49 protein-coding genes and 2 pseudogenes (2 of these 51 only partly in view) are annotated in these 56,085 nt (G+C 73.7%); 22 read left to right on the forward strand and 29 right to left on the reverse strand.

The features are described 5' to 3' along the window. The 6 genes and pseudogenes from K353_RS00695 to K353_RS00715 all read right to left on the reverse strand — a co-directional run. Nucleotides 1-1,498 carry the 5' end (the start) of a beta-glucosidase gene (locus K353_RS00695; protein ID WP_111551565.1) on the reverse strand. It extends 1,886 nt beyond the left edge of the window, so 1,498 of the gene's 3,384 nt are visible here — the first part of the coding sequence; the start codon lies at nucleotides 1,496-1,498; its stop codon lies beyond the left edge, outside the window. 358 nt (nucleotides 1,499-1,856) lie between these two features. Next, nucleotides 1,857-2,585 (reverse strand): annotated as a pseudogene (locus tag K353_RS35030) (putative Ig domain-containing protein); the annotation flags it as partial. Between the two features lie 201 nt (nucleotides 2,586-2,786). Continuing rightward, nucleotides 2,787-3,590 (reverse strand): annotated as a pseudogene (locus K353_RS37080) (serine protease); the annotation flags it as partial. Between the two features lie 30 nt (nucleotides 3,591-3,620). Then, entirely contained in the window at nucleotides 3,621-4,820 is a 1,200-nt protein-coding gene (locus K353_RS00705; RefSeq protein WP_233533274.1) for a cytochrome P450, read from the reverse strand. Nucleotides 4,821-4,908: 88 nt separating this feature from the next. Continuing rightward, nucleotides 4,909-5,898: a pentalenene synthase gene (locus K353_RS00710; RefSeq protein ID WP_111551567.1), complete on the reverse strand. Its 990-nt coding sequence runs from the start codon at nucleotides 5,896-5,898 to the stop codon at nucleotides 4,909-4,911. 35 nt (nucleotides 5,899-5,933) lie between these two features. Then, entirely contained in the window at nucleotides 5,934-7,292 is a 1,359-nt protein-coding gene (locus K353_RS00715) for a cytochrome P450 (protein ID WP_111551568.1), read from the reverse strand. Between the two features lie 324 nt (nucleotides 7,293-7,616). On the opposite strand from K353_RS00715, the gene guaD reads away from it, so the two are divergent. After that, entirely contained in the window at nucleotides 7,617-8,969 is a 1,353-nt protein-coding gene (guaD, locus tag K353_RS00720; RefSeq protein ID WP_111551569.1) for a guanine deaminase, read from the forward strand. A 57-nt stretch (nucleotides 8,970-9,026) separates the two neighbouring features. Here guaD and K353_RS00725 read toward each other — a convergent pair whose 3' ends face one another. From K353_RS00725 to K353_RS00750, 6 genes are all read right to left on the reverse strand, one after another. Beyond that, nucleotides 9,027-10,034, reverse strand: coding sequence for a DNA topoisomerase IB (locus tag K353_RS00725; protein ID WP_111551570.1), 1,008 nt, complete (start codon nucleotides 10,032-10,034; stop codon nucleotides 9,027-9,029). A gap of 181 nt (nucleotides 10,035-10,215) precedes the next feature. Further along, nucleotides 10,216-11,112, reverse strand: coding sequence for an SDR family oxidoreductase (locus K353_RS00730; protein ID WP_111551571.1), 897 nt, complete (start codon nucleotides 11,110-11,112; stop codon nucleotides 10,216-10,218). 74 nt (nucleotides 11,113-11,186) lie between these two features. Then, a complete protein-coding gene (locus tag K353_RS00735) occupies nucleotides 11,187-11,792 on the reverse strand; it encodes a flavodoxin family protein (protein ID WP_111551572.1) in 606 nt (201 codons plus the stop codon). 140 nt (nucleotides 11,793-11,932) lie between these two features. After that, complete coding sequence (locus K353_RS00740) at nucleotides 11,933-12,181, reverse strand: DUF6296 family protein (protein WP_111551573.1); 249 nt, start codon at nucleotides 12,179-12,181, stop codon at nucleotides 11,933-11,935. After that, entirely contained in the window at nucleotides 12,178-12,579 is a 402-nt protein-coding gene (locus K353_RS00745; RefSeq protein ID WP_111551574.1) for an STAS domain-containing protein, read from the reverse strand. Before K353_RS00745 ends, K353_RS00740 begins: the two co-directional genes overlap by 4 nt. Before the next feature lie 125 nt (nucleotides 12,580-12,704). Continuing rightward, a complete protein-coding gene (locus tag K353_RS00750; RefSeq protein ID WP_111551575.1) occupies nucleotides 12,705-13,439 on the reverse strand; it encodes an alpha/beta fold hydrolase in 735 nt (244 codons plus the stop codon). Nucleotides 13,440-13,543: 104 nt separating this feature from the next. Between K353_RS00750 and K353_RS00755 the strand changes: the two genes are divergently transcribed. Further along, nucleotides 13,544-14,401 (forward strand): helix-turn-helix domain-containing protein, encoded by an 858-nt coding sequence (locus tag K353_RS00755; RefSeq protein ID WP_111551576.1) that lies wholly within the window; start codon nucleotides 13,544-13,546, stop codon nucleotides 14,399-14,401. Between the two features lie 335 nt (nucleotides 14,402-14,736). Here the strand turns inward: K353_RS00755 and K353_RS00760 are convergent, their stop codons facing one another. Continuing rightward, the gene (locus tag K353_RS00760; RefSeq protein ID WP_111551577.1) at nucleotides 14,737-15,087 is read right to left on the reverse strand and encodes a 5-carboxymethyl-2-hydroxymuconate Delta-isomerase; all 351 of its coding nucleotides are present in this window, start codon (nucleotides 15,085-15,087) and stop codon (nucleotides 14,737-14,739) included. Nucleotides 15,088-15,198: 111 nt separating this feature from the next. Here K353_RS00760 and K353_RS00765 point away from each other — a divergent pair, with 111 nt between their 5' ends. Continuing rightward, on the forward strand, nucleotides 15,199-16,221 hold the full coding sequence (locus K353_RS00765; RefSeq protein WP_111551578.1) for a hypothetical protein: 1,023 nt from the start codon (nucleotides 15,199-15,201) through the stop codon (nucleotides 16,219-16,221). A gap of 294 nt (nucleotides 16,222-16,515) precedes the next feature. Here the strand turns inward: K353_RS00765 and K353_RS36725 are convergent, their stop codons facing one another. The 3 genes from K353_RS36725 to K353_RS00780 all read right to left on the reverse strand — a co-directional run bounded on the left by K353_RS36725 (nucleotide 16,516) and on the right by K353_RS00780 (nucleotide 19,848). Beyond that, nucleotides 16,516-17,931, reverse strand: coding sequence for an oxygenase MpaB family protein (locus tag K353_RS36725; protein ID WP_111551579.1), 1,416 nt, complete (start codon nucleotides 17,929-17,931; stop codon nucleotides 16,516-16,518). 213 nt (nucleotides 17,932-18,144) lie between these two features. Beyond that, nucleotides 18,145-18,996 carry a DUF4253 domain-containing protein gene (locus K353_RS00775; protein WP_111551580.1) on the reverse strand — a complete coding sequence of 284 codons (852 nt, stop codon included), beginning with the start codon at nucleotides 18,994-18,996 and terminating at the stop codon, nucleotides 18,145-18,147. Nucleotides 18,997-19,005: 9 nt separating this feature from the next. Beyond that, the gene (locus K353_RS00780) at nucleotides 19,006-19,848 is read right to left on the reverse strand and encodes a GNAT family N-acetyltransferase (protein WP_199527936.1); all 843 of its coding nucleotides are present in this window, start codon (nucleotides 19,846-19,848) and stop codon (nucleotides 19,006-19,008) included. A 330-nt stretch (nucleotides 19,849-20,178) separates the two neighbouring features. Between K353_RS00780 and K353_RS00785 the strand changes: the two genes are divergently transcribed. After that, entirely contained in the window at nucleotides 20,179-21,225 is a 1,047-nt protein-coding gene (locus K353_RS00785) for a C40 family peptidase (RefSeq protein ID WP_111551581.1), read from the forward strand. Between the two features lie 96 nt (nucleotides 21,226-21,321). Here K353_RS00785 and K353_RS00790 read toward each other — a convergent pair whose 3' ends face one another. Continuing rightward, on the reverse strand, nucleotides 21,322-22,293 hold the full coding sequence (locus K353_RS00790) for an EamA family transporter (protein WP_111551582.1): 972 nt from the start codon (nucleotides 22,291-22,293) through the stop codon (nucleotides 21,322-21,324). 81 nt (nucleotides 22,294-22,374) lie between these two features. Between K353_RS00790 and K353_RS00795 the strand changes: the two genes are divergently transcribed. From K353_RS00795 to K353_RS00805, 3 genes are all read left to right on the forward strand, one after another. Beyond that, nucleotides 22,375-23,289, forward strand: coding sequence for a LysR family transcriptional regulator (locus tag K353_RS00795; RefSeq protein ID WP_111551583.1), 915 nt, complete (start codon nucleotides 22,375-22,377; stop codon nucleotides 23,287-23,289). 248 nt (nucleotides 23,290-23,537) lie between these two features. After that, a complete protein-coding gene (locus tag K353_RS00800; protein WP_111551584.1) occupies nucleotides 23,538-24,860 on the forward strand; it encodes a bifunctional o-acetylhomoserine/o-acetylserine sulfhydrylase in 1,323 nt (440 codons plus the stop codon). Further along, nucleotides 24,857-26,011: a homoserine O-acetyltransferase gene (locus K353_RS00805; RefSeq protein WP_111551833.1), complete on the forward strand. Its 1,155-nt coding sequence runs from the start codon at nucleotides 24,857-24,859 to the stop codon at nucleotides 26,009-26,011. The genes K353_RS00800 and K353_RS00805 overlap by 4 nt, the downstream gene beginning before the upstream one ends. A gap of 111 nt (nucleotides 26,012-26,122) precedes the next feature. On the opposite strand, the gene K353_RS00810 is transcribed toward K353_RS00805, so the two are convergent. Then, nucleotides 26,123-26,545, reverse strand: coding sequence for a DUF350 domain-containing protein (locus K353_RS00810; RefSeq protein WP_111551585.1), 423 nt, complete (start codon nucleotides 26,543-26,545; stop codon nucleotides 26,123-26,125). A gap of 156 nt (nucleotides 26,546-26,701) precedes the next feature. On the opposite strand from K353_RS00810, the gene K353_RS00815 reads away from it, so the two are divergent. After that, nucleotides 26,702-27,043: a hypothetical protein gene (locus tag K353_RS00815; RefSeq protein ID WP_111551586.1), complete on the forward strand. Its 342-nt coding sequence runs from the start codon at nucleotides 26,702-26,704 to the stop codon at nucleotides 27,041-27,043. A 5-nt stretch (nucleotides 27,044-27,048) separates the two neighbouring features. Beyond that, nucleotides 27,049-28,278 carry a glutathionylspermidine synthase family protein gene (locus tag K353_RS00820; RefSeq protein WP_111551587.1) on the forward strand — a complete coding sequence of 410 codons (1,230 nt, stop codon included), beginning with the start codon at nucleotides 27,049-27,051 and terminating at the stop codon, nucleotides 28,276-28,278. A gap of 997 nt (nucleotides 28,279-29,275) precedes the next feature. Here the strand turns inward: K353_RS00820 and K353_RS00825 are convergent. Next, nucleotides 29,276-32,161: a LuxR family transcriptional regulator gene (locus K353_RS00825; protein WP_111551588.1), complete on the reverse strand. Its 2,886-nt coding sequence runs from the start codon at nucleotides 32,159-32,161 to the stop codon at nucleotides 29,276-29,278. Between the two features lie 500 nt (nucleotides 32,162-32,661). Here K353_RS00825 and K353_RS00830 point away from each other — a divergent pair, with 500 nt between their 5' ends. Further along, nucleotides 32,662-33,156 carry a DUF5709 domain-containing protein gene (locus K353_RS00830; protein ID WP_111551589.1) on the forward strand — a complete coding sequence of 165 codons (495 nt, stop codon included), beginning with the start codon at nucleotides 32,662-32,664 and terminating at the stop codon, nucleotides 33,154-33,156. A gap of 32 nt (nucleotides 33,157-33,188) precedes the next feature. Here K353_RS00830 and K353_RS00835 read toward each other — a convergent pair whose 3' ends face one another. The 3 genes from K353_RS00835 to K353_RS00845 all read right to left on the reverse strand — a co-directional run bounded on the left by K353_RS00835 (nucleotide 33,189) and on the right by K353_RS00845 (nucleotide 37,045). Then, the gene (locus tag K353_RS00835; RefSeq protein ID WP_370447533.1) at nucleotides 33,189-33,917 is read right to left on the reverse strand and encodes a carbon-nitrogen hydrolase family protein; all 729 of its coding nucleotides are present in this window, start codon (nucleotides 33,915-33,917) and stop codon (nucleotides 33,189-33,191) included. Between the two features lie 109 nt (nucleotides 33,918-34,026). Then, a complete protein-coding gene (locus tag K353_RS00840) occupies nucleotides 34,027-35,313 on the reverse strand; it encodes an IS256 family transposase (RefSeq protein ID WP_370447544.1) in 1,287 nt (428 codons plus the stop codon). A 403-nt stretch (nucleotides 35,314-35,716) separates the two neighbouring features. Then, nucleotides 35,717-37,045, reverse strand: coding sequence for an MATE family efflux transporter (locus K353_RS00845; RefSeq protein WP_111551591.1), 1,329 nt, complete (start codon nucleotides 37,043-37,045; stop codon nucleotides 35,717-35,719). Between the two features lie 457 nt (nucleotides 37,046-37,502). Between K353_RS00845 and K353_RS00850 the strand changes: the two genes are divergently transcribed. Both K353_RS00850 and K353_RS00855 read left to right on the forward strand, forming a co-directional pair. Further along, on the forward strand, nucleotides 37,503-37,718 hold the full coding sequence (locus tag K353_RS00850; protein WP_111551592.1) for a heavy-metal-associated domain-containing protein: 216 nt from the start codon (nucleotides 37,503-37,505) through the stop codon (nucleotides 37,716-37,718). A 584-nt stretch (nucleotides 37,719-38,302) separates the two neighbouring features. Continuing rightward, nucleotides 38,303-39,310: a GNAT family N-acetyltransferase gene (locus K353_RS00855; RefSeq protein ID WP_111551593.1), complete on the forward strand. Its 1,008-nt coding sequence runs from the start codon at nucleotides 38,303-38,305 to the stop codon at nucleotides 39,308-39,310. 177 nt (nucleotides 39,311-39,487) lie between these two features. On the opposite strand, the gene K353_RS00860 is transcribed toward K353_RS00855, so the two are convergent. After that, entirely contained in the window at nucleotides 39,488-40,333 is an 846-nt protein-coding gene (locus tag K353_RS00860; RefSeq protein WP_111551594.1) for a spermidine synthase, read from the reverse strand. 187 nt (nucleotides 40,334-40,520) lie between these two features. On the opposite strand from K353_RS00860, the gene K353_RS00865 reads away from it, so the two are divergent. Further along, nucleotides 40,521-41,474: an alpha/beta hydrolase gene (locus tag K353_RS00865; RefSeq protein ID WP_233533276.1), complete on the forward strand. Its 954-nt coding sequence runs from the start codon at nucleotides 40,521-40,523 to the stop codon at nucleotides 41,472-41,474. Between the two features lie 81 nt (nucleotides 41,475-41,555). Here the strand turns inward: K353_RS00865 and K353_RS00870 are convergent, their stop codons facing one another. The 4 genes from K353_RS00870 to K353_RS00885 all read right to left on the reverse strand — a co-directional run bounded on the left by K353_RS00870 (nucleotide 41,556) and on the right by K353_RS00885 (nucleotide 46,074). Further along, complete coding sequence (locus K353_RS00870; protein WP_233533277.1) at nucleotides 41,556-42,677, reverse strand: AI-2E family transporter; 1,122 nt, start codon at nucleotides 42,675-42,677, stop codon at nucleotides 41,556-41,558. A 368-nt stretch (nucleotides 42,678-43,045) separates the two neighbouring features. Beyond that, entirely contained in the window at nucleotides 43,046-43,747 is a 702-nt protein-coding gene (locus K353_RS00875; RefSeq protein ID WP_370447534.1) for a glycerophosphodiester phosphodiesterase, read from the reverse strand. Nucleotides 43,748-44,016: 269 nt separating this feature from the next. Next, a complete protein-coding gene (locus tag K353_RS00880; protein WP_111551597.1) occupies nucleotides 44,017-44,430 on the reverse strand; it encodes a molybdopterin-binding protein in 414 nt (137 codons plus the stop codon). Between the two features lie 366 nt (nucleotides 44,431-44,796). Beyond that, the gene (locus tag K353_RS00885) at nucleotides 44,797-46,074 is read right to left on the reverse strand and encodes an ROK family transcriptional regulator (RefSeq protein WP_111551598.1); all 1,278 of its coding nucleotides are present in this window, start codon (nucleotides 46,072-46,074) and stop codon (nucleotides 44,797-44,799) included. A gap of 84 nt (nucleotides 46,075-46,158) precedes the next feature. Between K353_RS00885 and K353_RS00890 the strand changes: the two genes are divergently transcribed. The 3 genes from K353_RS00890 (at nucleotide 46,159) to K353_RS00900 (ending at nucleotide 49,391) form a co-directional block, all read left to right on the forward strand. Next, nucleotides 46,159-47,355, forward strand: a complete 1,197-nt coding sequence (locus tag K353_RS00890; RefSeq protein WP_111551599.1) for an MFS transporter — start codon at nucleotides 46,159-46,161, stop codon at nucleotides 47,353-47,355. Between the two features lie 261 nt (nucleotides 47,356-47,616). After that, on the forward strand, nucleotides 47,617-48,522 hold the full coding sequence (locus tag K353_RS00895) for a deoxyribonuclease IV (protein ID WP_111551836.1): 906 nt from the start codon (nucleotides 47,617-47,619) through the stop codon (nucleotides 48,520-48,522). 71 nt (nucleotides 48,523-48,593) lie between these two features. Next, on the forward strand, nucleotides 48,594-49,391 hold the full coding sequence (locus tag K353_RS00900) for a TVP38/TMEM64 family protein (RefSeq protein WP_111551600.1): 798 nt from the start codon (nucleotides 48,594-48,596) through the stop codon (nucleotides 49,389-49,391). Nucleotides 49,392-49,568: 177 nt separating this feature from the next. Here the strand turns inward: K353_RS00900 and K353_RS00905 are convergent, their stop codons facing one another. Continuing rightward, nucleotides 49,569-49,925 (reverse strand): YrdB family protein, encoded by a 357-nt coding sequence (locus K353_RS00905; RefSeq protein WP_158585304.1) that lies wholly within the window; start codon nucleotides 49,923-49,925, stop codon nucleotides 49,569-49,571. A 197-nt stretch (nucleotides 49,926-50,122) separates the two neighbouring features. Here K353_RS00905 and K353_RS00910 point away from each other — a divergent pair, with 197 nt between their 5' ends. From K353_RS00910 to K353_RS00930, 5 genes are all read left to right on the forward strand, one after another. Beyond that, a complete protein-coding gene (locus K353_RS00910; RefSeq protein WP_111551602.1) occupies nucleotides 50,123-50,650 on the forward strand; it encodes a DinB family protein in 528 nt (175 codons plus the stop codon). Nucleotides 50,651-51,039: 389 nt separating this feature from the next. Further along, nucleotides 51,040-51,438, forward strand: coding sequence for a cell division protein SepF (locus tag K353_RS00915; protein WP_111551603.1), 399 nt, complete (start codon nucleotides 51,040-51,042; stop codon nucleotides 51,436-51,438). Between the two features lie 179 nt (nucleotides 51,439-51,617). Continuing rightward, on the forward strand, nucleotides 51,618-52,169 hold the full coding sequence (locus K353_RS00920) for a TetR/AcrR family transcriptional regulator (RefSeq protein WP_100838878.1): 552 nt from the start codon (nucleotides 51,618-51,620) through the stop codon (nucleotides 52,167-52,169). Next, nucleotides 52,169-53,812, forward strand: a complete 1,644-nt coding sequence (locus tag K353_RS00925; RefSeq protein ID WP_233533278.1) for an MFS transporter — start codon at nucleotides 52,169-52,171, stop codon at nucleotides 53,810-53,812. Before K353_RS00920 ends, K353_RS00925 begins: the two co-directional genes overlap by 1 nt. Nucleotides 53,813-54,062: 250 nt before the next feature. Beyond that, nucleotides 54,063-54,755 carry a hypothetical protein gene (locus tag K353_RS00930; protein ID WP_111551604.1) on the forward strand — a complete coding sequence of 231 codons (693 nt, stop codon included), beginning with the start codon at nucleotides 54,063-54,065 and terminating at the stop codon, nucleotides 54,753-54,755. A 137-nt stretch (nucleotides 54,756-54,892) separates the two neighbouring features. Here the strand turns inward: K353_RS00930 and K353_RS00935 are convergent, their stop codons facing one another. Next, a complete protein-coding gene (locus K353_RS00935) occupies nucleotides 54,893-55,168 on the reverse strand; it encodes a hypothetical protein (protein ID WP_111551605.1) in 276 nt (91 codons plus the stop codon). A gap of 241 nt (nucleotides 55,169-55,409) precedes the next feature. Between K353_RS00935 and K353_RS00940 the strand changes: the two genes are divergently transcribed. Continuing rightward, on the forward strand, nucleotides 55,410-56,085 hold the 5' portion of the coding sequence (locus tag K353_RS00940; protein WP_111551606.1) for a nitrous oxide reductase family maturation protein NosD. 437 nt of this gene lie beyond the right edge of the window; 676 of the gene's 1,113 nt are visible here — the first part of the coding sequence; it begins with the start codon at nucleotides 55,410-55,412; its stop codon lies off the right edge, out of view.

The raw sequence follows: 56,085 nt of genomic DNA on the forward strand, positions 1-56,085 counted from the left end.
GCGTGCCGGTCCACTTCACCGACCAGTTGGTGGCGTTGACCCCGGCGGCGGGCGACTGGCCGCCCCAGACCGCGTCGACGCCCGCGTCGACCCGGCCGGCCACCACCGGCCCGGAGAGGTCGGTGCTGTTGTGGTACTCGCCGTACAGGCCGCTGCCGCTGCCGGAGGACGGCTTGAGCGCGGTGGCCGGCACCGGCGGCAGCGAGCCGTCGGCGGACGGCCCGCCCTGGGCGAACGTCACCGTGGTCCCGGCCCCGGCCCGGGCCTTGATGCCCTGGTAGGGCGTCACCACGTGCGGGGCGTTGACGGCGGCGCTGCCGCCGCCCTGGGTCATCACCCCGGCCCCGGCGTCCTCGCCGATCACCGCGATCGACTTCACCGACGGCGCCACCGGCAGCACCGAGGCGCTGTTCTTCAGCAGGACGCTGCCCTCCTGCGCGACCCGCTGCGCGACGGCGGCGTTCGCGGCGGTGGTGACGACCGCGTCCCGGTTGCCGTTCTGCGTCCGGTCGAAGAGCCCGCGGCGGAACATCGACACCAGCACTCGGCGGACGTGGTCGTCGACGGTCGCCTGCGACACCTGGCCCGCGCCGACGGCGTTGGTCAGCGCGCTGCCGTAGTAGTCGCTGCCGGGCATCTCGACGTCCAGGCCGTTGTTGGCCGAGGCGACGGTGGAGTGGGTGGCGCCCCAGTCCGCGGTGACGAACCCCTTGAAGCCGAGGTCGCCCTTGAGCACGCCGTTCAGCAGCGGCCCGTTCTCGCAGGCGAAGGCGCCGTTGACGGCCGAGTACGAGCACATCGCGGAGTCGACGCCCTGCCGGACGGCGGCCTCGAACGCGGGCAGGTAGATCTCCCGCTCGGCGCGGTCGGAGACCACCGCGTTGTCGGCGAGCGAGTTGCGGTTGGTCTCCTGGTTGTAGACCGCGAAGTGCTTCACCTGCGCCATCGGGCCCTGGCTCTGGATGCCCGCGATGTCGGCGGCGCCGATCTGCCCGGCCAGGTACGGGTCCTCGCCGAACGACTCGAAGGCCCGGCCCCAGCGCGGGTCGCGGACGATGTTGACCGTCGGGGCGAGCACCACGTTCGTGCCCTTGCCCCACTGCTCGGCGCCGAGCACCTGGCCGTACGCGCGCATCAGGTCCGGGTCCCAGCTGGCCGCCCCGGCCACCGGGGCGGCCAGCTGCGTCACCCCGGTCAGGCCGTCGCCGGCGCCCACCGGTCCGTCCTGGAAGTGCAGCGCGGGAATGCCGAGTCGAGTGTTGGCCGGGATGCAGCCCGCGTAGCCGCAGGACGGCCCGCCGTGCAGCATGGTCAGCTTCTCGGCCTGGGTCATCGCGGCGAGCAGTTCGTCGGCGCGCTGGTCCGGGGTCTGGGACGCGTTGGTCCACGGCTGGTCGGCGGCCCGCGCCGCCGGACTGCCGAAGGCGGCGAGGGCCCCGGCCACCAGCAGGGCGGCGAGGGGCCCGGCGAGGGCTGGTCGGTGATCGGAACGGCGCACGACGGCTCCAGTCGGCGGTGGGGGACGCGAGCCGGCGGCTCGCGGGGTGGGGTGGGCCACGGCGGCAAGAAGAGAGAGCGCTCTCCCGGATTCTCCTGACCCCCGCCTGAACCTGTCAAGGGATCCCACCTGTTCCGGTGCGCGGCATTCGGGCCCTCGCGCATCCGCGTCCCGGGCGGAGGAGCCGCGATCGAAACCACCTTGGACGTCGCTCCTCTCTCAACTTGGGAGAGCGCTCTCCAAGGTTTCCCGGCCGGAACGGCGTCGGCCCCCGAGACCGCGATCGGGTCTCGGGGGCCGACGTGTGGGACGGGCCGGCCCGGCGGCGTCCTGCTTCCGCCGCCGGGGGCTACCGGGTTCAGCCGGTCTGGATCGCGGTGTCGTCGATCACGAAGCTGGTCTGCAGCGAGGAGTCCTCGACCGCGTTGAACTTCACCGTGACGCTCTGACCGGCGTAGGCCGACAGGTCGGCGGTCTTCTGCGCGTAGCCGGTGGCCTTGTTGAGGTTCGAGTACGAGGCCACCGTGGTGCCGTTCACCGTGACGGTCAGCTTGTCGTACGCGCTGGAGGTGGTGGTCTCCGCGGTGTCGACGTGCAGCCAGTAGCTCAGGGTCGCCTTGCAACCGGCCGGGATGGTGACGGTCTGCGAGAGGCTGTCGGTGTGGGCGGAGCCGTAGCCGTCCAGCCAGGCCTTCCAGGAGCCGCCGTGGGCGGCCTGCGAGCTGGAGTTGTCGACCACGCCGGAGGTGCCGGTCCACGGCGCGGCGCTACCGGTCTCGAAGCCGGGGTTGCCGAGCAGCTGGGCCGGGGTGCAGGAGCCCTGGGTGGCGGTGACCGTCCAGGAGAAGGTGGCGGAGGCGGTCTTGTTGGCCGCGTCCTTGACGGTGACGGTCACCGAGGAGCCGCCCGCGGCGGTGGGCGTCCCGCTGATCAGGCCGGTGGAGGCGTTGATCGACAGCCCGGCCGGCAGGCCGGTGGCCGAGTAGGTCAGCGGCGCGGTGCCGCCGCCGGCCGTGATCTGGAGGCTGACCGCGCCGCCGACCGCGGTGGACTGGTTGCCCGGGTTGGTCACCGACACGGCGGCGCCGGCCGGCTTGGTCAGCAGGCAGCCGCTGACGTTCAGGTCGATGACCCGGCCGGTGCCCAGGCAGGTGGTGAACCAGTAGGTCTCCTCACCGTAGCTCTGGCCCTTGGTGACGGTGGTGGTGCCGTCCGCGGCCACCTCGCACGGGTTGTTCAGGGTGCACGTCGCGCCGTCGTCGTTGCCGGTGTTGTTGATGCCGACGACCTTCCGGCTGGCGGCGTCGACGATCGGCGAACCGGACGTGCCGTGCGTGGTGTTGCACCCGGCGCTGTAGCGCAGCGAGTCGTGCCAGGTCCACTGGTCCTCGCGCAGGGTCGGGACGAACCCGTTGATCGAGCAGTTCCACACCTGCTTCCAGTACGAGGAGGGTATGTACATCGAGGAGCCGTCGACCGGGTGGGTGTCGCTGATCGTCAGCGCCGTCGCCCCGTATTTGGAGGTGATCGAGGCGAAGGTGTCGGTGAGCTGGTAGAGCGCGACGTCGGTGCCGGTCATCGTCGCGTACAGCACCTTGTCCGCCTGGACGGTGCCGAGCGAGGTGCCGGCGGAGTTGAGCAGCGTGCCGCTGCGGCTGGCGCTCGTGTTCTGGATGACCTGACCCGCCGTCGGCATGGTCGGCAGGCAGTGGCCGTTGGTCAGCATCAGCGCCCGGTCGGTCTCCACCGAGCTCGGGTAACGGACCAGCGAGGCGGAGCAGTTGCTCAGCGCGATGGTGGAGGTCAGATCGCCCGCCTGAACGGCCTGCGCGGGAGCGGCACCGAAGGTCAGGGCGCCCGCGACGACCGTGCCCGCGCCCAGCGCGGCGGCGAATCTCTTGAACATGGCTCTCCTTGTGGGGGATTGCAGACGTGCGACCGGTCGGCGCACGCCCGCGCCGCACGAAAATGCCATGCCCGCTTCAACTTGGTCAACCGTGCCGGCGGAACCCGCGGCCGAAATCGCCCCCGACCGCTCCGGCCGGTCACCCGGCCCGCCCGGCCCGCGCGGCCATCCGGCCGGTGCGGTCATCCGGCCCGTGCGGTCACCGGGCCCGTGCGGTCACCAGGCGACCGGGAGTCGCTCGACGCCGTAGACCGTCGAGCCCCGGCGGAACCGGAGGGCCGTTTCGGGGACGGCGAGCCGCAGGGCGGGGAAGCGGCGCAGCAGGGCCGGCAGGGCGATCCTCAGCTCCAGCCGGGCCAGTTGCTGGCCCAGGCACTGGTGGACGCCGAAGCCGAAGGAGAGTTGGGCGACCGGGCGGCGGTGGACGTCGAGTTCGTCGGGGCGTTCGGGGACGAGGGCGGGGTCGCGGTTCGCGGTCAGCGGGGAGAGCAGCACGTGCTCGCCGGCGGCGATCCACTGGCCGTTGACCTCGACGTCAGTCACGGCGGTGCGCAGCAGCGGGGCGGGGATGGCGAGGTGGCGCAGGAGTTCCTCGACGGCCGGGCCGGTGGTCGCGGGGTCGTCGCGGAGGGCGGCGAGCTGGTCGGGGTGGCGGAGCAGGGCCAGCACGCTCAGGGCGAGCATGGTCGCCGTGGTCTCGTGTCCGCCGACCAGGAGGGTGGTGCCGAATCCGACGAGTTCGTCGTCGGTGAGTTCGGCGCCGTGCTGCCGCACCACCGCGCCCAGCACGCCGTGGCCCGGGGCGGCCCGGTGGCGGGCGACGGTGTCGGCCATGGCGGCGTTCAGTTCGGCCGACGCGGCCACCAGCCGGTCGGCTCCGGCCGTCCCGTCCATGATCACCTGTGCGCAGCGCTGGAACACCGACCGCGTCCCGTACGGGACGTCGAGCAGTTCGCAGATCACCAGGGAGGGGACGGGCAGGGCGAACGCCTCGACCAGGTCGACGACGGGGCCGTGCGCGGCCATCGCGTCGAGGTGGGCGGCGACCGTCTCCCGGATCGCCGGCCGCAGCCGTTCGACCTGGCGGACGGTGAAGCTGCCGGTGAGCATGCGGCGCAGGCGGGCGTGTTCCGGTCCGCTGTAGGCGGGCAGGAAGCCGGGGTGGTTGAACAGGGTGCGCGGCAGTTCCGGGTCGATGCCGTCGCCCGTCACCAGGCGTTCGTCGGCGAAGGCGGCCCGGACGTCCTCGTACCGGGTGAGGACGGCGGCCTCGATCTCCCCGCGCACCGGGTGGACGACGCGCAGGCGCGGCAGGCCGCTCTCCCCGCGCAGGCGCAGCAGGCCGGGTGACGGGTCGAAGGGGCAGCGGGGGTCCCGTTCGGAGGCCACGAAGGAGGCCGGGCGGTGGTCGGACACGGTGCGTGCTCCTCGGTGGGGTCGGCCCCGGGAGGGGCGAGGCTCGTCGTGCTGGCGGGTGCCCGCGCCACCCGTCGTGCCACCCGTGCTAGCCGTGGTAGCGGGTGGAGGCGTGGTGCCAGTCGTGGGCGCCGCGGACGGTGGTCTGCAGCGCCTCGGTGCAGTAGCGGCGCAGCAGTTCGCGTTCGGCCGGGTCGAGGTGGCTGGTCGCCGCCGGGTCGAGCAGGGCGCGTTGGGCGGCGGTGAAGAGGTCCAGCGCCTCGGCGCGGCGGCGGCGGGTGCGCGCCAGGGCCTCCGGCCGGGAGAGGCCGTGTTCGCGCTCCAGGCAGAGCACGAGGTTGTTCGGCTCCCCCAGGGCCGCGTCCTTCTCCAGCGAGACGAGGTCGTTGTCGCAGATGACGAACGTCTTGGTCATCTCGCGCATGACCGACAGGTGCGGCAGCGTGTACAGGTGGTCCGGCAGGACGCAGGAGGAGAGCCGCTCGGCGAGGTCGATGACCGGTGCCACGCCGATGGTGTGGCGCCGCACCCGCAGGTAGGTGCCCAGCGGCATCGGGACGCCGTCCCGGCGGCTGTGCGCCTCGTGGACGTGGTGGTCGAGGTAGGAGGACCAGTGGGCGGCCGACCTGCGGCGCCAGTCCTCGGGCATGCCCCGGCAGCTGCGCCGCCGCATGTCGGCGAAGGCGGCGGCCAGCGGCAGCGGGGACGCCTCGCCGGTGACGCCCTCCTTGACCAGTCCGACCAGGTGCCGGACCCGGTCGGGCGACCGGCCCCACCGCTCGTCGAGGGCGTCGTCGAACAGGAAGTACCAGCTCTGCTGGTCGACGCCCAGGTCCAGTTCGGCCCCGGTCGCGTTCGGGTAGAACATGGCCGCGATCAGCGGGAACTGGCCCTTGAGGTGGTGGGACTCCTCCGCTTGCGAGGCGAGGAACCCGAAGGACTTCGGCCAGCCGAGGTGGCGGTCGTGGGCGGCGCGCAGGTCGGGGCTGGTCCGGCCGGGGAAGGGGAGGGCGAGGGGCGCCGGGGCCGGGCGCCGGGGGGCGTCGGCGGGCGCGGTCGTCTCTGCCGTCGGTGTCATGGTGGGGCGCGCCTCCGGGAGCGTGGGGGGTGGGTTCAGCGGGTCGGCCAGGGCGAGACGCGCATGGGCAGCGCGTCGGGCCGGATCAGCGCCTGGACCACCGGCCGGACCCGGTGCCCCCGGACCGGGTGCGGACGCCAGCGGGAGACGATCGAGCGGAGGACGACCAGCATCTCGGTCATCGCGAAGTGGTCCCCGATGCACTTCCGGCTGCCCAGGGCGAACGGCACGTAGGCGCCCGGCGGGAGGTCCTTCTCGGGGCGGTCGAGCCACCGGTCCGGGTCGAACCGCAGGGGGTCGGGGAAGTGCGCGGGGTCCCGGTGCATCGTCACCGCGCTGTAGATCAGCTCGGCGCCCGCGGGGAGTTCGACGCCGCGGACCCGCACCGGTTCCAGGGCCCGCCGCATGAGGATCCAGCTGGGCTGGTGCAGCCGGAGCACCTCCCGCAGGAAGCGGTCGGTGAAGGGGAGCGCGGCGGCGCCGGGGAGGGCGTCGGCGGGCAGCGCGTCGCACTCCGCCTTGATCCGGTCGGTGATGTCCGGATGCCGGCCGAGTTCGTGGAGCGCCCAGGCCAGCGTGGTGGAGGTGGTCTCGGCACCGGCCATCAGCAGGGACAGCAGTTCGTCGCGGGCCTCCGTGTCGGTCATCCCGTCCGGGTTGCCGGGGGTCGGGGCGAACATGGCCGACAGCAGGTCGCCGTGGCCGGCGGGGTCCTGCCGGGCCTGCCGGACGGCGGTGTCGGCGAGTTCGCGCAGCGCGGCGGCCGCGGCCAGGTACCTGCGGTGCCCGAGCACGGGCGAGGCCGCGATCCGCGCGGGCAGGACGGTGCCCACGAAGACCCCGCGCATCACCGTGGTCAGGTGTTCGGCCACCCGCTCCCCGAGCGCGGCCACCGCGGCGGCGCCGTCCGGGCGTTCGGCGCTGAACAGGGTGGCGACCAGCATGGCCGTCATCATCCGGCGCAGCACCAGGTCCATGGCGATCACCTCGCCCGGCCGCCAGGCCGCCACCTGTTCCTGCGCGATGCCCGCCATCGTGCCGACGCACGCGGCGATGCTTTCGCGGCGGAAGGCGGGTTGGAGCGCCCGCCGCTGGCGCCGGTGGAGGTCCCGCTCGGAGGTGATGATGCCGTTGCCGATGAAGGGGCGCGCGACGTCGAACAGCAGCCCTTTGCCGAACTTCCGGCCCTGCGTCACCATGACCTCGTGGACCGCCTCGGGCGAGTTCAGGACGAACACCGGCCGGTTGCCGAGGAAGATCCTGACGATGTCGCCCTGGCCCCGGACCGACTGCAGGAACTCCACCCGTCGGACGGCCAGGTGCGGCAGGTGCCCGAGCAGCGGCAGCCGGCCCGACGCGACGGGCGCCACCGCCGGAGGAGCAGCGGAACGCACGGTCTCACACCTCCCTGGAGTGCGGGTCGGAAGTCGCTCTGCTCCGGGTGTCCCCCTGCGTCCGACGCGGCTTGAGCATGTCCCGTCATCTGCGGAGAGGTCAAGCGCCTGGCCGAAAACGCACCCCCGGACCGCACGACGACCCCTACGCCTTCTCCTTCTCCGGCCTCAAGACCGCCGCCGCCCCCCTCGACCTCTCCATCGACCCCTCCGCCCCACCGGAGCACGCCGCCCTCACCCCCCGCCCCCGGCAGACCGCATGACACCGCACCAGGTCGTCGGACCGGTTTGACCATCCGCGGAGCGCCGTGGGGATACTCCCCCATGGCAACGGCAACCGGAGCACGGGGCACGACGGCGGTACGCGGGCGGATGGTCTGGTTCCGGGCTGACCCGTTCCTGACCGACCGGGCGGAGTCCTTCGTCCACGAGCCCGACGGCCTGCTGATCTGCGAGGACGGCAGGATCACCGCGATCGGCGACCACACCGCGCTGCGCGACCGGCTCCCCGCGGGCACCACCCCGGTGCACTACCCGGACCACGTGATCAGCGCCGGGTTCGTCGACACCCACGTCCACTATGCGCAGACCGGCGTCATCGCCGCGTTCGGCTCGCGACTGGACGACTGGCTGGACCGCTACGCCTTCGCCGAGGAACGGCGCTTCGCCGACGCCCGGTACGCCGCGGACACGGCCGCCGCGTTCTGCGACGAGCTGCTGCGCAACGGCACCACCACCGCGCTGGCCTTCTGCACGGTCCACCCGCAGTCGGTGGACGCCCTGTTCGCCGAGGCGTCCCGGCGCGACCTGCGGATCGCGGCGGGGAAGGTGCTGATGGACCGGGACGCCCCCGCCGCGCTGCTGGACACCGCCCGGCGCGGCTACGACGACTCCAAGGCACTGATCGAGCGCTGGCACGGCAGGGGCCGCAACCTCTACGCGATCACCCCGCGCTTCGCCCCCACCAGCACCCCCGAACAGCTGGAGGCGGCCGGGGCCCTGTGGCGGGAGCACCCGGGGACGCTGGTGCACACGCACGTCTCGGAGAACACCGACGAGGTCTCCCGCGTCCGCTCGCTGTTCCCGGAGCGGAGCGGCTACCTGGACGTCTACGACCACCACGGGCTGCTCGGCCCGCGCGCGGTGCTCGCCCACGGCGTCCACCTGACCGGGCGGGAGCGGGCCCGCTGCTCCGAGACCGGGACGGCGCTCGCGCACTGCCCCACGTCCAACCTGTTCCTCGGCAGCGGCCTGTTCCGCGTCCGCGCCGCCAAGGACCCGGCCCGGCCGGTGCGGCTCGGCCTGGGCACGGACGTCGGCGCGGGGACGAGCTTCTCGATGCTGGCGACCATGAACGAGGCCCACAAGGTCGCCAAGCTCACCGGCTACCCGCTGGACGCGGTCGAGGCGTTCCACCTCGCCACCCGCGGCGGCGCGCAGGCGATGGGCCTGGAGGGGACGGTCGGCTCGCTGGAACCCGGCCACGAGGCCGACTTCGTGGTGCTGGACCCGAAGGCCACCCCGCTGCTGGCCCGGCGCACCGCCCGGGCCGAGGACGTCGAGGAACTGCTCTTCGTGCTCGCCGTACTGGGCGACGACCGGGCCGTCCGCGCCACCTACGTCGCCGGCGCCCTCGTCTACGACCGCGACGCACCGCCGAGGGCCGCCGCGCCCTGATCCCCCTTCCGCCGCCGCGCCTCCGCCGCGAGCCGGTCCGGCGGTCGAGCTATCGGGCTATCGGGAGAGGAGCGCGCGGACCGCGTCCTCGACCGGGCCGTGCGTGGCGACCGGCCCGCCGTCGGCGCCCAGTGCGCCGAGGGCCGGGGCGATGGTGACGCCCTCCTCGAACAGTTCGATCAGGCGCGGGTCGATGTAGGAGGCCCGGCAGACGGCCGGGGTGTTGCCCAGGTAGCCGGCCACCTCCCGGACCACCCGCGTCACCGCCCGCCGCCGGGCCGCCTCGGACCTCGCGGCCGCCGGCCGCGAGACGGCGAGCCCGACCGCGGCCAGGACGGTGGCGTTCCAGGTCCGGAAGTCCTTGGCGGTGAGGTCGCTCCCGCCGGTCTCGCGCAGGTACGCGTTGAGGTCGCTCCCGTGCACCTCGTGCCACGAGCGGCCCTCCCGGTGGACCAGGAGCCGCTCGCCCGGGTACCGGCTGCGCAGCAGGGACCGGACCACGGCGTGGGTCGGCGGGTCGGCGAGGGCCGCGATCCGCCGTTGGCCGGACTTGGCCGGGTAGTCGAAGCGGACCTCGCCGCGGGCCAGGGTGACGTGCGAGCGCAGGACGGTGGTCAGGCCGTAGGAACCGTTCTCCCGGGCGTAGGCGTCGGAGCCGATCCGGAAGAGTCCGAGGTCCAGCAGGCGGGTCGCGCACGCCAGCACCCGTTCGCGGCCCAGTCCGCGCGCCGCGAGGTCCCGCTCGACGGCGGCCCGCAGCTTCGGGAGGGCCGCCGACGCCGCCACGACGTGCTCGTGCTTGGCCTCGTCCCGCCGGGCCCGGAACGCCGGGTGGTAGAGGTACTGGCGGCGGCCGGCCGCGTCGGTGCCGACGGCCTGGAGGTGCCCGTTGGGGTACGGGCAGATCCACACCTCGGTCCAGGCGGGCGGCACCGCCAGCGCCTTGAGGCGGGTTCGCTCCCCGTCGCCCACCGGGCGGCCGTCCGGGGCGAGGTACCGGAAGCCCCGGCCGTGCCGCACCCGCCGGTACCCCGGCCGGTGGGGGTCGCTGGTTCTCAGGCGCACGGTCGGGGTCCTTCCGTCACGGTCGCGGCTCCGCAGGTCTGCGGCTCCGCGGCTCCGCGGGTCTGGGGGTCTGCGGGTCTGCGGGGGTCGGGGCAGCGGGGGTCGGGGCAGCGGGGGTCGGGGCAGCGGGGTGGTCAGGGCAGCGGGGGTCGGGGCAGCGGGGGTCGGGGCAGCGGGGTGGTCAGGGCAGCGGGGTGCCGCCGGTGGCGTTGACGATGTCGCCGGTGATGTAGCCGGCCTCCGCCGAGGCCAGGAAGACGTAGGCGGGGGCCATCTCGGCGGGCTGGGCGGGGCGGCCCAGCGGGGACTGCTTGCCGAACCCGGCGACCTTCTCGGCGTCCATCGTGGCGGGGATCAGCGGCGTCCACACCGGGCCCGGGGCGACGGCGTTGACCCGGACGCCCTCGGGAGCGAGCTGCTGGGCGAGGCCCTGGGTGAAGGTGACGATGGCGCCCTTGGTGGTCGCGTAGTCCAGCAGGTGCGGGCTGGGCTTGTAGCCCTGGACGGACGCGGTGTTGATGATCGACGACCCCGGCCGCAGGTGCGGGAGGGCCGCCCGGCAGAGCCAGAACATCGCGTACAGGTTGGTCTTCACCACCCGGTCGAACTGCTCGGTGGTGATGGCGGCTAGGCCGTCCGGCTGGGACATCTGGTAGGCGGCGTTGTTGACGAGCACGTCCAGGCCGCCGAGTTCGGCGACGCAGCGGGCCACCAGGTCCGTGCAGAACCGCTCCTCCCGGACGTCCCCGGCCACCGCCAGGGCGCGCCGCCCGGCGCCACGGACCAGCCGGACCGTCTCCCGCGCGTCGTCCTCCTCCTCGGGCAGGTGGCAGAACGCGACGTCGGCGCCCTCCCGGGCGAAGGCGAGCGCGACGGCCCGGCCGATGCCGGAGTCCCCGCCGGTGACGAGCGCGACCCGCTCCGTCAGGCGGCCGGTGCCGCGGTAGGTGTCCTCGCCGTAGTCCGGTTCCGGGTCCATCTCCGCGCTGCTCCCGGGGTGCGGCTGCTGCTGCTCGGCGAAGTCGGGCTTCGGGTACTGCTCGACGGGGTCGCTCGACGCGGACCGGTCGCGGGTCATCGCTCGTTCCTTCCTCTCTCCCCCGCCCGGCCCCCGGAGCGGGGACCGCGGCGGGGCGGTGCCGTCGCCGGTGGTCACTGCGCGGGGGCGGGCCAGGCTCGGGTGGCGAGTGCCGAGGCGACGTGGTGCAGGTTGGCGGCCATGGTGCGGCCGGTGGTGTGCGCCCAGTCGTGGCCCTTCTCCTCGTCCAGGTAGTCGGGGCCGGGGCCCGGGCCCAGGTGCCAGTACGTCCAGGCCTGGGCGGGGATGGTGTAGCCGATGTCGACCAGGCCGCCGCAGATTTCGCTGATCACGTGGTGGGCACCGTCCTCGTTCCCGGTCACCACCACGCCGGCCACCTTCCCGAACGCGACCGGGACGCCGTCGTCGTCCGCCTCGGAGATCATCGCGTCCATCCGTTCCAGCACCCGCTGGGCGACCGAGGACGGCCGACCGACCCAGGTCGGCGAGGCGACGATCAGGATGTCGGCGGCGATCAGCCGCTCGTGGACGGCGGGCCACTGGTCGCCGCCGCCCATGTCGGTCTTCACACCGGGCCGGATGTCCAGGTCGACGGCCCGGACGGTGCCGACCTCCACCCCGCGCTCGGCCAGGGCGTCGGCGACGTGGGAGGCGAGGGCGTCCGTGTTGGACGGCTCGGGCGAGGGCTTGAGGGTGCAGTTGAGGATGAGTGCGCGCATGGTCCGCGCGTACCCGGCCCGTCGCAGCCCAAGGCGGCGGGGCCGGCGGGTTCACCCGACCGGGTGTAGGACGCTCCGCGCCCGACCTCCCGTGGCCGGGGCCTCCCCGGTCAGGGCCTCGCCGACCAGGGCCCCGCCGGTCAGGGCATGGGGTGGGCGGGCAGGACGACCGGCAGCCCGGACCCGTGCGACGGGGGCAGCGGACTGGCGACCTGACCGGTGACCTCCACCAGGAACGTGCCGTCGGCGTCCGGGTACGCGGCTCCTCCCCCGGGGCCGGTCCGGCCGGTGCGGTGGACGGTGACGGTCCGCGCCCGGCCGTGCGTGCCCGGACGGCCGGGCAGGGTGGCGGTGTACCGCTCCGGCCGGGTCCGGCTGTCGGTGCTCATCGCCGCCCCCGGTGGGCCAGGGCGTCGGCGACGCTGTCGTGCACCTCGAACACCGCCCGGGTGCCGGTGGCCTCCAGCAGCCGGACCATCTGCGGGAGCGGCCCGGCCAGCACCAGCCCGGAGCCGGCGGCCTCGGCCTCCGCCCGGGCCCGCAGCAGTTCGTTCAGCCCCGTCACGTCGCAGAACACCAGCCGGGACAGGTCCAGCACCAGCAGGCGGGCCGGCGCGGCGCGCAGGGCGCGCTCCAACGCCCGGCGCAGGAGACGTTGTTGGTCGAGGTCGATCTCCCCGTCCAAGCGCAGCACCCGGGCCCGACCGGGGACCTCCACCACGGTCGGCCTGAGCGCGGGGGCGGGCGCCCCGGCGGACAGGGAACGGAGCAGTTGTTCGACGGACATGAGCGGGCCTCCTGCGCACGGGGGAAGCTGTCCACCAACGATGCTGCCTCGCCCCGCACGCCCGTTTCAAGCCCGGCACGCCACGACCTCGATCGGGCCGTCCGTCCCTGGGCGAGGGCGGCGCCTCAGCCGGGTCCACCGGGTCCACCGGGGCCGCCGGGTCTGCCGGGTCCGCCGGGGCTGTCCGCTTCGTGGAGCAGGAGCGCGGCGACCGCCCCCGGGTCTTCGCGCATGGCGTTGTGGGCGGTCGGCAGGTCGTGGACGGTCCATCCCGGATCGGCGAGCAACCGGGCGCGCTGGTCGGCGAACGGTGTGCGGTCCGCCCATCCCGAGCAGTAGACGAACTCGCGGCGGGGGACGTCGGCGTGGGCACCCGTGAGGCGGACCGTCTGCAGGAGGGCGGCGAGGGGGTGGGGGCGGCGGCGCGGGTCGCCGTCCGGCCGCCGCGGGGGTTGGACGGCGTAGCCGCTGGTGGCCGCACCGGCGACGAACGACGCCCGGTAGCCCTCGTTCATGAGGGACCAGCACGACTCGCCGTCGCGCGGCACGCAGGCGTCCAGGTACACCAGGCGGCGGACCCGCCGGTCGGCACGGTCGGCGGCGGCGGTGATCACCATCCCGGCGTAGCTGTGGCCGACCAGCGTGACGTCGTCGAGGCGGGCGCGTTCCAGCAGGCGCAACACGTCGTCGGTGTGGGTGTCGAGGTTGGCGGTGGCGACCGTGGCGGGGTCGTCGTGGGGGCGGAGGCCGGTCAGGGTCAGGGTGTGGACGGTGTGGCCGACCCGCTCCAGCAGCGGGACCACGGCCTCGAACGCCCAGGAGCCGTGCCAACCGCCGGGAACGAGGACGAACATTGCCATGGGACTTCCCCTCACCTGCTCGGCCGTGGCGTCGGGAGCCACCGCTCACGACGGAAAGCCTCGTCGCCGCGCGTCGTGGCTTGCCACCGATAGGCTGCCAACCGATGCCCGTTCGCCGCCAAGCCCGCCCGGACGCCGGTGCCACGTCGCTGACGTGGCCCTCCGGCGGGCGCCACCTGTGGCCCTCCGGCGGCGGCAGCGGGGCCCGGGCGCACCCGCGCGGGCACCTGGTGTACGCGGCCCGTGGTGTCCTGGCGCTGCACACCGAGGTCGGGACGTCGATCGTCCCGGCCAACCGGGTCGCGTGGACGCCGGCCGGGTTCACCCACCGCCATCGCGCCCACGGCGACACGGACATGCGGATCGTCTTCCTGCCGCCGTCCCTGGCCCGGCTGGTGCCGGGACGTCCGGCGGTGTTCGGCGTCTCCGGCCTGGCGCGGGAGGTGCTGCTCGCCCTGACCGGCCCGCGCGGCGACGGCCACGACGGCTCGGGCGGTGGCGGCGGGGACGGGGCGGTGCCCGGCTACGGCCGCGCCGCGCGAGGGCGTCTGTTGCGGGTGCTGGTCGAGGAGCTGTGCGAGGCCGACGAACAGCCCTTGCACCTGCCGCACCCGCGCGACGACCGGCTGCGGGCGATCGAGCGGATCCTGTCCCGGACGCCCGCCGACACCACCACGCTGGCCGGGCTCGGCCGGCAGGTCGGGACCAGTGCCCGCACCCTGAGCCGGCTGTTGCGCGCCGAACTCGGCATGACGTTCTACGAGTGGCGCACGCAACTACGCGTGCACCACGCACTGGTGCTGTTGGCCGAGGGCCACGACACCACGTACACCGCCCACGCCTGCGGCTGGGCCAACCCCAGCGGCTTCATCGCGGCGTTCACCGACCTCGTCGGCACGACCCCGGGCCGCTACCGGGCCGGCGGACACCCCGGACCGGGCCACACCCTCCGGAGGGCGTGAGCCACCCCGCCCACCTACCGCCGCCCGACTACGCCCCGACCCCGACGACCCGCACGGGGAACTCGTCGGCCGAGTACCCCTCGCGGGTCAAGGCGGCGAATCCCTTGTGGGGCTGCTCCGCGATGCGGCGCCGAATCCCGTCCACCAACCCCCCCTCCCGCGCCCTTACTTGACACCCAGGCATGCCACTCGTCTGTTCGCCAGGTGAATTCGACGACCCCGCATCCACCCCGGCCCCGCCATCGGCACCACCCCCGCCGTCACCGCCCCGGCCACCGCCCGGCGGGCGTCGGCCTCCACTCCCCCGTTCCTACTCTCCGGTCCTCCCCCGGCCCTCACTCTCCGGGGTGCTGCACGAACACGTAGGTCTCCCGGTCGAGTTCGGTGACCTCCACGCAGAAGGCGGCGGGCACCCGGACGTGCGCGCGCAGCAGTTCCGTCACCCGGGTGGTGAGCGTGCTCCGGGTCTCGGCGGTGCGACCGGCCAGGAGCTTGATCTCGACCAGCACCACCGCCTCCGTCGACGCACCGTCGCCCACCAGGTGCTGCGCGGCCTCCCGCACCAGCGTCTTGCAGTCCTCCACCCGGGTGTCGACGACGGCGGGAATCAGCTGGTGCACCTCCTTGGCGAAGCCCGTGGCGTCGAAGTCCAGGCCCGGCGAGTGGTCGATCAGGATCTGCGGCACGGCGGTCGCCCTTCCCGGACGGCGGGCCGCACCGGGGCCTTCCCGGGTCTGCCGCGTCCGTGATCCAGAACATAGCCCCGCGGCGACACTCCCGGCGGGCATACTGGCGCAATGCCCGACCGCCGCCCGCCCGATGCCGTCGAACCCCCGGACCCGTTCGAAGGTCTGGTCCTGGACGAGGAGTTCATCCGCTCCGCCACCGTGAGCGAGCCGTCCGCCCGGACCAGGATGCTCACCGAGCGCTGGCGCCACGAGCCTCCGGTCGACCCGGGTGGCCGCCGCTGGTCCCAGGACGGCCCGGCCCGTGCCCGCCGCACCCGCCGCTCCGGCTCCGGACGGTTCGGCACCCGGTTCCGCACGCTCAGCCGGGGCGAGCGCTGGACGGCGGTGCTCGGTGTGCTGATCGTCCTCCTCGTGGCCGGCGGGCTGCTGTTCGGCCCGAACCGGGCGCACACCCCGCAGGTGGCGTCCCCGGGCACCCGCCCTGGCAGTCCCCGTCCCACCGCCGACCAGGCACTTCCCGGCGGCGGGACGTTCGCCGGCAGCAAGTGCGGGCAGCACGGCTACCACCACTTCCCGACCACCGCCGACGCACTCCCCGCCGGGGAGTCCGCCGGGAAGCCCACCGGTCCCTGGCTGCGCTTCACCTCCTACGGCTACCAGCGGCCGGACGCCGACCGGCCCGGCGAGTTCGTCTTCGACCTGGAACTCGGCTCCGGCTCGGACGCCCCGCTGGCGCTCGCCGCCCCGCTGGGCAGCGCGGGCGTCGCGGTCGAGATCGAGGGCCCGAACGGGGTGGTGGCCGCCGCCCACGGGCTGCCCACCACGGTGGACGGCGCCGCGCACACTCCCGACGGCCGGGGCTGGCTGATCACCGACGGCGGCGCGACCGCCCACGTGGTGCTGCCCGCCGCGGCGCTGTGCCCCGGCGTCGACGCACCGGCGCTGGCCGCCGGGCTGACCCCGCGGACCGACGCCGACCAGAACGTCACCGGCCCCGCCCCCTACACCCTGACCCTGTCGGCGGCCGATCCGGAGATCGCCGAACTGCGCCGCCCGCTGGGGACGCGGTCCGGTGGCGAGGTGCTGGTGGCCACCAACCAGTTGCTACCGGCGGTGGCGAAGCCGGTCTGACAGGGCGGGCGAGTCCGAGGGGAAGTCCGCCCGGCCGCGGCTGCCGCCGCACGCGAGGAAGTCGTACGGCACGCAGCCGTGGCCGGTCCTGGTGTCGAGCGCCGCGACGGCGGCCTCGGCGGCCGGGTCCTGGGCCCGCGCCGGTTCCTCGATCCGCCCGGGCGGCGGTTCACCCTCTCTCCAGTTGTCAAGGAGCTGCCCACCCGGGGTGGTCTCCGCACCCGGCCCCGACCAGCGCCGCCGCCCCCGCCCGCGGCCGTACCGGCACCGACGCCACGGCTCAGGGCCGAACCGTCATGGTCGACCCAGCAGTTGGGTACCGGCGGTGCTCTCCGTCCGGGCGGTGAAGAACTCGGCGAATCCCCTCACGAACTCCTCCTCGGTGATCTGTCCGTCCCCGTCGGCGTCCAGTTGGCGGAAGCCGTGGGTCAGTTCGGCGGGATGGACCCGGGAGCCGCCGAACAGGGTGCGGTACTCCTCGGCGTCCAGCAGGCCGCTGTGGTCGAGGTCGGCGGCGCGGAACATGGCGCGGACGGCGACGTGCAGTCCCTGGTCCAGGTAGTCCGGGTCCCGGTCGATGCCGGCGAGCATCGCGGTGACGAACTCCTCGCAGGAGATCTCGCCGTTGCCGTCGGCGTCCATGGTGGCCAGCAGGTGGTGCCACCAGGTGTCGAAGGCGGCGTACACGGCGGACTCACCGGCCTGGTCGAGCTCCAGCGGCCAGCAGATGTTGTGGGCCATCGCCTGGAAGTCGGCCGAGGTCAGCCGTCCGTCCCCGGTCTGGTCCATCACCTGGCGGTAGAACGCGGCCATCCGGGCCGGCCGGTTGTCCCGGCGCGGGGTGCGCGCCGGGCGCGGTGCCCCGGCCTGCTGTGGTCGGGCCCGACCGCCGTCCGACAGCGTGCGGTAGCGCAACCGGTCCGGCAGTTGGAGCGCCACCGCCCGGGCGCCGCGGTGGACGACCCAGGAGAGCACGGCGGCGCCCCGGCTGCGCGGCAGGCCGAACTTGGCGCGGAACTCCGGTGGCAGGTCGGCCAGGGTGAGCGTGGTCAGGAAGCGGGCGACGAGTCTGCGCAGCAGCGGCCAGGCGGGGCGGAGTCGGCCGAGGCGGCGCGGGGCCGGTGCGCGGGTCAGGACGGTGTACAGCATGTCCTGGGCCGCTTCGGTGAACTCCAGGGTGTCCCGGATGGTGGCGCTGATGTAGCCGGGCACGTCGGCGGCGGTGGGCGGGAACAGTTCGTCGGGGAGTTCGAAGGCTTCGCAGACCGTGCGGAACTCCCGGTAGAGCCGGTCCAGTTGGGCGGGGCGCAGCGGGCGCCCGGCGAGCGCGTGGAGGGCGGTCATCGCCTCGTACAGCGTCACCAGCACCCAGACCCGAACGGCGGGGTCGAGCGCGGTGTAGGGACGGCCCCGGTCGTCGACGCCGGCGATCCGGCGGTGGCTCCGGGCGAGTCGTCGGACCTCTAGGTGCAGGACTTCCCGGTCGGAGGAGAACAGGCGTCGGCCGCTGTCCATGGTGTGCTCGATCCGCCGCCACGGGTGGCTGCGGTAGGTCGACAGTTGGCTGACCCCGGCGGCGACCGCCGGGTGCGCGTTCTGCAGCACCAGCAGCCGCCAGGCGACCAGGGCGATCCGCTGTTCGCCCAGGGTGCGGCGGAGCATCGAGCCTGCTCCCGGTCCGCCGGTGCCCGTCCGCGTGCGTTCCGTCATGGTCTGCTCCCCCCTGGGCTTTTTGGCCCGATCCGCACCGCTCCGTCCCGGTCTTGTCGGCAACCCTAGGGTCCGTGGAGACGGGACCTCGGCGCCGCGGTGGCCAAACCACCCGCCGGAGCGAATTTTTGTGCGATTCTTCGCTCGCGCGAGTGGGGTGTGATCAACCGGAGTTGACGTTCTCCCGGGGGGCGCACCAGCGGCGGGCACCCGTCAGTCCCACCAGAAGGACCACTGCGCGGCTCCGACCAGCCCGGGCGCGTACTCGGTGAGCGTGCCCGCGCCCTGGAAGATGTTGTCGGGGCAGAACGCCAGGTGCTCGGCGGCGATCCGCAGCGCGCTCCGCTCGTCGCCGGGCGGGGCGGCCACGCTCAACTCCAGCTCCGCGAAGCCGACCTGGACCAGCCGGGTGCCGTAGCGGCGCTCCCAGTCCAGCAGGACGGCGGACACCTTGGCGATGTCGTCCTCGTGGTTGACCGGGCCCGTCCAGCCGCAGGCGGTCAGCGCCTCCGCCCCGCTCGCCGCGGCGACCAGGCCGATTCGCAGGTGCCCGTTGCCCGCGAGCAGTTCCCGGGCGAGCGCGCGGGCCGCCCCGTCGGGGTCGCCGGCCCGCTCGGCCGCGGGCGCGGTGCCGGGCCAGCCGTCGAGGAACGGGGCGACGGACCGCCCCAGTTCGGACATCTCGTCCGGGTCGAGCGGCTCGCCGTCGGAGTCCACGACCGTGGAGTACTCCCAGCCGGTGCGCAGCAGCGCGGCCGGGTCGTACCAGTCGGGTTCGCTGGCGGAGACGGTGTCGAGCTCGCCCGTCGCCCAGGGCCGGAACTCCTCGTCCCCGACCCGCAGCGGCGCGAGCAGCAGCGGCCACAGCCCGCTGCGCGGGTGCTCCCGGTGGAGCTCTTCCCACAGCCCGAGCGGTGCCGGTCCGTCGCTCAGCCAGAGCACCGGCGCCGCTTCCTCCCCTCCCGGCCGGGGGCTGACCAGGCGTCCGGCGGGCAGCAGTCCGGCGACGGTACTCGGGTCCCCACTGGGCAGCAGACGGCGCAGATCGTGCTCGGCATCGGTCATGCGAACACGCTAGCGACCACGGGTGACAGGTCCCGGCACCGCGCTCGGGCGGGACCCGTCCTCCCGTCGGTGCACCGCCGCCGCGTCGGCCCCGCGCTGCGCCGCCGCGCCGAGGAACCGGTGGTCGAGGCCGAGCCGCCGGTAGAGCCCGATCGCCGCCGCGTTCCAGTCGTCCACCATCAGCGCCGCGCGCGGCGACCGCGCCAGGATCCCGCCGAGCACCAGTCGGCAGGCCGCCGCCGCGTGCCCGCGTCCGCGCCCGTGCACGGGGTCGCTGACCACGCCGGCGAGCAGGCCGACCGTCGGGGCGGGCCACGCGTCGGCGGCGAGCGCCGTGAGCCGTCCGGCCTCGTCGCGGACGCCCGCCCAGGCGCGAGCGCCCGGCCGGTGCGGGTGGGCGTAGGAGGCCGGGAAGTGGCGGTCGATCAGCTCGGCGGCCTCGTCCCACTCGTCGGGAGCCAGCCAGTACGCGCCACCCCCGCCATCCGACGCCCCGGTGCCGAGCGGTGGAGTGCCGGTCCCGTCGCGCTGCATCCAGCCGAACCGCCCGCTCGACTCCAGCCCGCCGTGGCGCGCGCAGAGTTCCGCGAGCAGCTCGGCGTCCCCGAACGGGCGGTAGCCCGGGCCGACCAGGGCCATTACCTCGTCCAGCAGCGGCAGCAGTTCGGCGACGGGCCCGCGGACGGCGATCCGGTCGCGTCCGGAGAGCGCGGGCGCGGCGACGGCGACGGCCCGGCCGGAGGCGGAGGTCCAGGCCCGGGCGCCGCCGGTGAGTCCCTGCGAGGCCCAGACCAGCACGCTGTCGTCGCCGGTGGCGGTGCGGAGTCGCTCCTCCGTGGTCAGTTCGAGCACGGAGCCATTCTGCGCCGCGCGGTCCGTCCGCCCAGCCCCGGGGTGGCGGCGCCGCGTCCGCCCCGGTCAGGGGAGTCCGGTCCTCCTCCGGCAGTGCGTCCGCCGGCCATCACCGCCACATGTGACATACCACCCGCCCCCTGTCGAGGCGTCGCCGTCAGGCTGACATACAGTCAGCCTCTCCTCCCCCTGCCGGGTCCGGAGGGGAGGAGTGGACGCGGAGCCGGGTTTTCATTACGGTCTGGCATCGAACCCGTCTTCGGATGATAACTCGAACGAAGCGCGAAGCGCGAAGAGTTCGCCCGGCAGAACCGGAAGAAGGAACCTCGGATGGCCTCCCACCGCCGCCCCAAGCAGCCGAGCCGAGCGCGGGTGACCGTGCTCACGGGTGCCGCCGCGACCGTGGTCGCCCTCTCGGCCCAGGCCGGGGCGCACGCGGCGCCCGCCCAGCCGTCCAAGGACGAGGTGAAGGCCCAGGTCGACAAGCTCACCGGCGAGATGGAACAGGCCACCGAGAAGTACAACGGGGCCAAGGAGCGGGCCGACCAGCTGCGCCAGCAGGCCGGCCAGTTGCAGGACCAGGTGGCCCGCAGCCAGGAGCAGCTGACCGAGCTGGCCTCGGGGCTGGCCGAGGTGGCGGCCGACGAGTACCGGCAGGGCGGCGTCGACCCGTCGATGCAGCTGATGCTCTCCGCGGACCCGGACCAGTACCTCACCAAGGCGTCCTCCTTCAACCAGGCCGCCGGCACCCAGAGCGAGATCCTCAAGGCGCTCAAGGACCAGCAGCGCCGCCTGGACCAGCAGAAGCAGGAGACCTCGTCGATCCTGGCCGAGCTGGACACCGAGACCAGGACGCTGAACGACACCAAGAGCGAGGTGCAGTCCAAGCTCGCCGAGTCGCAGCGGCTGCTCAACCAGCTCAGCGCCGCCGACCGGGCGGCGATCCTCGCGGACAACGGGGGCACCGCCTCGCGCGGCGCCGACCGGTTGGACGTCGCCGACCTGCCCAGGGCTTCCAGCGGTGCCGCCCAGTCCGCCGTGACCACCGCGCTCGCCCAGCGGGGCAAGCCGTACGTCTGGGGCGCCGTGGGGCCGGGCAGCTTCGACTGCTCCGGGCTGATGGTGTACGCGTACGCCCAGGCCGGCGTGCACCTGCCGCGCACCTCGCAGGAGCAGGCGCACGCGGGCAGCAGCGTGGGCCGCGACTGGCACGACGCCCAGCCCGGCGACCTGGTGGTCTACAACGTGCACGGCGCCCAGGACCACGTCGCCATGTACATCGGCAACGGCATGGTGGTGCACGCGCCGAAGCCCGGCGCCCCGGTCCGCACCATGGCGGTCGACGCGCTGAGCATCAGCACCATCCGCCGGATCTGACCGGCCCCCGCATCCACCGACGTCCGGCCGCCCGGCTCCCGGGCGGCCGGACGCGTTCGACGGGCATGGGCGTTCGACGGCCGCCCAGGACCGTCCTCACCGTCCGGGCGGCCCGGGCCGCCCACCGGCCGTACGGCGGTCGGGCAGCTGGCCGGCCACGATCGACGCCAGCGCCAGCGCGAAGCCCAGCAGCTGCACCGGCCCGAGCGTCTGGTCCAGCAGCAGTGCGCCGAGCACCGCCGCGACCAGCGGCGACAGCAGGTTCAGCACCGCGACGCCGGTGACCGGGAGGCTGCCGATGCCCTGGAACCAGAGGGCGTACGCGAGCAGTCCGCCGACCAGGCCCAGCCAGAGGTAGCCGAGCGCGGCCCGGCCGTCGACCGCCGGGGGCGCGCCCTCGATCAGGAAGGTGGTGGGCAGCAGGAGCAGGCCGCCGGCGGTGAGCTGCCAGCCGGTCAGCGCGAGCGGGCCGACGCCTTCGGGGCGGCCCCAGCGCTTGGTGAGCGTGACGCCGAGTGCCATGGTGGCGGCGCCGCCCAGCCCGGCGGCCACGCCGACGGCGTCCAGCCCCGCGCTCGGTCCGATCACCACCAGCCCGACCCCGGCCACGCCGACCAGTCCCCAGCCCAGCCGCCGGGCGGACAGCCGCTGGCGCAGCACCGGGACGGCGAGCAGGGCGACGGCCATCGGCTGGGCGGCGCCGAGGGTGGCGGCCACGCCGCCGGGGAGGCGTTCGGCGGCGGTGAACAGCAGCGGCAGGAACAGGCCGATGTTCAGCACGCCGAGCACGGCGGCCTTGCCCCACCAGCTGCCGCGCGGCAGGGTCCGGGTGACGGCCAGGGCGATCAGTCCGGCGGGCAGGGCGCGCAGCAGGGCGGCGGACATCGGGTGGCCGGGGGGCAGCAGTTCGGTGGTGACCACGTAGGTGGTGCCCCAGACCGTCGGGGCGAGCGCGGTGAGCGCGGTGCGGGGCAGGGTGCCGAGACCGGCGCGGCGGGGCGGACCCGGGGACGGGGCGCGGGTGTCGAGCGGGCTGACGGTGGGGGTGGGGCCGGGGTTCGCTCTCATGGGCAGCAGTCTGGTTCCGGTCCGATCGATGAGTCCAACACATGTTTGTCAGCTCATCGATCTCGTTCCATGATGGATCGCATGGAACTCCAGCAGGTGCGCTACGTCCTCGCGGTCGCCGAGACGCTGAGCTTCACCCGGGCCGCCGAGCGCTGCCTGGTCGTGCAGTCGGCGCTCAGCCACCAGGTCGCCCGGCTCGAACAGGAGCTGGGCGCCCGGCTGTTCGAGCGCACCAGCCGCCGGGTCCGGCTGACCGCCGCCGGGGAGGCTTTCCTGCCGGCCGCCCGGCAGTGCCTGGAGGCGGCCGAGCGGGCCGCCGCCGAGGTCGCGGCGGCGGTGGGCGAGGTGCGGGGGCGGCTGGCGGTCGGGCTGATCTCGACCGTCACCGCGGTGGACATCCCGGTCGGGCTGCGCGAGTTCCGCGGCCGGCACCCGCGGGTGCGGATCAGCCTGCGGGTGGGCGCCAGCAAGGACCTGGTCGAGCAGGTCCGCCGGGGTGCGCTGGACGTCGCCTTCCTCGGGCTGCCGACCACCTTCCGGCCCGAGGGGGTGACGGCCCGCGAGCTGGCCCGCGGCCCCCTGGTCGCCGCCGTCGCGCCGGACCACCCGCTGGCCTCCCGCGGCCGGGTCCCGCTGCGCGAGCTGGCCGCCGAGCCCTTCGTCGACCTGCCGGCGGGCAGTGCGGGGCGGGCCCAGACCGATCTGGCGTTCGCCGCCGCGGGGCTGGTGCGCGACGTGGCCTTCGAGGTCGACGAGGCGTCCTACATCCCGCGCCTGGTGGGCCCGGGTCTGGCGGTGGCCATGCTGCCCGCCGCGTACGCCCCGCGGCTGACCGGCGTCGCCGTCGTGGAGGTCACGGACGCGCCGACCCGGATCGAGACGGTGGTCTGGCCGCGCTCCGGTCCCACTCCGGCGACCGCGGCGTTCCTGTCCCTGCTCGGCGTCCCGGGCACCGCCCCGGAGCAGGCCGGATCCGCTGGTACGACCATCGGATGATGACCCGTCAGGTCGCCGGGGCATTGCACCCCGTGTCCTCCCGTTTCCGTTTCGGCGACCCGCTGGCGGGGCGTTCGCGGCCTGTGCTTACCTGACGCCGTGACCGTCCGGCGGCGCCGCCGCACCGCCGGTACGGCGGGCACCCCGGCCGCGCAGACCCGCCGGCGGTGCCGTCTTCCCGCCCTCCCGCGTCCGAGCGACGGCTCCGCCGTGCCCGCGGCGCGCCCGCGACCCCGTACAGGAGCAGCATGTCCGAGCAGATCCCCGAGGCCGTTCCCGGCTGGTCGTTCGAGACCCGGCAGATCCACGCGGGCGCGCAGCCCGATCCGGCGACCGGGGCGCGGGCGGTGCCGATCTACCAGACCACCTCGTTCGCCTTCCGGGACACCGCGCACGCCGCCGACCTGTTCGCGCTCGCCGAGCCGGGCAACATCTACACCCGCATCCACAACCCGACCACGGACGTGCTGGAGCAGCGCCTGGCGTCGCTGGAGGGCGGCGTGGCGGCGGTCGCGCTGGCCTCCGGGCAGGCCGCCGAGACGCTGGCGCTGCTGACGGTGGCCCAGGCGGGCGACCACCTGGTGTCCTCGGCGTCGCTGTACGGCGGCACGTACAACCTGCTGCGCCACACGCTGCCCCGGTTCGGCATCGAGGTGAGCTTCGTCGAGGACCCGGACGACCTGGAGGCGTGGCGGGCGGCGGTCCGCCCGAACACCAAGGCGCTGTTCGCGGAGTCGCTGGGCAACCCGCGCGGCAACGTGCTGGACGTGCGCGGGGTCGCGGACGTCGCGCACGCCGCCGGGGTGCCGCTGGTCGTCGACAACACCGTGCCGACCCCGTACCTGCTGCGGCCGCTGGAGCACGGCGCGGACGTCGTGGTGCACTCGGCCACCAAGTTCCTCGGCGGGCACGGCACCACCATCGGCGGCGTGGTCGTGGACGGCGGCGGCTTCGACTTCGGCGCCCGCCCCGAGCGCTTCCCCGGCTTCAACGAGCCCGACCCGAGCTACCACGGCCTGCGCTTCTGGGACGCCCTCGGCCCGGGCGCGTTCGCCGCCAAGCTGCGGGTCCAGCTGCTGCGCGACCTCGGGCCCGCGCTCTCCCCGCACTCGGCGTTCCTGCTGCTGCAGGGCGTGGAGACGCTGTCGCTGCGGCTGGAGCGGCACACCGCGAACGCCCTGGAGCTGGCCCGCTGGCTGGAGCAGCGCGACGAGGTGTCGGTCGTCCACTACCCGGGGCTGCCCTCCAGCCGCTGGTACGGGGCGGCCCGGCGCTACCTGCCGCGCGGCGCGGGCGCGGTGCTCTCCTTCGAGCTCCGCGACGGCGTCGAGGCGGGGCGGCGGTTCGTGGACGGGCTGGAGCTGTTCAGCCACCTCGCCAACATCGGGGACGTGCGCAGCCTGGTGATCCACCCGGCGTCCACCACCCACAGCCAGCTGGACGCCGAGCAGCTGGTGGCCACCGGGACGGCGCCGGGCCTGGTGCGCCTGTCGGTCGGCCTGGAGAGCGTCACGGACCTGCGGGCCGACCTGGAGGCGGGTTTCCGCGCGGCGAAGGGCGCGGCGTCCTGAACGGCCCGCCGCAGCTCGCCGGCCCGCCGCCCTCCGGGGCCTGGCGGGACGGCGATCCGGTCGGCGGGCGGCGCTGGTTCGCGCTGCCCGGACCGCTCGCCCTGGAGGCGGGCGGCACCCTGCCGGGGACCCGGCTGGCGTACCAGACCTGGGGCACGCCGCACCCCGACGGCTCCAACGCGGTGCTGGTGCTGCACGCCCTGACCGGTGACAGCCACCTCACCGGGCCGGCCGGACCGGGGCACCGGACGGCCGGCTGGTGGACGGAACTGGTCGGGCCGGGGCGGGCGCTGGACACCGACCGCTGGTTCGTGGTCGCGCCGAACGTGCTCGGCGGCTGCCAGGGCTCCACCGGCCCGGCCGCCACCGCACCGGACGGGCGGGCCTGGGGCAGCCGGTTCCCGTTCCTCACCCAGCGCGACCAGGTCGCCGCCGAGGTGCGGCTCGCCGACGCCCTGGGCATCGGGCGCTGGGCGCTGGTGGTCGGCGGGTCGATGGGCGGGATGCGCGCGCTGGAGTGGGCGGTGACGCACCCGGGGCGGGTCGGGGCGCTGCTGGTGCTGGCCACCGCGGCGGCGGCCTCCGCCGAGCAGATCGCGCACGCCTCCGCGCAGGTGCACGCGATCCGCGCGGACCCGGGGTGGCACGGCGGCGACTACCACCACCTGCCGCCCGGCGGCGGCCCGCACCGCGGCCTGGGCCTGGCCCGGCGCCTCGCCCAGATCACCTACCGCAGCGAGCCCGAGCTGGCCGCCCGCTTCGGCCGGGACCCGCAGTCCGGCGAACACCCCTGGCGGGGCGGGCGGTTCGCCGTCGAGTCGTACCTGGACCACCACGCCGCCAAGCTCGTCCACCGCTTCGACGCGGGCAGCTACGTGGTCCTCAACGAGGCCATGAACGCCCACGACCTCGGGCGCGGCCGGGGCGGCACCGCGGCGGCGCTGCGCCGGGCCGCCGTCCCGGCGCTGGTCGCCGCGGTCGACTCCGACCGGCTGTACCCGCCCGTCCAGCAGGCCGAACTGGCCGCGCTGCTGCCGGACGCCGACGCGCTGCGGACGATCTCCTCGCCGCACGGCCACGACGGGTTCCTGCTGGAGACCGGGCAGGTGGCGCCGCTGTTCGCCGAACTGCTGCCGGCCGTGCGGCGCTGACGGGCCGCTGCCGCGTTGCTTCCGGGAGGCCGCCCGGGTCAGGCCGCCCGGGTCGGGGCGCTCGGGTCAGGCCGCCCGGGTCGGGGCGCTCGGGTCGGGCCGCCCGGGCGCTCAGGCGATCGAGGCGGCCACGATCGCCGCGGCGGCCAGGTTGCAGCTGGCCGACACCCACACCGCCGGGTGCGGCTCGGTGGAGACCAGGACCGTGCCGAGCCGCCCGGGGGTGAGCAGGTCCAGCAGCCAGAACGCGAGCGCCATCAGCAGCAGGCCGAGCACGCCGAAGCAGAGCGTGGACAGCAGGCCCTTGCCGAAGTCGTCGTAGGTGTACCGGATCGCGGTGTAGACGATGCCGCCGACGCCGAGCAGCGCGGAGCTGAGCAGCACGGCCGCGTTGCGGTTGCCCTCGGCCCAGATCAGCCGACCGAGCTTGCCGGGCGTCAGCAGGTCGATCAGCAGGTAGCCGAGCAGCAGCAGGACCAGGCCCACCAGGCCGTAGACGGCGGCCGCGCCGAGGCCGTGGAGTATGTCGTTCATCTGCGGGGGCTCCCCGGAGGTCGGGCGCCCGTGCGGGCCGCCTCGTGGTCAAGGATCGGCAAAAGATATCCCACGGACGGCCCAGGGCACTGGCGTCCCGTCAGTTTCCGGGGGCACCTCCCCCGCCGTCCGGCGGCCCGCGTACGATGATCCGCCATGACACCGCCGCCGCCTCCCCCCGCCGCCGGACCGGACCGGCCGACCCCCGGTGCCCGCCGCCGCTCCGGCTTCGTCGCCCTGGGGATGGTCGGCACCCTCGCCCTGACGCTGTCCGGCTGCTCCTCGTCGAGCAAGACCCCCAGCCGCTGCGTCGACCCGGGCACCCTCAAGGTCCTCGACGCGCACTCCTGTTCGGCGGGCGGCTCGGGCGCGGGCCAGTGGTACTACTGCGGCTCCGGCACCACCACCGCGAGCGGCGGCACCTTCAGCAAGTCGGCCGCCAAGCGCGGCGGCTTCGGCTGCCCCAAGGGCAGCAGCAGCGGCTCGGGCGGGGGCTGATCCGGATGCGCCGCCGCACCATCGCCCCGCGCCCCGGCTGGCTGGCCACCGTCGAGTCCCAGGGCCTCGTGTACGCGATGTGCTCCGACCCGTGCAACCAGGGCGGCCCGCACGCCTACTGGGACGAGAGCGCCTACTACGAGTTCTCGCTGCCCGAGGTGGAGGCCCTGGAGGAGGTCGTCGAGGAACTCCACGAGCTCTCCCTCACCGCCGCCGAGCACGTGGTGCGCACCGGCCGCTTCGCCGACTTCGGCATCACCGACCCGCGCCTGGCCGCCGTCGTCGCCGAGTCCTGGCGCCGCCGCGACGAACAGCCCAGCGTGTACGGCCGTTTCGACCTCGCCTACGACGGCACCGGCCCGGCCAAGCTCTTCGAGTACAACGCCGACACCCCGACCTCGCTGATCGAGGCCGCCGGACCGCAGTGGTTCTGGCTGGAGGAGCGCTTCCCCGAAGCCGACCAATGGAACTCCCTGCACGAGCGGCTGATCGAGTCGTGGTCCCGCCAGAAGCACCTCCTGCCGCCCGGCCCCGTCCACTTCGCCCACTCCCGCGGCGACACCGAGGGCGAGGACTGGCTCACCACCCTCTACCTGCAGGAGTGCGCCGAACAGGCCGGACTGCGGACCGTCGGCATCGCCATGGAGGACATCGGCTGGGACGAACTGTCCGGCCGCTTCGTCGACCTGGAGCACCGCTTCATCCGCTCCGCGTTCAAGCTCTACCCGTGGGAGTGGCTGGTCGACGACGAGTTCGCCGACCACCTGCTGGACGTCATCGACCTCGGCGGCAGCACCGGCTCCACGCTGTGGATCGAGCCCGCCTGGAAGATGCTGCTCTCCAACAAGGCCCTGCTGGCCGTGCTGTGGGAGCTCAACCCCGGCCACCCCAACCTGCTGCCCGCCTACCTCGACGGCCCGCGCGAACTCGCCGCCCCCGACGGCCCCGGCTACGCCGCCAAGCCGCTGCTCGGCCGGGAGGGCGCCGGCATCCGCATCGTCGAACCCGACGGCAGCCAGACCCGGCTCGCCGACTGGGCCGGCGACCCGGACCGCTACGGCGCCGAAGGCTACTGCTACCAGCAGTACCACCCGCTCCCCGACTTCGACGGCAACCGCCCCGTCCTCGGCACCTGGGTCGTCGACGGCGAATCCGCCGGCCTCGGCATCCGCGAGACGGACGACAGCCCCATCACCCACCAGGGCGCCCGCTTCCTCCCCCACCTGATCCGCTGAGCCCACCCGCATCCGTCCCGCCTGACGGACCGTCAGGGGTCGCCTTGCCCTCCGCCCTCTCCCCCATCCTCACCTGTCTGACGTACCGGGACGGCTGCCGCGCGAACGCTGCGCCGGAATCCGCAGAGCCGCGGCTCCCCCGACCGCCGGCGACCAGCGCCGAGCGGGCACCCCGCTCCCGGCCGTCTCGCTCCCAACAACCGTCGGCAGCGGATGACGGGGGGTGATCCGCGCCAGGAAGGCCAGCCGGGCCCGGCTGGTCTGCCGCTCCACCGCTCCCCGGCAACGAGCCCGCCTGGCGGCCGACACGTCCGGGACGGTGAAGTGCTCGGCGGCGTAACGACGGAAGAGTTCACGGCGGGTCATCGAAACCTCCTGGGCAGCCGGGGGTCGGCTGGCAGCCGTCATCGGGAACACCCCAAGCAAAGCGCCACCCCCGCGGGCCGAACAATGCGTACCCCCTACCCAACATCCGCCCCGAACCCTGGGTATCCCCCACCCCCGACCGGCCGCTACCCGACCTTCGCCCGCCGCGATGGATACCGCCGCGCATTGATCACCGCACTGAACCCCCGGTCAGCCGGCACTCGTTCCCCTCCCACCCCCGTCCGGAGGTCCGGATGACCCCGCGCGAACGCTTCCGCCTGTACACCAGCGAACGCTTCACCCACCCTCCCCACCCCGCGACGCCTCCCCACGGTCGACCTCCCGCTCTGGCTGGTCACCGCGCCCACCACCGGCCCCGCCGGCACCTGCGGCGAGCAGACCTTCGCCGTCCGCGCCCTCACCCACGTCGAGGTCCTCGCCGCAGCCGCCACCGCACGCGCCGCTCGACCGCCACTCCGCCGCGAACCGGTGGGCCCACCCCGGCCGGATGCCCACCCGGCAGCACCGAGGACATCCGGCCCCACCCCGCAGCTCTCCGCCCCTCCGCGCCCCCGGCCCCGGCCGTACTCCCCGCCGAGCGCCCGTCCACCATCCGCCCCTCCACTCGAACTCAGCTCTCGGTCTCCGCCAGCGCCTCCGCCACGTCCTTCCGGCCCACGCCCAACTTCCTCAGCACGCCGGCCACGTGGTGCTCCACCGTGCGCGGCGACAGGAACAGCACCTGGGCGATGTCCTGGTTGCTGACCCCCTGCCCGACCAGCTCCGCGACCTGCCGCTCACGCGGCGAGAGCGCCTCGCCGTAGCCGCGCCGCCCGGGCGAGGCCATCCGCCCGAGCCCGAGGTCCCGCCGGACGTGCTGGCAACGGGCCGCGTCGGAGGCCGCTCCGAGGGTGGTGTACGTGGCTTCGGCGGCGGCCAACCGCTCGGCCGCGGTCTGCGGGTCGCGCTCCGCGAGTGCCCGGGCCAGCCGCTCCTCCGCCCTGGCGACCTCGTAGGGGCGGCCGATGCTCCGCCAGGCGTCCCGGGCCCGGCGGTAGGACTCGATCGCACCGCCCGGGTCCGTCCCCTCCAGCAGGACGCCCCGGGCCAGGGCCAGCCCCGCGTGGGCGGCGGGCGCGTCCGTCCTGCCGATCGCCTCCGCCGCCTCCTCGACCAGGTGCCGGGCCGCGCCTTCGTCGCCGACGCCCCGTACGACCTCCACGGCGATCGGCAGCAGTTCTCCGGCCCGGGCCCACGCCCCGGCCTGGCGCAGGATCGCCACCGCCGGCGTCAGCAACGCGGCGGCCGTCTCCGCCCCTCGTTCCACCAGTTCCACCGCTCCCAGACCGGCGGCGGCCCTGATCGCCGTGGTGACCTGTGACTCCCGCTCCCCGTACCCGGCGGCGGACTCGAACTCGGCCCGGGCGACCGCCAGCCCACCCCGCGAGGCGGCCATCCGACCGAACAGCAGGGCGCGTTCGACCCGGGCCATCGCCACGTCCGGGTACTCGGTGCCGAGCGCCTCGAACCGCTCCTCCAAGCCCTGCCAGCGCCCGGCCAGGCCGTCGAGGCGCAGCAGGGCGATCCGGCTGTAGCACTCCAGGTAGGAGATCGCGGCCTGCCGGGCCAGGGCGCGGCTCTCGGCGAGCAGCCGTCCGGCCCGCCGGTCGTGGCCGGTCTCCAGCGCGATTTCGCCGACGTTGAACAGGGCCCTGGTGGTCTGCCGGACGAGCTCCGGGCTGGAGGCGCCGCGCGGCAGCCGGTCGAGTTCGGGCCACAGCCCGGGGTCGCCCTCGCGGGCCTGGAAGGTGAGCCTGGTGGCGCGGTAGGCGGCGGCGACCTCCTCGTCGGGCTCGCTCTCCAGCGCGGCGGCGGCCTTGGCCATCCGTTCCCGGACGGCCGCGCCCGCGCCGTCGCGTTCGTCCGTCGCGAGCGCGACCAAGGCCCGGGCGGCGCGGGCCGGCCGTTCGGCGATGAGCTCGTCGGCGGCCTGTTCGACCAGGACGAACCCGGCCCGGTCGCCGCCCTGGACGGCCACCCGCAGGCCCAGGGTGAGCCGGACCTCACCGCGGTCGGCCACCGGCAGCCGGGGGTCCGCGATGATGTCGGCCAGCACCTCGGTACCGGCCTCGTCGTAGGCGGCGTTCGCGGCCAGGCCGGCCAGCACCCGGGCGGCCCGCCCGCGGCGCTCCGGCGCGAGGTCGGTCTCGGCGAGCAGCTCGCGCAGCAGTGCGCCCGCCACTGCGGTGCGGCCCTGCTCCGCGGCCTGTTCGGCCGCCGCCTCGGCGGCCTGCTGCCAGGCGGCCCGGTCGCCGAGCGCGCGGGTGTGCGCGGCGATCCGGGCGAGTGGCCGCGGTTGCCCGGCGCGCAGCGACTCGATGGCCCGGCGGTGGAGCGCGGAGCGCGTCGGGCCCGGTATCCGCCGGTACGCCACCTGCCGGGCGGGCTCCCGGCGGAACGCGTACCTGGCCGGGGCGGGCTCGCCCAGCACCGCTGCGTGCAGGGCCTCCACCAGCCCGGCGGAGACCTGCTCGGTGGGCAGCGCGGAGACCTCGGCGATCAGCTCCTCCCCGGCCGGCTCGTCCAGCACGGCAACCGCCTCCACCACCGCACGCGCCTCCGGACCGAGCCCTGCCAGTCGCTCGACCACCGCGTCCCGCAGGCTGCGCGGCAGGTCCGCCCCGGCCAGGAGGGCTACGGGGTCCGTCCGCCGATCGTCCTCGCGCAGCACCGCCAGGTCCTCGACGATCGCCGCCGGAAGCCCACCGGAGCGTCGGTGCAGCAAGGCCGCCACCGCGGGCACGCTCCCGGCGACGGGACCGCCACCGGCGGCCGAACCGGTCCCGCCCCTGGCACCGAGCGCGGCACGGGCCAGCTCCAGGACCTCCGCCTCGTCCAGGAGCTCGACCCTGAGCAGCCCGCCGGAGACCCCGGGCGGGCAGCGGTAGGCCGCTCCCAGCACGGACGCTCCGTCCGGCAGCTCCTCCGGCCGGTAGGTCACCACCAGCGACAGGCCGGGGTGCGGGTCCCTGGCCAGCAGCAGCAACAGCTCTCTGGTCGCCCGGTCGGCCCACTGCGCGTCCTCGACCAGCAGCACCACCTCGCCCAGCGCCCCGAGCAGCGCCCGCAGGCCCTGTGCCAGCCGGTACCGCTCGCCGGCTTCCGGCCCGGCGGTGTCCGTCGGCAGCAGGTCGGCCAGGTCCGGCAGCCAGGCCCGGAGCGCACCGGCGCTCGGCGGTACTCCGGCGGTCTCCACCAAGGCCGGGCGGGTGTGCCGGAACGCGTCCAGCAACGGCCCGTAGGGCGGTGGCTCGGCCGCTGGGTGGCACCGTGCGGTCAGCACCCGTTTCCCCGGGATCCCGGCCTCCGCCAGCGCCCGCTCGACCAGCGCGGTTTTCCCGACCCCCGCGTCGCCCTCCACCAGCATCACCGCCGACGCAGCGCGCAACACCCCGACCAACCGCGCCACCTCACGCCGTCGCCCGACGAAGCTCGGCGCTCCCCCGCCGTACCTCATCTCCGCCCGCCCCCTCCGCACGCCCGGCCCGACCGCACGAGCCGACGAGAGCACGTACGTTCCGTACGCCCCATCGTGCCGTGCCGCCCGCACCCCCCGGCCACCGACCGCCGACGCACCACCCTCGGCTGCCTCCTCACCGCAACCCTTCCTTCCCACCTCCTCTCGCACCTGAAATCCCTCCACCGCACCCACCTGCCTGCTCACCGGCCCCGACCCCCGGCTCACCGCTCTGGGCCACGGCCCGGCGCCCCTCCCCGTCCTGCTTTCCTCCCGGTACTTCCGCTCCACGGGAACGCACCTGCTGCCGCGCCCCCGGCCAGGCAACTTCCCTGTTGACAGCCGTTCCACCTGCTCCCGCCGGCCCCACGGAGAACACCCGTCCCGGCTCCTGCCCCGAGCGCTTCGGCACCGCGCCGTGTTGCGGGCCGGGTGACTCCCTGGCGAGCATGAAGAAACTGCGTGCGACCTCACCCCGAGCGACGAGGACAGGTGCTGTCATGACCGACTGGGACGCCCAGGACCCGGAACCCGCCGAGGACGACGGCGTTCTCGAACCTGCCGACTCCCTGCTCACGGACCGGCTGGACGACGACCCGCTCGACACTGGAGTCATCCCGCCGGACGGCTACCACGGGGCCACCTCGTACGGCACCACGCCCGAGGAGGCCGAGCGCGGCGAGTCCCTGGATCAGCTGCTGTCCGAGGAGGAGCCCGACGACAGCCCCGAGGCGGTCGACGACCGTTGGGCCGACGGGCCCTCGCCCCGGTCCGGCCGCTTGGTCGAGGACGGCATCGACACCGAGGGCACCGACGTCGGACCGGACGCCGGGGCCGCCAGTGCGGAAGAGGCCGCCGTGCACCTGGTGTACCCGGACGAGGACGCCGAGGCCGAGTTCGACGACGCCGAGCCCGACGAGCCGCTGCGTGAGGCGGTCAGGTTCACCGTGCTCGACGACCTGGCCGATCGCGTCCCCGACGACGACTACCGCTGAGCCGCCCCTCCGGTTCCGCCGGGTCCCCGGTCTCAACCACTCACCCCCACCTCCAGGTCGGCCACCAGCAGTCGGGGTCCACTCTCGTCGGCCTCCGCCATCACGGTCCCGTCCGGTGCCCACACGGCGCTGCCCCCGCAGCCCGTCCACGGTCCGGCGGGGCCGACGTGGTTGGCGAGCACCACGTACATTCCGGTGGCCTTCGCTATCACCGGATGAAGGGCTCGGCGTTCCTCACGTCCCCCTCCGGTGCCGTACAGCGAACTCGCCAGATGCACCTGGCAGCCGAGGGCTGCGTTCCGCGAGGGCACTTCGGGGAAGTGGTTGTCGAAGCACGTCCCCAACGAGTAGCCGATGCCGTCCAGCCGGAAGCGGCCGCCCCCACTTCCGGCCTCGAACACCTCCTGTTCGTTCTCGTACAGATGCTCCTTCGCGTACACCTCCACCACGGAGCCGTCCTGGGCGTACACGGTGCTGGTGATCCGTGGTCGGCCTCCCGGTCCTGCCGCAGCCCCGTTGACCACCAGCGTGATCCCCGCTTCACGCAGCGGGTCGAGACGCACGTCCTCCGCCTCGGTCCACAGCGTCCGGTCCGCACCGATCAGCTCGGGCTCGTACCCGGTGAGCGCCAGCTCCGGACAGACCATCACCACGCTGCCCGCCTCCCGCGCCTCCCGCGCCAGACCGGCGATCCGCCGCACGTTGGCCACCACGTCACCCGCCACGCACTCGAACTGGGCCGCTGCCACCCGTACCCGCACCAACTGGCTCCTTCCCATCACATCGCTTGCTTGGACGCTACCGCCTACGCTCCGGTCCGTTTCCTTCGCGGGGTCTGTCCAATGAACGGTGTAACTCGGATGGGTTGAGTTAGCGGCGGCCGATGGAGAGTCGGCCGTCGAAGGCGATCTCGAAGGCGTTCAGGGCGGCCTTCCAGCGGGTTGTCCAGCGTTTGCGGCCGGCCCCGGTCGGGTCGAGCGACATGATCGCCATGTAGACGCACTTCAGGGCCGCCTGCTCGTTCGGGAAGTGCCCGCGCGAGCGGACGGCCTTGCGGATCCGGGCGTTCACCGACTCGATCGCGTTCGTGGTGCAGATGACCCGGCGGACCTCGGCGTCGAAGCTCAGGAAGGGCACGAACTCGGGCCAGGCGTTCTCCCAGAGCCGCACGATCGCCGGATACTTCCTGCCCCATGCCTCGGTGAACTCCACGAACCGCTCGAGTGCGGCGTCTTCGGTCGGCGCCGTGTAGACGGGCTTGAGCGCCTTGGAGATCTTGTCCCAGTCCTGCCGGGCCGCGTAGCGGAACGAGGCCCGGATCAGGTGGACGATGCAGGTCTGGGTGACGGCCTGCGGCCAGACCGCGGCGATGGCGTCCGGCAGGCCCTTGAGGCCGTCGCAGACGACCATGCAGACGTCCGCGACGCCGCGGTTCTTGATCTCGGTCAGCACGTGCAGCCAGTACTTGGCACCCTCGCCGCCGTCACCGGCCCAGAGCCCGAGGATCTCGCGGGTGCCCTCGACCGTGACCGCGAGGGCAACGTAGATCGGCCGGTTGGCGACCTGGCCGTCGCGGAGCTTCACGTGCACGCAGTCGATGAACACCACCGGATAGACCGGGTCGAGGGGCCGGTTCTGCCACTCGGTCATGCCCTCGATCACCTGGTCGGTGATGGTGGAGATGGTCTGCTTCGACACCTCCGCGCCGTAGACGTCGGCCAGGTGCGCGGAGACCTCACCGTGCGTCAGGCCGCGGGCCGACAGCGACAGCACCATCTCGTCGACGCCGGACAGGCGCCGCTGCCGCTCGCGAACCAGTTGCGGCTCGAACGAGCCCTCCCTGTCCCGGGGGACGTCGATCTCGACCGGGCCGACCTCGGTCAGCACGGTCTTCGACCGGACGCCGTTGCGCGAGTTCCCGCTGCCGGCCCCGGCCGGGTCGTGCTTCTCGTAGCCGAGGTGGTACGTCATCTCGCCTTCGAGCGCGGACTCCAGGAGCTTCTTCGTCAACTGCTGGAGCAGGCCTCCGGCGCCGGTGAGCTGCAGCCCGCTCGCGCGGGCCCGGTCGACCAACTGCCCGATCAACTGGTCGTCCAAGGCGTCCGACTGCAACTCCACCGGCCGCACGGCCTCCACGGCCTCGGCCGAGACGATCACGTCTGTCATCAGGTGCTATTTCCTTGATTGGGAGTTACACCGTTCTTTTTACAGACCCCCTTCGCGGTCCCGGTCGTCAGCTGAACCACCTTCCGCCCTTCAGTAGCCTTCAAGGAAAAACCCGGCAGATGCGGAGAAACAGGTAGTGAGCACCTTGTCTCAGCCCCTTCGAACCGCATCGTTGAGCGCCCGGCGCTGATCGATTCGGTACGATCGCTCGCAAAGGGCGGAGGTGTCCGGTGGACTTCGATAGGCGCATCCTCGTGCCGGTCGGTCCGGATGCCCGGCGCTGGCGCACCTTCGACAGCGAGCGCACTGCAGCGGTCGCGGCCCGAACGGTGACCTCCCTCGTTCCCGTAGTGCCGCAGCCGGTTTCAACCCTCCCGGCCACGACGGCGGGGCGTCACCGGCGAAGCACCAGGAAGCGTGCGCTGAACCAGAGCCCGACGAGTCCGAGGACGTTGCCCGCAGCTGTCAGCTTCGACAGGTCCCCGGCGCGTACGGGCCCGGGTATGAGGAACGCGGCGGCCAGCATCGCCGCGAAGTAGACGACGTTCAGCAGGAAGGCCACCCCCGCTCGACCGATCTGCTCCAGGTAGCTGAGCAGCGCGAGCGTTCCGCCGAAGAGCACCAGGGTGGGGCCGACCCAGGCGAAGTAGTCGGCGGTGACGGAGGCCGCGGCCCGATCCGTGGTCAGCGCCCGGGCGATCGGTTCCCGCAGCAGGAGTACCGCCGCCCCGAGCAGGAGGTACGGAGGGGTCGCCAGCCGCAAGGCGGTGACCAGGCCCGTGTGGTTGAGACTTCGCCGGTTCTCGGCGGGCCGCAAGGTCACGGCGATGGCCGCACCGGAGCCGGCGGCCATCGCGATCACCATCAGCAGTCCGACGGCCGTCTGCCCGAGGGCGAATCCCGCGACCTCGGTCGGCCCGGCCCCGCGCAGCACCCGCAGGTAGCCGAAGGTCACGATGGACAGCAGCAGGAACGTGCCCGCCACCGGGGCGCCCAGGCCCAGGAGTTCACGTATCGCACCCCGGTCGAGGGCCAGCACGGGCCAGGCCACCCGCCTCCGCCGCAGGACGCGTACGACGGCCGTCCCGACGATCACGATGGCGGGCAGGCCCCCGATCGGCACCGCAAGTACGCCGAGGCCCGTGACCGCGCGGAGCGCGACCATGCCGACGATGGACAGCACGGTGAACAGCACCCCCAACCAGGCGGCCGGACCGGTGTGGCCCAGACCGCGTAGAACTCCGGTACCGAGGTAGGGAATCAGCCCGACCACTCCGGTCAGAGCGACGGCGACGACGAAGACCAGCACCTCGTGCCGGGCGCCGGGCGCGACCCCGAGAGCGGACAGGAAGGGGCCCGAAGCCGCCACCGCGGTGAGGGCTTGCAGTATCAGCAGGCCCGCGCCGATGGTGAAGAACGTCGGTATGGACTTGAGCGAGTTCCGTTCTCTGCCGTTCCGAGCAGCGATGCCCGCAGAGACCTGGGCCGCCACCACGAGCCCTTCGGTCACCGCCAGCACGAGGTAACCGACCGGGGTGTACACCGAGCGGACGTAGAGCGCCTCCGGGTCCAGGCACCCCAGGAAGGCCACCGTCCAGGCCTGCAGCACCAGCCCCGCTACCAACCCGAGCAGGACGGATGCGGCGCACCGCGCGGCTGAGACGTTCAGCGACGCCGGCAGGGGCTGTTGTTTCTCGATGGTGGTCGTGGACTCCCCCGCCATGCTTCCCCCTCATGGTCATGCCGACAGCCCTCCACCGGGCGTCGGCGGTATCGACGCGACCGACCGTAGTGAGAGATTTTTATGAATTCAAGGAATTAACCTCCCCAGTCCATTCGGATTTAGTCTGAAAAATCCGGTGCCCGGCAGGGCGGGGAGCGCCGACAGCAAGGCGGCGCACCGCTCACATCCGGATGCCGGCCCTACACGCCGCTCGGCCGAAGCGGGGTGCTGCACCACCACGACGCCACCCCGCCACCCCGCCACAGCGACGCTGCCTCCCGGAAGGCCGCGGCTGGCCGCGCCCGCCACTGGCGAACTCCCATTCAGCACACCACCCGTTGGGGGCACTCACCGGCGTGTCCCGGTGTCCCGTTCCGATCGAGTGCGTTGTGCTGTACGGCGTCCTTCGGCCCTGTTCGGCCGCCCGCCCAGTCCCGCATGTCCTCTGGAGGTATCCATGTCCACCACCGCCGTCTTCACCGTCGAAGGAATGAGCTGCGGCCACTGCGAGCGAACCGTCACCGCCGGATTGACCGCGCTGAACGGCGTCACCAACGTCACCGCCGACGCGAAGTCCGGCCAGGTGACGATCGAATCCGCCGAACCCCTCCAGGACGACCAGATTCGCTCCGTCGTCACCGACGCCGGTTTCGCCCTGGTCGACCGAGTCTGATCCACCGGCCGGGCACCCGCCCCGGAAAGCCCCACCCTCCTTCGATCCCGCCGCGTTCCTGCCCTGCGCCTCGCAGGAGCGCGGCGCTTTCTTCGCCTGAATCCACTTACCACCGCTAGGGCCGGATCAATCCATCTCCGGGGTGCACGTCTCCGAGGCGCAGCAGACATCACCACTGAAGGTCCGAACGACCTCCGTCTCCCGCCTGCGCCCACCCCGCATCAGCCCGATTCCTCGCTTTCCGAGCAGTCCACCGATCCGACCGGTCTCTCCACTCGGTGCTGCGGTCCGAGGAATCTCTCCCTCGAATAATAATTTGCAGGCGATCTGCCGACCCTCCTACTCTTGGGCACAGCTGACGGCGGATCAGATCCCGCCGTTGGTTCTCCCGGCGTTCGCTCGTCCGGGCGCCGAGGTCTCGCAGTGCCGCTCTTAGAAGGGGGTCCCGCAATGGTTCCGATAATCCGCGACCGTTCCGCGGCGCTCCCGATCGCTGTTCCACCCCGCCGGTCCGTTCTCGCGTAGCAGTTGCGGCGGATCGCCACGATCGGGTTCAGCGTCTCCCACCCCTTCCTGGAGGTACTGTGATCTTCCGTCCGATCGTTCCGCAGGAACTCAACGCCGTACTGGCTCAGATCCGGCCCGATCCTTCCACCTCGCTCTCCGCAGAGATGGTGCGCGCGCGGTTGGCAAGCGGCGAGTACCGTCCCGACTGGATCTGGGTGGCGGAGCCTGACCCCGGCCGGGCACCGCTGGCCGTCGCCATCTGGTGGGGCGCTCCCACCGACGTCCATCCGAGCAATCTGGATGCGTTGTTCGCCCGGTCCGATCCGGCCTGGCCCTCCATCGATCCGCGCAGGCGAACGCCCTGGGTCCCCAGTCCGACCGTGGATCCACGCAGTGCGGTCGCCGCCGCGCTGCTGACCGCCGCCCATCAGGTGTTCGCCGCAGACGGGCTGATACCCGCGCCCGACTACCACCTCTTCCTGCCGCCCGACTGGCGCGATCACCCCGAGGTAGCCGCTTCGGTGGCGTGGCGTCGCTACGCGGCCGAGGCCGCAGGATTGCGCCTCGCCGCCGAACGGCTCCGCTTCGAACGCGAGACCGATCGCCCCGTCCCCTCCCTGTCCAGTCGGCTGTTCTTCACGTCCGAGCCCGACGACGAAGTCTTCGTCGACCTGTTCCGCCGGGTCCTGCCGAGCAGTCTGGACGCGATGTGCGCCCGGGAGGCTCTCCTGATCGGTTCAGAAGCACACGCCAGGAACGAGGTCGCGTTCTACCGCTGGGAGATGTACGGCAAGCGTTCCTGGTGGCGAATAGCCAGGACATCAACGGGGCAGGTGGCCGGTTTCGCCATCCCCTCGCACAACTCCTTCGTGCCGGTGGTGGGTTACCTCGGAGTCCTGCCCGAATTCCGAGGACGGGGCTTCGCTGCCGAGATCATCGCCGAGATCACCCGGATCCTGGCCGCCGAAAGCCATGCCGAGGTGGTCCGCGCCGAAACCAGCCTCTCCAATCACCCGGTGGTCGCCGCTCTCGAACTGGTCGGCTACCGCAACCGCAATCGCCGGCTGGTCCTCTCCGCCGTCTGACCGGCCACCCGCCCGTGTCGGCAGCACCATCGACCGACCGCCCAGCGGCCCGGCGCTTCCACTGCCGGCCCGCGGTCCGCCCAGGGCCGAAAGGCACCTGCCGTCCCGTCACCGAAAGGAGCGCCTCCCATCAGGTACGACTTCCAGCACAGTGCTCCGCCACGCCGCCGTTCCGGCTCAGCCCAGCGAGAAGGCTCCGTTGGGAGGGGGCGGCGAATCCTCGGCCGTCGCGTCCGTGACCGGCTCTGCCGCTTGCTCCGGCGTTTCCGTGAGCCGGGCGGGGAACGGGTCCGCGGCGAGCAGCCGGGTCAGCTCCCCGGTGGGGAGCGGCACATCGGAGCCGACCAGCAAGACGTTCCCGTAGCGCCGACCCCTCAACACCGCGGGCTCGGCCGCCAGGCAGACGTGGGCGAAGACGGCCGCGACCGTGGCGGCCTGGGCCTTGGCGAAGGCGAGCGGTGGGCCGTCCGCCAGGTTCGCCGCGTAGCAGCCCCCTGGCCGGAGCACGGCGGCAGCCAGCCGTACGAACTCGACGCTGGTGAGGTGAGCCGGCGTCCGCGAGCCGCGGAACACGTCGGCCACCACCACGTCGACACTGGCGGGCGCCACGGACCCGAGCGCGGCCCTGGCGTCGCCGACCGTCACCTCGATACCGGACGGCCAAGGAAGGTGCTCGGCGATGAACTCGGTCAGTGGGCCGTCCAGTTCGACCACCTGCTGGCGCGAGCCGGGACGGGTCCGCGCCAGGTAACGGGGCAGGGTGAGCCCGCCGCCGCCCAGGTGCAGGGCGGCCAACGGTTCCCCGGGGTCCGCGACCACGTCCAGCAGGTGCGCGATCCGCTGCACGTACTCGAACTCGAGGTGTGTCGGGTCCTGGAGGTCGACGTACGACTGCGGGGTGCCGTCGAGGGTGAGCAGCCAGCCGCCTTCGACGTCGACGTCGGGAATCAGCTTGGCGGTGCCGAGCGCCACCTCCCGCTCCGCCGGCCGCGGATCCGCCCCGTCGGCGCTGATGCCGCTCATCGGCCGGGCCTCCGGGAAGTGACGGGGCGAAGAACGATCGACGAAGGGGCAACCATGCGGGCAGCTTAGGCCCCACCAGGGCAGTCTTCCCAAACGAAGGATCCTACCGACCGGTATGGTCGCGGGAGTGGTACCGCCCGGGGTGGTCCCGGGCGGCACGGCAGAGCAGGAAGTGGACGTGGCTGGCGTGGAGTTCCGTGAAGACATCCTGGGCGCCCCGTACGAGGCGGCGGAGCTCCCGCTGCTCCCCGACGGGGAGGGCGAGGTCAGTGCCACCCTGGTCCGTCGGCTGGTCGAGGGGTCCCGCCAAGCGGTGCTGTACCTGCACGGCTACACCGACTACTTCTTCCAGACCCACCTCGCGGACCACTTCACGGCGGCCGGCTTCTCCTTCTACGCGTTGGACCTGCGCAAGTACGGCAGGTCGCTCCGCCCGCACCACTCGCCCAACTTCGTGACGGACCTCGCGGCCTACGACGAGGAGGTGGACGAGGCGGTCCGGATCATCCGGGAGCTCGACGGCCACACCCGGCTCCTGGTGAACGGGCACTCGACCGGCGGGCTGGTGGCAGCCCTGTGGGCGGCCCGGCGGTTCGGCCACGGGGTGGTCGACGGCCTGTTCCTCAACAGTCCCTTCCTGTCGATGCCCGCCGCCCCGGCCGTACGGACCCTCGGCGCCCCCGCGCTCGAAGCCATCGGTCGGACCGCCCCCACCCGGAAGCTGCCCGCCCCGCTCAACCCGCACTACGTCCACAGCCTCCACCTGAGCCACCGGGGCAGTTGGGAGTTCGATCTCGCCCTGAAGCCCGCCGAGGGTTTTCCACTGTTCGCCGGCTGGCTGGCCGCGATCCAGCGCGGCCAACGGAAGGTGCGCCAAGGGCTCTCGATCGACTGTCCGGTCCTGCTGATGGCATCCACCGCCTCCACCGTCACCAACCGGTGGGACCCGGCGCTGATGCGCACCGACGCGGTCCTGCGCGCCGACGACATCGCCGCACTCGCACCGCGTCTGGGGCGGCACGTCACCACCATCCGGATCGAAGGCGGCATGCACGACCTGGTCCTGTCGGCCGATCAGGTCCGGGCCGAAGTCTTCGCCGAGTTGGACCGCTGGATGGCCGCCTACTTCCCCGCCCCCTGACCGTCCGGCCGAATCGGAGGACCCGACGCAGCCACGGACCGGAGCCGGGCGCGCCCGCACCCGCGCCCGCAGCACGGCCACTCAGGACTCGGGTCGTTGGCGCTTCCGACGGCTGCCCGGCAGCCCCGGCCCCTCCGCCTCACCCCGGAGGACGGACACCACGCCGAGCCCGGCCGCGCTGACCGGCACCGCCAGCAGAGCACCGATGATTCCGGCGATCCCGGAGCCCGCCACCACCGCGATCATGATCGTGGCGGGGTGGAGTTCGACGGTCCGGCTCTGGATGAGGGGTTGCAGGATGTTCCCCTCGATCGCCTGCACCGCCAGCACCACCCCGAGGGTCCACAGGGCCGTACCCAGCCCGCCGTTCGCAAGGGCCACCAGAACGGCCACCGTTCCCGAGAGGAAGGCACCGACGAAAGGGATGTAGGCACCCATGAAGACGAGCGCCCCGAGTCCGGCCGCCCCGGGAACCCCCAGGGCCAGCAGCCCGATGGAGATGAACGTGGCATCGATCAGCGCGATCAGGGTGGTGCCCCGCATGAAACCGGCCATCGCCGTGAAAGCCTGCTGACCGCACGCGATCACCGTGTCGGCGTGCCTGCCCGGCATCAGTTCGTGCATCGCGTCGCCGAAGCGGTGCCCGTCGCGCAGGAAGAAGAAGACCAGCGCGAGGGCGAGCACTCCCCCGGTCAGCAGTTGGGTGACCAGCCCCAGCCCGGACAGGACTCCGTCTGCGAGTGAATCCACCAGGGTGCTCCCGGACCCCGAGCTCTCCTTGAGCGCGTACTGGATCTTGTCACCGAACGGCCCCAGCCAGGAGGCGATGCGGTCGCCCGCCTGCTGGAGCCCGGAGACGATCTGCGGCGCGCTGCTCACCAGGGAGTTGACCAGCAGAGCGATCCCTCCCGTGACCACGAGTACAAGGATGGTGCAGGTCAGTCCGGCCGCCACACCTCGCTTGACGCCCCGGTCCACCAACCAGGGCATCACCGGGTAGAGCAGGGCCGTGGCCAGCAGGGCGATCAGCATCGGGATCGTCGCGGCCCGCAGTTCCACCACCACGAAGACGGCGAACGCGGCCACGGTGATGAAGAGGATCACCGCCACGGACCAGGCAGCAGCAGATCGAACCGGCGCGGGCAGCATCTGGGCCGGCCGCCGATCGTCCAGTTGCGGCTCCGCACCACCAGCAATGATCACGGGCGCCGTTCCCGAGGCTCCCTCGTCCCCCGTGGAAGGACTCTCACCTGATGCGGATCTCCCTGAGGTGCCCCCGGTGGCCCCTTCGCCGTCTCCGCCCCTGGAGGGCGTCGATGAGTTCTGACGGTCGTCCGGTTCCCGCGGATTCGGGGAGTCCTCAGCCGTCACCGCCACCTCCGCAGCCAACCCGTCGTCATGATCGTCTTATTTCAACAGATAAGGGTCATATCGACTGGCAGGAGCTACCGTCGCGGCGTGGCGGTCGGAGCAGCCGACCGCCACGGCCGGAATGCCGCCACCGGTGGCCCCGCGTGCTCTTCGCGCCCCCCGTCCCGGTTGTGCGGGTGCGGACAGCCGGTAGCGATGGGTCAGGCCTGCTGCTGGTCGATCGTTCGGCGCAGCAGGGCGATTCGGTTGGAGGTCAGCGAGTCGACCCCGAGGGCGATCATCCGCCGCATGGTGCGGCGCAGGTCCACGGTCCAGGTGGCCAGACCCAGACCGGCGTCGTGGACGGAGGCCACCAGCCGGTCGTCCACCAGCCCGAAGGGCGGGTTGAGGTAGCTGGGGCGCAGCTCGGCGAGCAGTCGTTGTTTCGGCAACTGGAGACGCTTCCAGGTCAGCGAAATCTCCGCGTCGGGCGCGAGTTCACGGACGGCCAGCATGGCCACCACCGGTCCGCAGAAGGCGACACGGGACTCCATCCCGAGTTCGCTGACGACCTGCCAGGTGACGGCGGCCGGGGCGCTGTCGTCCAGATCGATCATCAGCCGCGCCCCGTCCGTCGCGGCGACGGTCTGCAAGGTCTCGGCCAGGGTGGGGATCCGGAGCCCGGGAGTGGCCAGTTCTGCCAACTGGTCGAGCGTCACCCGGTTGATCTGGCGCTGGTCGTTCCACAGCCGCTCGAGGGTACGGTCGTGCAGCAGCACGGGCACCCCGTCCCGGGTGAGCTGGACGTCGACCTCGACGGCGTCGGCCCCCGCGGCGAGGGCGGCGCTGACCGCCGGCAGGGTGTTCTCGCGGTGCAGGTACGGGTCACCACGATGGGCAACGGCGCGCACGCGGCTCTTCAACGGGATCGTCCTCTCGCACGGTCAGGGCACTCACGACGCCGGCCGTCCCGCTACCGGTCGACCGCAGGTCTCCGCATCCTAGGCGGCGTCGGTTCACGCCCCGCCGCCGGCCATCGGTACCGCACGAACGACCCGGCCCCGGCCACGGGCCACGGCTCGGGTTCGCACTCGGGCTCGGGCTCGATCGGCGCAGGAGCCGGAGCGGAAGAGGGGGCGGGAGCGGGAGCCTGCCTGAGGCGGCGCGAGGGTCCGCTCGGCCTCAACCGGCCTCAGCGCCGTTCGACCACGACATTGGTCGACTTGATCACTGCGGTGGCGGGCGCCCCCGGGACGAGCCCGAGTTCCTCCGCAGAGTCACGGCTGATCAGGGAGACCACCCGGAACGGGCCCGCCTGGATCTCCACCTGCGCCGCGACGTCGCCCAGGACGACGGCGGTCACGATTCCGGGGAACCGGTTCCGGGCCGATGAACGCCCCTCCACCTCGCCGTTGTCCGGTCGGGCGAGTTCCCGGGCGAACGCCGCGAGTTGTGCCCCGTCGATGATCCGGTGTCCGTGCTCGTCGCGCGTCGCCGGCAGTCGGCCCGCATCCACCCATCGCCGCATGGTGTCGGCGCTCACCCCCAGCATCGAGGCAGCCTCGCCGATGCGGTACGGGTGGACGGGCCGGTCGGACGTGACCATCGATGCGGCTCCCGGGCGATTCAAGAACGGACTGGCGGACCCCGCCATCCTGCCGTACCGAAACCACTTCCCCAGCACGCCCCACCCTCCGACCGGGAACCGGCCCGTCCCCGGTCCATCGCCCGGCGCTGCGGCCCTGGCCACGACCGCACCTCAACGCAGCATGGCTCACCACGCACGCCTCACACGACCGACGCGGCCGACGCGGCCGGCACGAGCTGCGGGCCAGCACGCCGCGCGGGAGCAGGACGGCCACGCCCCGGTGCCACCGCGTCGAAGGACAGAGATCCGGTTCGGCAGCGCCGACGAATCATCGGCCCCGGCACCCTGCACGGCGCTCCGCGCGGAGCGCGCCAGGTCGCGCTCTCAGTCGCCCCCGAACAGCTCCCGTCGCGCCGTGTCCCCGGCGGTCAGCACCGCGCCCGCCAGGACGGCGCCGCCGCCCGCGGTACCGGCCCGCACCTCGGTGGCGAGCGGGGAGAGCCGGGTGAGGTGGCGCTCGACCCGGCCGGCCAGTTCGGAGCCGCCGGCCTGTCCGATCTCGCCGCCCAGCACCACGCATCCCGGGTCGAGCACGACGCAGATCGCGGACGCCCCGACGGCGATCCGCAGGGCGAGTTCGTCCAGGAAGTCGTCGGCGCCGGTCTCGACGGCCCGGCGGACCACCGCCTCGGCGGCGGGTTCCTGGTCCTTGGCCACGCCTCCGACTCGGGTTCCACCTGCGTTCCCGACACCAGCCCCGGCGCCGGCACCGGCCCCGACCTCTAGCTCGAGCCCGTGGCGGGCGGCGAGTTCGCAGACCGCCGCGCTCGACACCGTGGAGTGGAAGCCGTTGTCGCACTTCTTCGAGTCCGGCAGCCCGATGGTTCCGGGCACGGGCAGGAAGCCGATCTCGCCGGTGCCCCCGGATGCCCCGCGCCGCAGGCGACCGTCCAGCACCACGGAGGCGCCCACGCCGTGTCCGAGCCAGATCAGCGCGAAGTCCCGCCGGCCCCGGGCCGCGCCGATGCGGTGCTCGGCGATCCCGGCCAGGTTCACCTCGTTCTCGAGGATCACTTCCGTCCCTGGGCGCGCCCGCAGGGCGGCGAGCAGCTTGGTGTGCCATTCGGGCAGCTTGCCGGAGTTGTTGAGCGCGCCGGTCGCCGGGTCGACCAGGCCGGGGGCGCCGACGGCCACGGTGTGCAGTTCCCCGGCACCGGCCTCGGCCGCGGTGGCGAGCAGTGCCTCGACGGTCCGCTCCACCAGCTGGTCGCCGTCCGCCGGCCCCCGGTGCGCGTCTACAGCGGAGGCAGGAGGGGAGGCGGCGATGGTGGCCGTGCCGAGCGTCCGGCCGGTCAGGTCGGCGACCACCAGGCTGACGCCGTTGGCGCGGATGTCGATGCCGGCGAGGTGCGCGCGGTCGGCGACCAGTCCGTACAGGCGGGCGTTGGGGCCGCGGCGCAGCGCGGCGCTCTCGCCGGCGTGGGCGACCAGGCCGCTGCGCTGGAGTCGTTCGAGCAGGTCGGCGACGGTGGGCCGGGAGAGTCCGGTCAGCGCGCGCAGATCGGATGCGGTGAGCGGGCCCCGTTCGAGCAGCAGGTCGAGGGCAAGCCGGTCGTTGATGGCCCGGGCGGTGCTCGGCGTGGCGGTGCGAGCGGTCGTCATGAGCCTGCATCCTTCCAGAGGTTTCTATCAGGCAGGGTACCTGATAGTTTATTGCCATCCGACCGACCCAAGGGGGAGCCCAGCATGGGCGAGACTCTCAAGGACGTCCAGCGCGCACGGATGAGCGTGGCGCTGGTGTTCGCCGTTCACGGTGCCGTCACCGGCACCTTCGTCAGCCGCATCCCGTGGATCAAGGACCACCTCCACCTGAGCCCGGGCCAGCTCGGTCTCGCCCTGGTGTTCCCGGCGATCGGCGCGTCGGTGGCGATGCCGCTGGCCGGTCGGATCGTGCACCGTCTCGGTGCCCGGACGGCGCTGCAGGGCCTGTTGACGCTGTGGTGCCTGTCGCTGGCGCTGCCCGCGCTCTCCCCCAACCTTGCGGTCCTCTGTCTGGCGCTGTTCCTCTACGGCGCGACGGCCGGCATGTCGGATGTCGCGATGAACGCGCAGGGTGTCGAGGTCGAGGAGCGGATCGGTCGGTCGATCATGTCCGGCCTGCACGGCATGTGGAGCGTCGGCGGCCTGGTCGCCTCCGCGTTCGGTGTCCTGGCGGCCCATCAGCATGCGGACGCCCGGGTGCAGTACGCGGTGACCGCGGCGGTCCTGGTGCTGCTCGCCCAGGTGGTGTCGCGCGGGGTGCTGGACGCCCGGCCGGCAGCCGAGGAGGAAGCCCCGCCGCGTTTCGCGCTGCCTCCGAAGGAAGCGATGGTCATCGGCCTGGTCGGGTTCTGCGCGGTGTTCGCCGAGGGTGCGTCGATGGACTGGAGCGGGGTCTACCTCCGTGACATCACCGGCGCCTCCCCCTCCGTCGCCGCCGCCTGCTTCACCGCCTTCGCCGCCACCATGGCCGCGGCCCGCCTGGCCGGTGACGCGGTCGTCCGCCGGCTCGGCCCGGTGCGCACCGTCCGGCTGAGCGGCATGGTCGCCACCGTCGGCGGTCTGCTGGTGGTGCTCGCCGACTCCCCGTACCTGGCCATCCCGGGCTTCGCACTGATCGGCATCGGCATCGCCGTGGTCGTTCCGCTCGCGTTCGCCGCGGCGGGCCGGGCGGGTACCAACCCGAGCCAGTCCATCGCCGGTGTCGCCACCATCACGTACACCTCCGGCCTGGTCGCCCCGGCCGTGGTCGGCGGCATCGCCCAGGCCAGCTCGCTCACGGTCTCCTTCGTCGCGGTCACGCTGCTCGTCGCCGCCTTGGTCCCCTCCGCGACGGCGATGCGCCACCGCAAGTCGGTGGACGTCCCGGCCGCGACCTCCGGCTCCTTGGAGCCGACCCACTGACGGACGGCCGGACCATGGGCGGACGGACGTCCGCCGAGGGGCGCGGGAGATCCGCTCCCGCGCCCCTCGGCACGTCCGGAGCCCCGGCACCGCCCCCACCCCCGGCCCGCCCGTCTCGGTCCCGCGCCCTCCCCGTAGTGCCCGCCGCCACCCGCTGCGACCGCCACCAGCCACCCACCACCCGCTACCCACCGCCCGCTACCGAGCGCGCGTCGGACCCGATGATCTGCGCCTCCGTCCTGCCGTGCGATGCTCGTGGTCATGGATTCCGCCCCGCGCAACCCGATCGGTGCCCACGTCCCCGTCGCCGGCAAGGGCCTGGTGGGGACGGGGCTGGCCTACGCCGAGAAGGTCGGGGCGGAGGCGGTCCAGGTGTTCGTCGCCAACCCGCGCGGGTGGGCGACCCCGGCCGGGAACCCGGCGCACGACCTGGCCTTCCGGACGGCCTGCGCCGAGCGGGGCGTCCCGGCGTACGTGCACGCGCCGTACCTGATCAACTTCGGCTCCGACTCGGACGCGACCCGGGAGCGTTCCGCCGAGTCACTGACGCACTCGCTGCACCGTTCGGCGGCCATCGGCGCCCTCGGCACGGTCGTGCACACCGGGTCCGCGCTCTGCGGCACCCGCGCGGAGGCGCTCGCCCAGGTCCGCGAGCAGGTGCTGCCGATCCTGGACGGCCTCGACCGGTACGGCGCCGACGCCCCGTGGTTGCTGCTGGAACCGACGGCCGGCCAGGGCAGCTCGCTCTGCTCCCGGATGGAGGACCTCGCCGCCTACCTGGACGCCCTCGACCACCACCCGCTGGTCGGCGTCTGCCTGGACACCTGCCACGCCTTCGCGGCCGGCCACGACCTGGCCGCGCCGGACGGGGCCGACGAGCTCTTCGACGCCCTGCACCGGGCGATCGGGCCCGGCCGGTTGCGGCTGATCCACGCCAACGACTCGCAGGACGTCGCGGGCGCCCGCAAGGACCGCCACGAGAACATCGGCGCCGGTCACATCGGCGCGGCAGCGTTCGAGGCGCTGCTCGCGCACCCGGCCACCGCCGGCGTCCCCCTGATCATCGAGACCCCGGACGGCCGCCACGACCCCGCCCGGGTCGAGGGCGCCCGGCACGCCGCCGACATCGCCCTGCTCAAGCGACTGCGCCGCCCGGCCACCCCGTGAGCGCCCGCCCACCCGGCCGGGGGCGCACCTCCCGGGGCGGTACGGCCCTCGACGCGGGTTAAGCTCCCCGGGTGCACGCTCCGCAGCCGATAGCCGCGCCCGCCATCCCGGCCGAAACCGCGCCCCCCGCCGAGGCCGGCACCGGCGCCCCGGCGGATCCCGCCACCGCCCCCGTGCCCCGCGCCGACGCCCCGGAACTCCCCGCCACCGCCCCGCAGCACCGGACCGCGCGCCGCCCGCACCGCGGGGCGCTGCTGCGCCTGGGCGCGCTGCTCGCCGTGCTCGCCGCCGCCGCGGGCTCGCTGCTGCTGTGGGACCCGTCCGCCGTCCTGTCCGCCGCCTCGGGGCCGTGGCGGATCCCGATCGCACTCGCCGCGTACGGCTTCGGGACGGTGGCCTTCCTGCCCCGTCCGGCGCTGAACGCGGGCATGGGGGTGCTGTTCGGTTCGCTGTGGGGCGTGCCGCTGGCGATCGCGGGGTCGGCGATCGGCGCGGCGGTGGCGTTCGCGCTCGGACGTTCGCTGGGGCGCGAGGCACTGCGGCCGCTGGTGCGCGGCCGGGTGCTGACGGAGATCGACCGGCGCCTGGCCGAACAGGGCTTCCGCAGCGTGCTGCTGATCCGACTGTTCCCGGGCGCGCCGTTCCAGGCCGGCAACTTCGCGTGCGCGTTCTCCGGCGTGAGGTTCTGGCCGTACCTGGCGGCCACCATCCTCGGCGTGGTGCCGACCACCGCCGCGTACGTGGTCGCCGGGGCGAGCGCGGGTTCGCCCACCTCCCCGGCCTTCCTGATCTCCGCAGGCGTGATCACCGCGATGTGCGTGTTCAGCGCCGTCTCGCTCTGGCGCGCCCGCCCCCGCCGCTCCGCCTGACCGCCGCCGCACCCCGATACCCGACGCCCGCCTCACCGGCAGAGCAGAACTTGCCGTGCCGAGGCCACGCGTCCAGTACGTCACCGGACCCGCGCGCCGCACGGCGGGAACGACGCGGTACGGCACCGACGGCACTCCCTCCCGGAACGGGCCGCCCCCTCGGTTCGGCCCGTCCGCCTAGCGCTCGATCGCGGGCGACCACTCGCCGAGCGACCACAGCACCACCGTGTTGACGGCCATCACGGCGCCGAGCCCGAGCGCCCACCCGGGGTGTCCGCCGGCTGCCAGCAGCGCGACCGCGCCGCCCCAGACCAGCAGTTGCACCCCGTACCAGAGCAGGGCCGAGTCGCGCACCGGCCGCCGGGGCGCCGCGTAGCGGCCCCACAGCAGGACCGCGAGCACCAGCAGCACCAGCGCGATCAGCGTCCGCAGCACGACCGGGCCGTCCGCCCACACCCCGTACCCGCCGATGGCCAGCGCCGCCAGCGAGGCCAGTTCCAGCAGCAGGCGCAGCGCCAGCTGAGTGCCCGTCACCACCTTGCGCACGCTCGCCCCCGCCCGTTCCCCGCCACACCAGCGGCACCAGCGGCACCAGCCACCACGATGATCCGATCCTCCCACCACAGCCCCACCCCAGCCGGCCCGACCCCGACCCACCCAGGAAACGGAAACGGGAACGGCCGCCCGAAAACGGTTCGCCCGCGCCGCCCGGACTGCTCCACCATGTCCGCATGACGAACACGGCTCCCGCCACCACCCGCACCAGCCCGCCCTTCGCCGCCGACGAGGCGACCATGCTCGGCGCCTGGCTGGACTTCCACCGCGCCACGCTCGCCCTCAAGTGCGAGGGGCTGTCACCCGATCAACTGCGCCGACGCGCCTGTCCGCCGTCCTCGCTGTCCCTGCTCGGCCTGGTGCGGCACATGGCGGAGGTGGAGCGCCACTGGTTCCGCGAGGTGCTGGACGGCCAGGACCTTGAGCCGTCCGGCCGCTACTGGACGGAGGAGTTCCCGGACGGCGACTTCGACCTGGTGGACGGGGCCGATCCGGTCGCCGATACCGCGGTCTGGCAGGAGGAGGTGGCCTTCGCCCGGTCCGCAGTCACCGACGTGTCGTTGGACACGGTCGGCAGGGGCCGGTGGCGCGACAGCGAGGTGACGCTCCGTTGGATCCTGGTGCACATGATCGAGGAGTACGCCCGTCACAACGGCCACGCCGACCTGCTTCGGGAACGAATCGACGGCTCCACCGGCGAGTAGCCCACCCGCGCCGCGCGGGACGCCACGCCCGGGTGACGCCTGGATGGCGCACGCCGCGCCGAGCGCCACCCCCCTCGCGCGCGCCCCCCGTCCGCGATCCGCCACTCCCGGGTGAAGCCGTTACATGATTGTTGACACATAGTCAACTAGCTTCCGGGTAGCACCTATAGGGTCGTCCCGCGCAACCGTTCACCGACCGGTGGCGTCGTTGCGGACGTCCGGGGAGCCGTGGATCTTCCCCCGCGCCACAACTCGTCCAGCGGGTACAAGCGGGCACATCCACGGTGATCAGTGCGATACTCGGACAGTTCCAACAAGTGGATGACGTGTCAAAACGACCCGTCGTCCCCCGGGGGACGAGTACGGAACGAGACAGGGAGGCGCGGCTAATGGGAGCACTTCGCGACGAGTACCACAACGGGTGGCTGATGCCTTCCGGAAGCTACCCGGCCGCGATGTACGAGGAACCGTGGGAGGGCGAGGAGACGCTGCCGAGCAGCGTCCAGACCGGCCCCTCCAAGATCGTCTCGCTCCGGCCGACGGGCTTCGAGGCCGCCCGCACCGTCGGCGAGCACATCCGTGCCGCCACCCCGGTGGTCATGGACCTCACCGAGATGGACGACGCCGAGGCCAAGCGCATGGTCGACTTCGCCTCCGGCCTGATCTTCGGCACCCGCGGCGGCATCGAGCGGATCGCCCGCCGGGTGTTCCTGCTGACCCCGGCCGACGTCGAGGTGACGGTCATCGACCGCCCGCTCGACGAGTCGGGCTTCTACAACCAGAGCTGACCGCCCGGCCCCGGCCGCAAGCCCCACCGGCACCCACGGACCCCGCGCCCCGCGCGGGGTCTTCGGCATGCCCGGAAGCGCCCGCACCGCCCCGCCCTGCGCCCGTATCCGCACCCTGCCGGTGAGACGCACATCGAAATTTTGAGACATCGATGTCTCAGTTGCGCTATCCTCTTCTCATGGCAACTGACCGCGACTCCGTCCTGGAGGCAGCCGTGGGCATCCTGTCCCGGCGCCCGACGGCCCATCTCGACGAGATCGCCCGCGCCGCCGGGATCAGCCGGGCCACGCTGCACCGGATCTTCCCGGGCCGCGAGGCCCTGATCCTGGAGGTGGGCGCCCTCGGCCTGCGCCGCTTCTCCTCCGCGCTCGACGCCGCGCGGGTGGAGGAGGGCAACGCCGAGGCCGCGCTGCGCCGGCTGGTGGACGCGGTGGTGCCGGATGCCGCGCTGTGCGCCTTCCTGGCCGGTGAGAACCAGCTGTACGACCACGAGGAGATCAACGACCTCTGGGAGACCCAGGACGCCCGGGTCCGCGCGCTGTTCCTGCGCGGCCAGCAGGAGGGGGTGTTCCGCGTCGAACTCTCGGCCGCCTGGCTGAGCGAGGCGTTCTTCGACCTGGTGGCCGGCATCGGCTGGGCCGTGCAGGAAGGCCGGCTCGCCCCCCGCGAAAGCGCGTTCTCGCTCGCCGAGCTGTTCCTCGGCGGTGCTCTACGGAGATCTGATACCTGATGAGTTCCACCCCCGTCACCCGGCCCGGCCACCGCTGGGCCGGTCTCGGCGTCCTCGTGCTCGCCGTCACCCTGGTGGCGGTGGACGCGACGGTGCTCTCCCTCGCCATCCCCTCGATCACCGAAACCCTCCGCCCGTCCGGCACCCAGCTGCTCTGGATCGGCGACGTCTACTCCTTCGTGCTGGCCGGCCTGCTGGTGTCGATGGGCGCGCTCAGCGACCGGCTGGGCCGCAAGCGGGTGCTGCTGGCGGGTTCGGTCGCGTTCGGCGCGGCCTCGCTGCTGGCGGCGTACGCGCCCGGCCCGGGCTGGCTGGTGCTGGCCCGGGCGCTGCTCGGCGTGGCCGGGGCGACGATCATGCCGTCCACGCTCTCGCTGATCCGCACGCTGTTCCCGGACACCCGGGAGCGGGCCACCGCGATCGGTGTCTGGGGCGCGGGCGCGGCGGCCGGCGCCGCGCTGGGCCCGCTGGTGGGCGGCGTGCTGCTGGAGCACTTCTGGTGGGGGTCGGTGTTCCTGCTGAACCTGCCGGTGATGGTGCTGCTGCTGGCGCTGGGCGGCTGGCTGCTGCCGGAGTCCCGCGATCCGCGCCCGGGCCGGTGGGACGTGCTGAGCGTGCTGCTGTCGATGGCCGGGGTGATCGGCGCGGTGTACGGCGTCAAGGAGTTCGCCGTGCACGGTCCGGAGCGGTGGACGACCCCGCTGGTGTTCGCGCTGGGCGCGGTCGCGCTGGTGGCGTTCGTGCGGCGCCAGCTCCGGCTGGAGACCCCGCTGCTGGACGTCCGGCTGTTCCGGAACGCGCGGTTCACGGCGGCGGTGGTCTCCTCGCTGATCTGCCTGATCGGCCTGTCCGGCGTGATCTTCTTCATGTCGCAGTACCTCCAGCTGGTGCGCGGCTACTCCCCGCTGCACGCGGGCTTCGCCGAGATGCCGGCCTTCGTCGGCTCGGTGGCGGGCGGGCTGCTGACGGCCCGGCTGGTGCGGCGCGCGGGTGCCCGCCGGGTGCTGACGGCGAGCCTGTTCGTGATGGGCCTGGGCATCGGCGTGCTGGGCTTCGTCCGGGTGGACAGCGCGTACCTGCTGCTCGGCTCGTCCTTCCTGGCGCTGGGCACCGCCGAGGGCGTGGTGTACACCCTCTCCTCGGACCTGGTGCTGGGTGCCGCCCCGGCCGACCGGACGGGCGCCGCCTCGGCCGTGTCGGAGACGGCGTACGAGCTGGGCGCGGCGCTGGGCATCGCCCTGGTCGGCTCGATCGTGACGGCCCTGTACGCGGGTTCGCTGTCCGTTCCGGCGGGCGTCGATCCGGCGCTCGCGGAGCAGGCCCGCCAGTCGTTGGGCGGCGCCCTGGAGTCCGCGGCCGCCCTGCCCGCGGGCCCGGCCGGGCAGTTGCTCGCCGACGCGAACGGCGCGTTCGTGCACGGCGTCACGGTCGCGGCCTGGGTCGCGGCGGCCCTGCTGCTGGCCTCCGCCGCCCTTGCCCGCCACCTGCTGCGCGACCGGCCCGACCGCACTGCGGCCAGCACCGTCGACACCGGCACCGTCGACACCGCCGCCGCCGGCACCACCGCCGGCACCCCGCAGCCGGCCGACCGCCCCGCCCCGCGGTCCGGAGCGGAACCCACCAGGTCCCCCGCCCACCGCTGACCGCCGCCCGCAGCCGCGGCCACGCACCTGCCGTACCCATCCCGCCGCCCGCACCGCCGATCTGACGGGACGTCCGACTCCCCCAATGGCGCAGCGCCGCTGGCCCCGGGTGGCGCCGGGCTCGGACGATGGGGGCGTAGGGCGGAGGCGGGCGTCCGGTTCCGCACGTCCGGGTGCGGGCCGTGGGCCTGCCGGAACGACCGCGGCGCGCACGGGCCCGGCGCGGTTCTGAGCGAAAGGGTGCATCGCGATGCGAGACGCGGAGCGGAACGGTTCGGGCCGGGGGCTGGTCCGGCAGGGCCGGGTGGGGCCGCCGCTGCGGCACCCGGTGCGGCGGCGGCCGGTCCGGCGCGGCCTGCGGGTCTCGCTGGCGCTGGCCGGCGCGGTGGCCGGGATCTCGGTGGTCGCGGCCTGCGGCGGCAGCTCGGGCGAGAACCCGGTGCAGGCGGCGATGTCGACGTTCACGGTCGGGCCGCCGGAGACGGCGAGCTTCTCGGGCGAGCCTCCGTCCGCCTTCGCGTCCGCGCACGAGTCGGCGCTGGCCTCGGTCTCGGCCGCGCAGGCCAGCGCGTCCGAGCGCGCCGCCTCGTTCGAGGCCTCGGTGAACGCCCAGCTCGCGGCGACCCGGGCGAAGGCGGCGGAGGTGCTGGCGGCCGTCACGGACGCGGGCAACGCGATCTCGGACGTGACGCTGACCGGCGTGCCGAACTCGACCTCCGGCGACCTGTCGGCGGCGATGGTCACGGTCACCAACAGCACCACCGAGACCCGCTCCTACGCGATCCAGGTCGATTTCACCGACAGCACCGGCAAGAGCGTGGACAGCCAGGCGGTCGGCATCGAGAACCTGGCGGCGGGGGCGACCGCCAACCCGATGGCGTTCAGCAAGGCGGGCCAGGGCGCGAACCTGCTCCCGGTGGTGGTGAAGTCCTACCGCTACTGACCGGGCACGCGGATGCCGGTGGGTCCACCGCACGAGTCGAGTGCGGTGGACCCACCGGCATCCGCGTGTCCGCATCTCCGTGTGCCGGCATGTCCGTATGTCCGTATGTCCGTACGCGCTCCGCCCCCGGCACCGGGTCAGTTGACGGAGCGGAGGATGACGTCCTCGTAGTCCCAGGCCGGGTCGTCCGCGCCCTCCGCGTCCTGCCCGGCGACGGTCTCGTCGGCCGCCTCGCCGATGGCCTCCGCGAAGGCCTCGGCATCGGGCCCGCCGAAGGCGTCGGCACCGGGTTCCAGCAGCCGGAGGCCGGACCAGGGTTCGGTGCGGAGATCGGTGCCGTCGGCGCCGGTGGGGCGCAGGTCGGGGGCCAGGAGTTCGGTCTGCTCGGTGGTTCGTCCATTCTGCGTGTCCATGGGTCCATAGTGGTTCGGCCCGCCGGTGCGGGCCCGGTGCCCGGCCGCAGAGGCCCCCGATCGGGTGTACGGGTGGTACCTGCCCCGCTCTTCCGGCCCGCCGCCACCCGGTCGGCGGGTGCGGGCAACCCGTGCGAGCCAACCCGGCTGGCCGGGCCGGGGGCGCGCCCATAGCTTCGAGGCGGCGGACGTGCTGCTCATGCCGTCCGCGACCGCGACGTCTGGAAGCCGGCTGCTCTCGATGACTGCTCTCCTCGCTCCGACGCGCCCGCTGATCCGGGTCGCCGCCGTTCTGCTGTCGTGCGCCGCCTCGGTGCCCGCCGCGCTGGCCGCCGCCCCGGCTGCGGCGGCGCCCACCGGTCCGACCGTGCTCCGGGTCCCGCCCGGCGCGTCCGTGCAGACCGCCTTGGACGCGGCCGCCCCGGGTGACGTGGTGGAGCTCGCCGCGGGCCGCTACCCGGGCAGCGTGACACTCACCACCGACCGCGTGACCCTGCGCGGCCAGGGCACCGGCACCGTCCTGGTGCCCGATCCGGCCGACCGCGGCGCCTGCGCGCAGGCCGGTGACGGCGTGTGCGTGACGGGCGGTGCGGATCCGCAGGGCGCGCCGGTGCACCCGGTCTCGGGCGTGGTGGTGGAGGCGCTGACGGTGGCGGGCTTCGCCCGCAACGGCGTCGGCGCGGCCGTCACCGACCGGCTGACGGTGCGCGGGGTGGCGGCGCACGACAACGGCCTGCAGGGCATCAGTGTCGAGATGTCGACCCGTACCGTGCTGACCGACAACGAGGCCCGGGACAACGGCCAGGCGGGGATCTTCGTGGCCAACTGGTACGACCGCAAGGGCGGCGCGCTGGAGACCCTGGGCACCGAGGTGTCCGGGAACCGGTTGACCGGCAACCGGATCGGCCTGCAACTGC

Source organism: Kitasatospora sp. SolWspMP-SS2h, assembly GCF_003259315.1.
Taxonomy (GTDB): domain Bacteria; phylum Actinomycetota; class Actinomycetes; order Streptomycetales; family Streptomycetaceae; genus Kitasatospora; species Kitasatospora fiedleri.

What these genes read in the sequence shown, in the direction of transcription:
- guaD (WP_111551569.1), top strand. Translation starts at nt 7,617, where the DNA reads ATGGCAACGGCAACCGGAGCACGGGGCACGACGGCGGTACGCGGGCGG.
- K353_RS00935 (WP_111551605.1), bottom strand. Translation starts at nt 55,168, where the DNA reads ATGGACACGCAGAATGGACGAACCACCGAGCAGACCGAACTCCTGGCC.
- K353_RS00930 (WP_111551604.1), top strand. Translation starts at nt 54,063, where the DNA reads ATGCGAGACGCGGAGCGGAACGGTTCGGGCCGGGGGCTGGTCCGGCAG.
- K353_RS00895 (WP_111551836.1), top strand. Translation starts at nt 47,617, where the DNA reads ATGGATTCCGCCCCGCGCAACCCGATCGGTGCCCACGTCCCCGTCGCC.
- K353_RS00820 (WP_111551587.1), top strand. Translation starts at nt 27,049, where the DNA reads ATGCGCCGCCGCACCATCGCCCCGCGCCCCGGCTGGCTGGCCACCGTC.
- K353_RS00850 (WP_111551592.1), top strand. Translation starts at nt 37,503, where the DNA reads ATGTCCACCACCGCCGTCTTCACCGTCGAAGGAATGAGCTGCGGCCAC.
- K353_RS00740 (WP_111551573.1), bottom strand. Translation starts at nt 12,181, where the DNA reads ATGAGCACCGACAGCCGGACCCGGCCGGAGCGGTACACCGCCACCCTG.
- K353_RS00920 (WP_100838878.1), top strand. Translation starts at nt 51,618, where the DNA reads ATGGCAACTGACCGCGACTCCGTCCTGGAGGCAGCCGTGGGCATCCTG.
- K353_RS00735 (WP_111551572.1), bottom strand. Translation starts at nt 11,792, where the DNA reads ATGCGCGCACTCATCCTCAACTGCACCCTCAAGCCCTCGCCCGAGCCG.
- K353_RS00775 (WP_111551580.1), bottom strand. Translation starts at nt 18,996, where the DNA reads ATGACCGATGCCGAGCACGATCTGCGCCGTCTGCTGCCCAGTGGGGAC.
- K353_RS00730 (WP_111551571.1), bottom strand. Translation starts at nt 11,112, where the DNA reads ATGACCCGCGACCGGTCCGCGTCGAGCGACCCCGTCGAGCAGTACCCG.
- K353_RS00810 (WP_111551585.1), bottom strand. Translation starts at nt 26,545, where the DNA reads ATGAACGACATACTCCACGGCCTCGGCGCGGCCGCCGTCTACGGCCTG.
- K353_RS00860 (WP_111551594.1), bottom strand. Translation starts at nt 40,333, where the DNA reads ATGAGCGGCATCAGCGCCGACGGGGCGGATCCGCGGCCGGCGGAGCGG.
- K353_RS00755 (WP_111551576.1), top strand. Translation starts at nt 13,544, where the DNA reads ATGCCCGTTCGCCGCCAAGCCCGCCCGGACGCCGGTGCCACGTCGCTG.
- K353_RS00800 (WP_111551584.1), top strand. Translation starts at nt 23,538, where the DNA reads ATGTCCGAGCAGATCCCCGAGGCCGTTCCCGGCTGGTCGTTCGAGACC.
- K353_RS00785 (WP_111551581.1), top strand. Translation starts at nt 20,179, where the DNA reads ATGGCCTCCCACCGCCGCCCCAAGCAGCCGAGCCGAGCGCGGGTGACC.
- K353_RS00745 (WP_111551574.1), bottom strand. Translation starts at nt 12,579, where the DNA reads ATGTCCGTCGAACAACTGCTCCGTTCCCTGTCCGCCGGGGCGCCCGCC.
- K353_RS00885 (WP_111551598.1), bottom strand. Translation starts at nt 46,074, where the DNA reads ATGACGACCGCTCGCACCGCCACGCCGAGCACCGCCCGGGCCATCAAC.
- K353_RS36725 (WP_111551579.1), bottom strand. Translation starts at nt 17,931, where the DNA reads ATGACGGAACGCACGCGGACGGGCACCGGCGGACCGGGAGCAGGCTCG.
- K353_RS00925 (WP_233533278.1), top strand. Translation starts at nt 52,169, where the DNA reads ATGAGTTCCACCCCCGTCACCCGGCCCGGCCACCGCTGGGCCGGTCTC.
- K353_RS00825 (WP_111551588.1), bottom strand. Translation starts at nt 32,161, where the DNA reads ATGAGGTACGGCGGGGGAGCGCCGAGCTTCGTCGGGCGACGGCGTGAG.
- K353_RS00765 (WP_111551578.1), top strand. Translation starts at nt 15,199, where the DNA reads ATGCCCGACCGCCGCCCGCCCGATGCCGTCGAACCCCCGGACCCGTTC.
- K353_RS00830 (WP_111551589.1), top strand. Translation starts at nt 32,662, where the DNA reads ATGACCGACTGGGACGCCCAGGACCCGGAACCCGCCGAGGACGACGGC.
- K353_RS00845 (WP_111551591.1), bottom strand. Translation starts at nt 37,045, where the DNA reads ATGGCGGGGGAGTCCACGACCACCATCGAGAAACAACAGCCCCTGCCG.
- K353_RS00750 (WP_111551575.1), bottom strand. Translation starts at nt 13,439, where the DNA reads ATGGCAATGTTCGTCCTCGTTCCCGGCGGTTGGCACGGCTCCTGGGCG.
- K353_RS00915 (WP_111551603.1), top strand. Translation starts at nt 51,040, where the DNA reads ATGGGAGCACTTCGCGACGAGTACCACAACGGGTGGCTGATGCCTTCC.
- K353_RS00710 (WP_111551567.1), bottom strand. Translation starts at nt 5,898, where the DNA reads ATGACACCGACGGCAGAGACGACCGCGCCCGCCGACGCCCCCCGGCGC.
- K353_RS00795 (WP_111551583.1), top strand. Translation starts at nt 22,375, where the DNA reads ATGGAACTCCAGCAGGTGCGCTACGTCCTCGCGGTCGCCGAGACGCTG.
- K353_RS00880 (WP_111551597.1), bottom strand. Translation starts at nt 44,430, where the DNA reads ATGGTCACGTCCGACCGGCCCGTCCACCCGTACCGCATCGGCGAGGCT.
- K353_RS00890 (WP_111551599.1), top strand. Translation starts at nt 46,159, where the DNA reads ATGGGCGAGACTCTCAAGGACGTCCAGCGCGCACGGATGAGCGTGGCG.
- K353_RS00790 (WP_111551582.1), bottom strand. Translation starts at nt 22,293, where the DNA reads ATGAGAGCGAACCCCGGCCCCACCCCCACCGTCAGCCCGCTCGACACC.
- K353_RS00815 (WP_111551586.1), top strand. Translation starts at nt 26,702, where the DNA reads ATGACACCGCCGCCGCCTCCCCCCGCCGCCGGACCGGACCGGCCGACC.
- K353_RS00910 (WP_111551602.1), top strand. Translation starts at nt 50,123, where the DNA reads ATGACGAACACGGCTCCCGCCACCACCCGCACCAGCCCGCCCTTCGCC.